The organism is Streptomyces sp. NRRL S-455, assembly GCF_000717875.1.
Lineage (GTDB): Bacteria > Actinomycetota > Actinomycetes > Streptomycetales > Streptomycetaceae > Streptomyces.
In genome coordinates this window covers 1-54,429 of the sequence record NZ_JOCT01000040.1, presented here as the reverse complement: position 1 = coordinate 54,429, position 54,429 = coordinate 1, and the positions used below count along the sequence as shown (strand labels likewise).

27 protein-coding genes are annotated in these 54,429 nt (G+C 72.7%); 7 read left to right on the top strand and 20 right to left on the bottom strand.

Translation table 11 applies throughout. The features are described 5' to 3' along the window. The 9 genes from IE97_RS39550 to IE97_RS0135600 all read right to left on the bottom strand — a co-directional run. Nucleotides 1-3,756 (bottom strand): non-ribosomal peptide synthetase (locus tag IE97_RS39550; protein WP_030250679.1); only part of this gene is annotated, 3,756 nt, incomplete at its 3' end. Nucleotides 3,757-3,815: 59 nt separating this feature from the next. After that, a complete protein-coding gene (locus IE97_RS39545; protein ID WP_051705249.1) occupies nucleotides 3,816-7,007 on the bottom strand; it encodes a non-ribosomal peptide synthetase in 3,192 nt (1,063 codons plus the stop codon). Further along, entirely contained in the window at nucleotides 7,004-14,989 is a 7,986-nt protein-coding gene (locus tag IE97_RS0135630; protein ID WP_030250675.1) for a non-ribosomal peptide synthetase, read from the bottom strand. Before IE97_RS0135630 ends, IE97_RS39545 begins: the two co-directional genes overlap by 4 nt. A 44-nt stretch (nucleotides 14,990-15,033) precedes the next feature. Next, nucleotides 15,034-16,833: a fatty acyl-AMP ligase gene (locus IE97_RS0135625; RefSeq protein WP_051705248.1), complete on the bottom strand. Its 1,800-nt coding sequence runs from the start codon at nucleotides 16,831-16,833 to the stop codon at nucleotides 15,034-15,036. Beyond that, nucleotides 16,830-18,263: a class II 3-deoxy-7-phosphoheptulonate synthase gene (locus IE97_RS0135620; protein WP_030250666.1), complete on the bottom strand. Its 1,434-nt coding sequence runs from the start codon at nucleotides 18,261-18,263 to the stop codon at nucleotides 16,830-16,832. The genes IE97_RS0135625 and IE97_RS0135620 overlap by 4 nt, the downstream gene beginning before the upstream one ends. Next, nucleotides 18,260-19,036, bottom strand: a complete 777-nt coding sequence (gene trpC, locus IE97_RS0135615) for an indole-3-glycerol phosphate synthase TrpC (protein ID WP_030250663.1) — start codon at nucleotides 19,034-19,036, stop codon at nucleotides 18,260-18,262. Before trpC ends, IE97_RS0135620 begins: the two co-directional genes overlap by 4 nt. Further along, entirely contained in the window at nucleotides 19,033-20,058 is a 1,026-nt protein-coding gene (gene trpD, locus IE97_RS0135610; RefSeq protein WP_030250659.1) for an anthranilate phosphoribosyltransferase, read from the bottom strand. The genes trpC and trpD overlap by 4 nt, the downstream gene beginning before the upstream one ends. Next, the gene (locus IE97_RS0135605) at nucleotides 20,051-20,659 is read right to left on the bottom strand and encodes an anthranilate synthase component II (RefSeq protein ID WP_051705247.1); all 609 of its coding nucleotides are present in this window, start codon (nucleotides 20,657-20,659) and stop codon (nucleotides 20,051-20,053) included. The genes trpD and IE97_RS0135605 overlap by 8 nt, the downstream gene beginning before the upstream one ends. Continuing rightward, nucleotides 20,656-22,149, bottom strand: coding sequence for an anthranilate synthase component I family protein (locus IE97_RS0135600; protein WP_051705246.1), 1,494 nt, complete (start codon nucleotides 22,147-22,149; stop codon nucleotides 20,656-20,658). The genes IE97_RS0135605 and IE97_RS0135600 overlap by 4 nt, the downstream gene beginning before the upstream one ends. 256 nt (nucleotides 22,150-22,405) lie before the next feature. Between IE97_RS0135600 and IE97_RS38950 the strand changes: the two genes are divergently transcribed. Together IE97_RS38950 and IE97_RS0135590 are read left to right on the top strand one after the other, a co-directional pair. Continuing rightward, nucleotides 22,406-22,702, top strand: a complete 297-nt coding sequence (locus IE97_RS38950) for an acyl carrier protein (protein WP_051705245.1) — start codon at nucleotides 22,406-22,408, stop codon at nucleotides 22,700-22,702. A gap of 18 nt (nucleotides 22,703-22,720) precedes the next feature. Next, on the top strand, nucleotides 22,721-23,740 hold the full coding sequence (locus tag IE97_RS0135590; protein WP_030250642.1) for a MupA/Atu3671 family FMN-dependent luciferase-like monooxygenase: 1,020 nt from the start codon (nucleotides 22,721-22,723) through the stop codon (nucleotides 23,738-23,740). A gap of 33 nt (nucleotides 23,741-23,773) precedes the next feature. Here IE97_RS0135590 and IE97_RS0135585 read toward each other — a convergent pair whose 3' ends face one another. Beyond that, nucleotides 23,774-24,820 carry a class I SAM-dependent methyltransferase gene (locus IE97_RS0135585; protein ID WP_030250638.1) on the bottom strand — a complete coding sequence of 349 codons (1,047 nt, stop codon included), beginning with the start codon at nucleotides 24,818-24,820 and terminating at the stop codon, nucleotides 23,774-23,776. A 306-nt stretch (nucleotides 24,821-25,126) separates the two neighbouring features. On the opposite strand from IE97_RS0135585, the gene IE97_RS0135580 reads away from it, so the two are divergent. Together IE97_RS0135580 and IE97_RS0135575 are read left to right on the top strand one after the other, a co-directional pair. After that, on the top strand, nucleotides 25,127-27,559 hold the full coding sequence (locus IE97_RS0135580) for an HAD-IC family P-type ATPase (RefSeq protein WP_030250634.1): 2,433 nt from the start codon (nucleotides 25,127-25,129) through the stop codon (nucleotides 27,557-27,559). Between the two features lie 598 nt (nucleotides 27,560-28,157). Further along, nucleotides 28,158-30,044 carry an AfsR/SARP family transcriptional regulator gene (locus IE97_RS0135575; protein ID WP_030250629.1) on the top strand — a complete coding sequence of 629 codons (1,887 nt, stop codon included), beginning with the start codon at nucleotides 28,158-28,160 and terminating at the stop codon, nucleotides 30,042-30,044. Between the two features lie 234 nt (nucleotides 30,045-30,278). On the opposite strand, the gene IE97_RS0135570 is transcribed toward IE97_RS0135575, so the two are convergent. From IE97_RS0135570 to IE97_RS0135540, 7 genes are all read right to left on the bottom strand, one after another. Continuing rightward, nucleotides 30,279-30,494, bottom strand: a complete 216-nt coding sequence (locus IE97_RS0135570) for an MbtH family protein (RefSeq protein WP_030250624.1) — start codon at nucleotides 30,492-30,494, stop codon at nucleotides 30,279-30,281. Nucleotides 30,495-30,606: 112 nt separating this feature from the next. Continuing rightward, the gene (locus tag IE97_RS0135565; RefSeq protein ID WP_051705244.1) at nucleotides 30,607-31,797 is read right to left on the bottom strand and encodes an alpha/beta hydrolase family protein; all 1,191 of its coding nucleotides are present in this window, start codon (nucleotides 31,795-31,797) and stop codon (nucleotides 30,607-30,609) included. A gap of 190 nt (nucleotides 31,798-31,987) precedes the next feature. Then, nucleotides 31,988-32,416, bottom strand: coding sequence for a hypothetical protein (locus IE97_RS0135560; RefSeq protein WP_030250619.1), 429 nt, complete (start codon nucleotides 32,414-32,416; stop codon nucleotides 31,988-31,990). A gap of 36 nt (nucleotides 32,417-32,452) precedes the next feature. After that, a complete protein-coding gene (locus IE97_RS0135555; RefSeq protein WP_030250616.1) occupies nucleotides 32,453-33,310 on the bottom strand; it encodes a prephenate dehydrogenase in 858 nt (285 codons plus the stop codon). Nucleotides 33,311-33,390: 80 nt separating this feature from the next. Next, the gene (locus tag IE97_RS0135550) at nucleotides 33,391-33,843 is read right to left on the bottom strand and encodes a phospholipase (RefSeq protein ID WP_030250611.1); all 453 of its coding nucleotides are present in this window, start codon (nucleotides 33,841-33,843) and stop codon (nucleotides 33,391-33,393) included. A 206-nt stretch (nucleotides 33,844-34,049) separates the two neighbouring features. After that, a complete protein-coding gene (locus IE97_RS0135545; RefSeq protein WP_037835965.1) occupies nucleotides 34,050-34,847 on the bottom strand; it encodes an ABC transporter permease in 798 nt (265 codons plus the stop codon). 6 nt (nucleotides 34,848-34,853) lie between these two features. Continuing rightward, complete coding sequence (locus tag IE97_RS0135540; protein ID WP_030250605.1) at nucleotides 34,854-35,807, bottom strand: ABC transporter ATP-binding protein; 954 nt, start codon at nucleotides 35,805-35,807, stop codon at nucleotides 34,854-34,856. A 135-nt stretch (nucleotides 35,808-35,942) separates the two neighbouring features. Between IE97_RS0135540 and IE97_RS0135535 the strand changes: the two genes are divergently transcribed. Both IE97_RS0135535 and absA2 read left to right on the top strand, forming a co-directional pair. Further along, nucleotides 35,943-37,643 carry a sensor histidine kinase gene (locus IE97_RS0135535; protein ID WP_030250602.1) on the top strand — a complete coding sequence of 567 codons (1,701 nt, stop codon included), beginning with the start codon at nucleotides 35,943-35,945 and terminating at the stop codon, nucleotides 37,641-37,643. Between the two features lie 65 nt (nucleotides 37,644-37,708). After that, entirely contained in the window at nucleotides 37,709-38,377 is a 669-nt protein-coding gene (gene absA2 / locus IE97_RS0135530) for a two component system response regulator (RefSeq protein WP_030250598.1), read from the top strand. Nucleotides 38,378-38,438: 61 nt separating this feature from the next. Here the strand turns inward: absA2 and IE97_RS0135525 are convergent, their stop codons facing one another. The 3 genes from IE97_RS0135525 to hppD are packed head-to-tail and all read right to left on the bottom strand — an operon-like array spanning nucleotide 38,439 to nucleotide 41,988. Then, a complete protein-coding gene (locus IE97_RS0135525; RefSeq protein WP_030250595.1) occupies nucleotides 38,439-39,764 on the bottom strand; it encodes a PLP-dependent aminotransferase family protein in 1,326 nt (441 codons plus the stop codon). Then, entirely contained in the window at nucleotides 39,761-40,918 is a 1,158-nt protein-coding gene (locus IE97_RS0135520) for an alpha-hydroxy acid oxidase (RefSeq protein WP_030250592.1), read from the bottom strand. The genes IE97_RS0135525 and IE97_RS0135520 overlap by 4 nt, the downstream gene beginning before the upstream one ends. Beyond that, nucleotides 40,915-41,988, bottom strand: a complete 1,074-nt coding sequence (hppD, locus tag IE97_RS0135515; protein ID WP_030250589.1) for a 4-hydroxyphenylpyruvate dioxygenase — start codon at nucleotides 41,986-41,988, stop codon at nucleotides 40,915-40,917. Before hppD ends, IE97_RS0135520 begins: the two co-directional genes overlap by 4 nt. A gap of 312 nt (nucleotides 41,989-42,300) precedes the next feature. Between hppD and IE97_RS0135510 the strand changes: the two genes are divergently transcribed. Then, on the top strand, nucleotides 42,301-54,429 hold a 12,129-nt coding region (locus IE97_RS0135510; RefSeq protein ID WP_051705243.1), incomplete at its 3' end, for a non-ribosomal peptide synthetase.

Sequence of the window (54,429 nt, the reverse complement as noted above, 5' to 3'; positions counted from 1 at the left end):
CCCCGGGCCCCGCCCCTCACAACGCGCCGCATACGCCCGCCCCAGATCACGTGCCAGCGGCCCCATCGACCAGCCGTCGCCCGCGATGTGGTGCACCACCAGGGCGAGGAGGTGTTCGTCGGGGCCGGTCGCGGTCAACCACGCCCGTAGCGGCGGCTCCTCCGCCAGGTCGAACTCGTGGGTGGCCGCCTTGTGCGGCAGCTCCCGCGGGACCGCCTCCACCACCCTGAGCAGTTCGCCCGCCTCGGCCATGCCGAGCACCCGCTGGTACGGCTCACCCTCGGCCTGACCGATCACCGTCCGCAGGCTCTCGTGCCGCTCGACCACGTCGCGCAGCGCCGCCGCGAGGGCGGCGATGTCCACGGGGCCGGTCAGCCGGACCGTCAAGGGGATGTTGTACGTCGCCGAGCGGCCGGACAGCTCCCCCAGGAACCAGAGCCGCTGCTGGGCGAAGGACACCGGAAGCCGGGCGGGCCGGTGCCGGACGGCGCGTAGGGGTGGGCGCGGCCTGCCGCCGGTGCCGGGGAGTTCGCGGGCCAGCGCCTCCACCGTCTGCGCCGCGTACAGCTCCGCCATACCCAGGTCGACGCCGAGTTCGGTCCGCACCCGGCTCACCAGGCGGGTCGCGAGCAGCGAATGCCCGCCCAGGGCGAAGAAGTTGTCGTCGATCGTCACCTCGGGCAGGCCGAGGATCTCGGCGAACAGCGCGCACAGGGCGTGTTCGCGCGGGGAGCGGGGGGCGCGGCCGCCGGAGGTCGCGGCGATGGGGCCGGGATGGGGCAGGGCCGCGCGGTCCAGCTTGCCGTTGGCGGTGAGCGGCAGCGTCCGAAGGAGCACGATCGCGGACGGCACCGCGTGGTCGGGGAGGACGGTCCGGGCGTGGCGGAGGATCGCCTCGGTGTCCACGGGCTCCGGGGCACCGTCGGGGGCCGGTTCCGGGCGGTCGGCGCGTTCCGGAACGACGTATCCGATCAGGTTCTTGTCGCCGGAGCCGTCCTCCTTGACCGCCGCGACCGTGCGCGCCACGTCCGGGTGACCGAGCAGCGCGGCCTCGACCTCGCCCAGCTCGACGCGGAAGCCGCGCACCTTCACCTGGTCGTCGACGCGGCCCGCGAACTCCAGCTGCCCGTCGGGCAGTCGGCGGGCCAGGTCTCCGGTGCGGTACATGCGCTCGCCCCCGGCTCCGTACGCCGCCGCGTACGGGTCCGCCACGAAGCGCTCCGCGGTCAGGCCGGGGAGGTGGGCGTAGCCGCGCGCGAGGCCGGTGCCCGCCACGTACAGCTCCCCGACGACGCCGGGCGGTACGAGGGCCAGGCGATGGTCGAGGACGTAGGTGCGCATGCCGTCCATCGGGCGGCCGATCGGCACCGTGTTCGGGACGCGGTCCGGGTCCCCGGTGAAGGTGCCGAGCGTGCTGAAGGCGGTTGTCTCGGTGGGGCCGTACGCGGCCGTGACCACGGTGTCCGGGCAGGCGCGCAGCACCGCGCGGACCCCGGCGGCGGAGACGACGTCACCGCCGGTCGTCACCTCGCGCAGCCCCTTGAAGACCTCCGGTTCCTCCTCCGCCCAGACACGGAAGAGGCCGGCGGTCGCATGGAGCCGGGTCAGGCCGTGCCGGGCGATGTGCTCGGCCACGGCCGCGCCGTTCAGGGGACCCGGCGGGGCGATCACCACGCGGCCGCCGTGGGCGAGCGTGGCCCAGACCTCGTAGGTCGACGCGTCGAAGGCGTGGTTGGCGTGGAAGAGCACGGCGTCCGGGGCGCCGTCGCGCCGCCACGGCGGGTGGGCCGCGAACGCCGCCACGGCCGCGTGCGGTGTCACGACGCCCTTCGGCCGGCCCGTCGAGCCGGACGTGTACATCACGTACACGGCGTTGCCGGGGTGGACGGGGGCGGGCGGCGGCGTCGGGTGCGTACCGCCCTCGTCGCGGTGGGCCGTCGCGTCGTGGCCGGCGGTGACGTCGAGGAGGGGGATGCCGGTGTCCGGCGGGAGTTCGGCGGTGCCGTCGGTGAGCAGGAGGACCGGGCGCGTGTCGTCGAGGACGAGGCGGGTCCGTGCCGGGGGTGTTTCGGGTTCGAGCGGGACGTAGCCGGCGCCGGTCTTGAGGACCGCGAGGAGCGTCACGACGAGGTCGGCGGAGCGGTCCATGACGACCGCGACCAGGCGTTCGGGGCCCGCGCCACGGGCGCGCAGGCGCTGGGCGAGGCGGTCGGAGAGGGTGTCGAGGTCACGGTAGGTGAGTTCGGTGTCCGCGAAGACGAGCGCGGTCGCGTCCGGGCGCTGCGCCACGCGCGCCGCGAACAGCCCTGTCACCGTGTCCGGCCGGGCGGCCGGGCCGCGGGTGCCGTGCCCTTCGGCCAGGAGGAGTGCGCGCTCGGCCGGGGCGAGGAGGTCGAGGGCGGCGACCGGCCGCCGCGGGTCGTCGGCGGCGGCGGTCAGGAGGCGGACGAGGCGCTCGGCGATGCGCCGGGCGGTGTCGTGGGTGTACAGGTCGGTGGCATGGCAGAGGGTGCCGGTGATGCCGGCCGCCCGGCCGTCGGCGTCGTGCCGTTCGGTGAGGTCGAAGGAGAGGTCGAAGTGGGCGGCGGGACTGTCGAGCGGCAGCAACTCGACTTGAAGATCGGGAAGTTGGGGTGCCACGTCGGTGAATTTCTGGAAGGCGAGCATCACCTGGAACAGCGGGTGGCGGGACGGCGAGCGCGCCGGGTTCACGGCCTCCACGAGCCGCTCGAACGGGATGTCCTGGTGTGCGAGCGCCGCCAGGTCCGCCTCCCGTACGCGCTGCACGAGGTCCGTGAACGTCGGATCGCCGCTCGCGTCGGTGCGCAGCACGAGGGTGTTGACGAAGCAGCCCACCAGATCGCTCAGGGCGTCGTCGGTGCGGCCCGCCACCGGTGTGCCGACGGTGATGTGGTCGCCCGCGCCGAGCCGGGACAGCAAGGCCACCAGCCCGGCACACACCACCATGAACAGGCTCGCGCCCAGCTCGTGGGCGACCTCGGTGAGGTGGCCGTGCAGCTCCGGGCCGAACTCCAGCGGGACCGTGCCGCCGCGCCGGCTCGCGACCGGTGGGCGGGGCCGGTCCGTGGGCAGGGTCAGTTCCTCCGGCAGGCCCGCCAGCCGGTCCCGCCAGTGGGCCAGCTGGCGGGCGGCGAGACTGTGCGGGTCGCCCTCGTCGCCGAGCAGTTCGCGCTGCCACAGGGTGTAGTCCGCGTACTGCACCGGCAGCGCCTCCCACTCGGGGGCGCGCCCCTCGCGTCGTGCCGCGTAGGCCTGCCCGAGGTCACGCAGCAGCACGCCCATCGACCAGCCGTCGGCCGCGATGTGGTGCACGACCAGGGTGAGGAGGTGCTCGTCCGGTCCGATCCCGCACAGCCACGCCCGCAGCGGTGCCTGCGTCGTGAGATCGAACTCGTACGTGGTGAACTCGCCCGGGACCACAGCGGGTTCGGGTCCGGCTCCGGCTCCGGGTTCGGTCTCGTCCCGGGGGCTCGTGGCGGTCGGTGTCACGTCCGTCAGGAGCTCGCCCACGTCGTCGGTGTCGAGGATCACCTGGCAGGGCTCGCCCTCGTGCCGCCCGATCACGGTCCGCAGGCTCTCGTGCCGCTCGACCAGGTCCCGCAGCGCCGCCGCCAGAGCCGCCCGGTCCAGGACCCCGGTCAGGCGCAGGGCGAGCGGGATGTTGTACGTGGCCGAGCGGCCCTCAAGCTGCCCGGTGAGCCACAGGCTCCGCTGCGCGAACGATAGGGGGATCACTCGGGGTTCTCCTCTGTGCCGGGTGCGGTGTACGGCGCCACGTGCGGTGTCCTGGCCGGTCAGCGCATGCGCCGCAGGGCGGGACGCCGCGGCGCGGCCGTGGTGGGCTGCTTCAGCCGCGGCTCCAGGGACGCCACCGTCGGGTGCCGGAACAGGAGCCGAAGGTCGAGGTCCACGCCCAGGGCGGAGCGGACCCGGCCCGCCAGGCGCAGGCTCGTCAGGCTGTCGCCGCCGAGCGCGAAGAAGCTGTCGTCGATGGTGACCTCGGGCAGCGCGAGCACCTCGGCGAACAGGTCGCACAGGGTGCGCTCACGCTCCGAGCGCGGCGCACGGCCGCCGGCCGCCGTGGCCCGCCCGGGAGCCGGGAGGGCCGCGCTGTCGAGCTTGCCGTTGACCGTCAGCGGCAGGGTGTCGAGTACGACGACCGCCGAAGGCACCAGATAGCCCGGGAGGCGCTCGGCCGCCGCCTCGGTCACCCGCGCGGCGTCGACCTCGTCGCGGGCGACTCCGCGGGCGGGCACCACGTACGCGACGAGTCGCCGGTCGCCCGGGCGGTCCTCGCGGACCACGACCGCCGCGTGCCCGATGCCTTCCTGCTCGCCGAGTACCGCCTCGACCTCGCCCGGCTCGATGCGGAAGCCGCGCACCTTCACCTGGTCGTCGGTGCGCCCGGCGAACTCCAGCTGCCCGTCGGGCGTCCAGCGCGCCAGGTCGCCGGTGCGGTACATGCGCTCGCCGGACAGTCCGTACGCCGCCGCGAACGGGTCCGCGAGGAAGCGCTCGGCGGTCAGGCCGGGGCGGTGGGCGTACCCGCGCGCGACGCCCGCGCCCGCGAGGTACAGCTCCCCCACCGTGCCGGGCGGGGCGAGGCCGAGGGCGCCGTCCAGGACGTAGGCGCGTGTGCCGTCCAGGGGGCGGCCGATCGGCACCGCGTCCGGGACCCGGTCGCCGGGGGCGAACGTCCGGCAGGTGGCGAAGGTCGTAGTCTCGGTCGGCCCGTACACGGCGACGACAGCGGTTCCCGGGCACGCGTCCAGCACGGCACGCAGTGGCTCGGGCGGCACCCGCTCGCCGCCCGTCCACACCTCCCGGAGTCCCGCGAAACAGCCCGCCGCCTGCTCGGCGAGGACCCTCAGCAGGCCGGCCGTAAGGAACATCCCCGTCAGCCCGTGCCCGGCGACCAGCTCCTCGACGCTTGGCGCGGTCAGCGGGCCGGGCGGTGCGACGACGATCCGGCCGCCGTTGAGGAGCGGCACCCATATCTCGTACGTGGACGCGTCGAAGGCGTGGGAGGAGTGCAGCAGGACCCGCTCGTGCGCGCCGCCGCTCAGTTTCGTGTCGGCCGCGAGGGCGATCACGTCCCGGTGCGTGACGGCGACGCCCTTGGGCACGCCCGTCGAGCCAGAGGTGTAGATCACGTACGCGAGGGTGTCCGGGTGGGCGGGCGTGGCGTGGCCGCGTGCGGTGGCCGGGCCGAGGGCGCGCGGTGCCGCCCCGTCGGTGAGCAGGACGCTCGCGCCGGTGTCGGCCAGGACGAAACGGCGCCGTTCCTCCGGCCAGCGCGGGTCGAGCGGCACGTAGGAGGCGCCGGTCCGCACCACGGCGAGGAGCGCCACCACGAGGTCCGCCGAGCGGTCCATCGCGACGGCCACCCGGCGCTCCGGGCCCGCGCCGCACGCGACGAGCTCGCGGGCCAGCGCTTCGGCGCGCGCGTCCAGTCCCCGGTAGGTGAGGCGGGTGCTCCCCTCCTCGACGGCCACCCGGTCGGGGGTTTTCGCCGCCCGGGCGGCGAAGAGGACGGGCAGCGTGGGGGCCGGCTGCCGCCCGGGGCCGGCCGGGGGCGCGCCCCGGGCCCAGTCGGTGAGGACGCGCTCGCGTTCCTCCTCGGCCAGGACGTCCGTCCGGGCCACCAGGCGCCCGGGGTCCGTCGCCATCGTCCGCAGGATCCGGACCAGGCGGTCCAGGAAAACGCGCGCCGTGGCGGCGTCGAAGAGGTCCGCGCGGTGCTCCAGGCGCAGTCTCAGCCGGTCACCGGGGTGCGTGATCAGGGCCAGCGGGTAGTGCGTGCCTCCCTGGTCCCGCGTGCCCGTGATGCGCGGACCGGGGACGTCCGGGTCCACGGGCGCGAGGCCGACCGGATAGCTCTCGTGGACGACGACCGTGTCGAACAGTTCGCCGGTGCCCGCGAGACGCTGGAGCTCGGCGAGTCCGATGTGCTGATGGTCGATCAGCTGTGCCTGCCGCGCCTGAAGTCGCGCGCAGACGGCGGCCAGGCTGTCGCCGGGTGCGGTCCGCACGCGCACGGGCACGGTGTTGATGAGCAGCCCCACCATGTCCGCGACACCGGGGAGTTCCGGTGGCCGCACCGACACGACGCTGCCGAACACCACGTCGTCCCGCCCGGTCAGCTTGTGCAGGAGGACACCCCAGCCTCCCTGGACCAGAGTGCTCAGGGTGACGCCGTGCGCGGCGGCGCACGCGCGCAGCTCCCGGGTGAGGCGCTCGGGGAGGTCCATGGTGAGGTGCGCGGGCGCCTGAGGTGGCCGGTCGGCGCGGGGCACCCGCCGGTCCTGCCCGGGACGGGCCGCCGTCGACAGACGTGTGGGCTCTTCGATCCCGGCCAGTGCCGAGGACCACGCCGCCCGGGCGGCGTCGTGATCCCGTTCCGCGAGCCAGGCGAGGTAGTCGCGGTAGGGGCGGACCTTCGGCAGGTGCGCCGGGTCGCCGTGGTGCGCGTAGAGGGTGAGCAGTTCCCGTACGAGGACGGGCAGCGACCAGCCGTCGAGGAGGATGTGGTGGTAGGTGAGGGTGAACAGGTGCTCCTCGTCGGCGAGTCGGAGGAGGGTGCAGCGCAGCAGAGGCGGGCGGATCAGGTCGAACCCGCGGTCGCGCTCGTCGGCGAGCAGCCGGTCGGCCGCCGCCTCCCGTGCGCGCGGCGCGTCCGCGCCCCGGCCCGTGTCCCGCAGGTCCCACTCCTGCCACGGGGTGTCCACGTCGGCGGCGACGACCTGGACGGGCCGGTCGAGGTCCTGGTGCAGGAATCCCGCGCGCAGGTTCGCGTGCCGGCGCAGAAGGGCCCGGCAGGCGGTGCGCAGCAGGCCGTGATCGACGGTGCCGGCCAGGCGCAGGGTCAGCTGCACGCCGTACCCGTCCACCGTGCCCGCAGGGCCCGTCGTGCCGTGCTGGGCCTGGTACAGCAGCCCTTCCTGCAATGGTGTCAGCGGCAGGATGTCTTCGATGTCCGCGCTCACCGCGCTGTCCTCCAGGTGTGTTCGAGCCGCTCGATCTGCTCCTGACTGAGGGAGACCAGGCCCAGGTCGGACGGGGACCGGCCGCCCGCACCCGGCCGCTCCGCGTGGCGGGCCAGGCTCCGCAGAGCCTCCAGCCACATCCGGGCGAGTCGGGCCACCTCCGCCTCGGCGAGCAGGCCGCCGGGCCAGGAGAGGGTGGCGCGCAGGCGCGGTCCCGTGCCGTGGTCCTCGACGAGCGTCGTGATCTCCAGTACGTGGGACAGGGCCAAGCCCGGTGTGCCGTGCGGCGGTCCCTGCGGGGCGGCGACGGGGCGCCAGGGGGTGGGCGCGAGGGAGTCGGCGACGGCGAGTCTGCCCAGGTGGTTGAAGAGGATCTGCGGGCGGGCGAGCGCGGCGAGCGTGTCCGCCGTGTCGCTGTTCAGGTGGCGCAGCAGGCCGTGGCCGACGCCGTTGTCCGGCACCGCCCGCAGCTGTTCCTTGACCCGTTTCAGCGCGGCGCCCAGCGCGGGGCCTGCCGCCCGGATGCCGTCCCGGTTGCCGTTCTGGTCGGTGTCGGTGCCGGTGTCGTCGTCGGTGCCGGTGTCGTCGAGGCCCGCGTCCAGGCGCACGGGGTGCAGGGTGGTGAACCAGCCCACCGTGCGGGACACATCGGCGCCGGGCACGAGTGACGCCTCGCGGCCGTGCCCCTCCACGTCGATCAGCACGCTCCCGCCCCCGGCCCTCCCTCGGTCGCGGCGCCATGCGGCGAGGGCGACGGCGAGGCCGGTGAGAAGCACGGTGGGCACGTCGGTGCGGAAGGCGGCGGTCACCCGGTCCAGGAGCGGTTCCGTGTCCGCCGCCCGGAGGGTCACCGTGTGGGAACGGGCGGTCTCGCCCAGGTCGGTCCGCGGATCCAACGGGCGTTCGCCCAGGGGTGGTTCGGTCTCCTTGAGAACTGCGGTCCAAAAGGGCAGCTCCGCCAGCCGTTGCGGCGTCCGCGCCTGTGCCACGAGGGCGGCGGCCCAGCTCCGCAGGGAGGTCGGCACGGGCGCCAGTGCCGGCCGATGCCCCTCGGTGACGGCCTCCCAGGCGGCGGCGAGGTCGGCGAGCAGGATGCGCCAGGACACCGCGTCGACCGCCACGTGGTGGGCGGTCATGAGGAGTTGGCCGCTCCGCTCGCGGCCCGCGTCGAACCACACGGCCTGGAGCACGACCCCCTCGCGCGGCCTCAGGCGGCCCGCCGCGGCCGGAGCCTCCGCGGCGACGCGCTCACGCAGCCCCGCGTCGTCCGCCCCGGCCACGTCGACCCTGCGCAGACAGCGGGCCGCGTCGACGGTGCCCGCCTCGCTGATGTGCGGGAGCCACCGCGTACCGTCGCCGCCCAGGCGCATCCGCAGGGCGTCATGGTGGTCGAGCAGGGCCCGCAGCGCCGTGGTGAGACCCGCCTCGTCCAGCTCAGGCGGGGTCCAGACCAGCACCGACTGGTGGAAGCCGTCGACCGCGCCACCGCGCTCGCGGAGCCAGTGCATGACGGGCGTCGGCAACAGGTCACCCGTTCCCGGCTCGGGGCCGGGCCCGGTGGGCGTACTGTCTTCGGTCAGGTCGCCTGCCACGTCGGCGAGTTCCGCGACCGTCGGGCAGCGGAACACGTCGCCGGGCGTGAGTCCGATACCGGCCGCGCGTGCCCGGCCGACCAGGTCGATCGAGAGGATGCTGTCGCCACCGAGGTCGAAGAAGCCGTCGTCGACGGTGACCGGGTCCACCGCGAGCACCTCGGCGAACAGCGCGCACAGCGTCCGCTCGCGGGCCGTGCGAGGGCCGCGGCCGCCGGGTGCGACGGTGAATCCGGGGGCCGGCAGCGCCGCGCGGTCGAGCTTGCCGTTCGCCGTCACCGGCAGGGCGTCCAGGACGACCACGGCCGCCGGCACCATGTAGTCGGGCAGCAGCTCCCGCACGGAGCGCCGCACGTCCACCGGCTCGCACGCGTCGCCGTCGGTCCGGTCGGCGGCGGTGGGCACCACATAGCCGATGAGCCGGGGCTCCCCGGGACCGTCCGCCCGGACCACCACCGCGGCCTGCGCCACCCCGGGGTGGCGGAGCAGGGCGGCCTCGATCTCGCCCGGTTCGATGCGGAAACCGCGCACCTTCACCTGGTCGTCGACGCGTCCGACGTACTCCAGCTGCCCGTCGGGCCGGCGGCGCGCCAGGTCGCCGGTGCGGTACATGCGCTCACCGGACAGCCCGTACGTCGCCGCGAACGGGTCCGCGACGAAGCGTTCCGCCGTCAGCCCGGGCCGCCGCACGTAGCCGCGTGCCAGTTGCACGCCCGCCACGTACAGCTCCCCCACCACGCCCGGCGGGACGAGGCCGAGGCGGCTGTCCAGGACGTAGAGGCGGGTGTTGGTGACGGGTTCGCCGATCGGGACGGGCCCGGCGTTCGTCGCGTCGGCGGGCCGGCAGTCCCAGGCGGTGACGTCCACCGCGGTCTCGGTCGGCCCGTAGAGGTTGGTCAGCGGTGCGTCGACGGTGGCGAAGAAGTCCGCCTCCAGCTCCCGGGACAGGGCCTCCCCGCTGCAGAACACCCGGCGCAGCGGCGAGGGTTCACCGGCGCGCGGTGCCCGCAGGTAGGCCTGGAGCATCGACGGCACGAAGTGGGTCACGGTCACACCGCGCTCGCGGATCACATCGGCCAGGTAGTCCGGGTCCTTGTGCCCCTCCGGTTCGGCGACGACCAGCGTCGCGCCCTGCGTCAGGGGCCAGAAGAACTCCCAGACGGACACGTCGAAGCTCGCGGGGGTCTTCTGCAGCACCCGGTCGCCGGGGGTGAGGGGGTAGCGCTGCTGCATCCAGGACAGGCGGTTGGCGAGGCCGTCCCGCGTCACCATGACGCCCTTGGGCCGCCCCGTCGAACCGGACGTGTAGATCACATAGGCGGGGTGGTCCCCGTGCGGGAACGGCGCCGGGGCGGGCTCGTGAGGACCGGCCGGGTCCCCGGGTCCGTCCCGGCCGGATTCGTCGAGGTCCGGTCCGTCCAGTACGAGCAGCGGGCAGCCGGCGTCCGGCAGTCCCGCGACAAGCGACTCGCGTGTCACGACGCACATCGGGGCCGTGTCCTCGGCCATGAACGCGATGCGGTCCGGGGGAAGGTGCGGGTCCAGCGGCAGGAAGGCGGCACCGGTCCTGAGGATCGCCAGGAGCGTGACGATCAGCTCGGTCGACCTCGGCAGCGCGATGCCGACGACGTGTTCGGGGCCCGCGCCGAGCCGGGCCAGGCGGCCGGCCAGACGGTCCACCCGGGCGTCCAGTTCGCGGTACGACAGCTCGGTGTCGCCGAAGACGAGCGCGGTGGCCCGCGGCGTGCGGGCCACGTGGGCGGCGAAGAGGTCCGGCACCATGACTTCGGGGAGCGGGCCGCGGGTGTCGTGCCGGCCGGCCAGCAGGCCGGTGCGCTCGGCGGGTTCGAGGACGTCGATGCCGCTGAGCGGAAGGTCCGCGTCGGTGGTCACCGCGTCGAGGAGGCGCACCAGGCGCCGCGCCACGGCGGCCGCCGTCCGCTCGTCGAACAGGTCACGGGCGTACTCGACCGTGCCGCTGATTCCGGCGGCCGCGCCGTCCGCCGCGAAGTGTTCGGCGAGTTCGAAGGAGAGGTCGAACTTGACGGCGGGCGCGGCGAGCGGCTCGCGCCGCACGCGCAGCCCGGTCAGTTCCGGCTCGGCGTCGGGCACGCTCTGGAAGGCGAGCATCACCTGGAACAGCGGGTGCCGCGCCAGCGACCGGGGCGGGTTGAGTGCCTCGACGAGCCGGTCGAAGGGCAGGTCCTGGTGGGCGAACGCCGACAGGTCGCCCTCCCGCACTCGGGCGAGGAGTTCGCGGAAGGTCGGGTCGCCGGAGGTGTCGGTGCGCAGCACCAGCGTGTTGACGAAGAAGCCCACCAGGTCGTCGAGGGCGTCCTCCGCACGCCCGGCCACGGGCGCCCCGAGGGGAATGTCCTCGCCCGCGCCGAGCCGGGTCAGGAGCGCCGCGACGGCGGCCTGCACGACCATGAACACGCTGGCCCCGGCGTCGCGGGCCAGCCGCCCGAGCCGGTCGTGCAGCGGCGCGTCGACGACGAGTGGCACGGAGCCGCCCCGGTGCGAGGCGGCCTGCGGGCGCGGCCGGTCGTAGGGCAGGGCCGGCTCCTGCGGAAGCCCCCGCAACGCGTCGCGCCAGTAGGCGAGTTGGGATCCGGCGAGGCTGCCGGGGTCGTCCGGTTCGCCCAGCAGTTCCCGCTGCCAGAGCGTGTAGTCCGCGTAGCTCACGGGCAGCGGTGGCAGGTCGGCGGGGCTCCCCGCACGGCGGGCCGCGTACGCCGCGGACAGGTCCCGCACCAGTGGCGGCACCGACCAGGCGTCGCCCGCGATGTGGTGGACGACCAGGAGCAGGACGTGCTCGTCGGGGGCGACACAGAACAGCGTGGCGCGCAGGGGCACCTGGCGGGTGAGGTCGAAGCCGCGGGCGGCCTGCGTGGCGAGCAGCCCCGGCAGCTCGTCGGGGTCCGACTCGACCACGGTGAGCGGCGGCCGGCCCGCCCGGCCGTTCAGGATCCGCTGGTGGGGCCGGCCGTCGGGCCCCTGGGGGAAGACGGTGCGCAGGGGCGCGTGCCGGTCCGACACGTCGGCCAGCGCCCTGGCGAGGGCGGGCCGGTCGAGCGGCCCTGAGAGCCGCAGGGCCAGCGGCATGTTGTAGGTCGCGTTCGGGCCCTCCAACTGCGCCATGAACCACAGGCGGCGCTGGGCGTAGGACAGCGGCAGCGGATCGTGCGGGGACGCGGGGGGCGCGGGCTCCAGCGGCGGCCGGACGCGTTTCGCCCCCGCCAGGTCCTGGGCCAGCGCGGCGACCGTCGGCGTCTCGAACAGGGTCCGCATCTCGAGTTCCAGGCCGAGCCGCGAGCGCACCCGGCCCGCGAGGCGTGTGGCCGTCAGCGAGTGCCCGCCCAAGTCGAAGAAGCTGTCGTCGATCCCTGCCCGCTCGACGCCGAGGACGTCGGCGAAGAGCTCGCACAGCACCGCCTCCAGCGGGGTGCGGGGCCCCCTCCCCGGCGTCGGCGTGCCGAAGTCGGGCACGGGCAGGGCGGCGCGGTCGAGCTTGCCGTTCGCGGTGATCGGCAGGGCGTCCAGGACGACGACGGCCGCGGGCACCATGTAGTCCGGCAACTGCCGGGCCAGCGCGGCGCGCAGCTCTCCGGGGTGCGGGGCGCAGCCGGAGCCGGCCGTGCCCGCGGGCACGACGTACGCGACGAGCCGTTTGTCCACCCCGTCCCGCTGCCGCGCCGAGCCGGGCGCCGCCGCCGGTGCGCCGGAGTCCGTCACCAGGGCGACCGCCTGGCCCACCTCGGGGTGGCGTCTGAGCGCCGATTCGACCTCGCCGGGCTCGATGCGGAAGCCGCGCACCTTGACCTGGTCGTCGGCGCGCTCCAGGTACTCGAGTGCGCCGTCCGCGCGCCAACGGGTGATGTCTCCCGTGCGGTACATGCGCTCGCCCGGTCCGCCGAAGGGGTCGGCCACGAACCGTTCGGCGGTCGTGGCGGGACGCCGCCAGTAGCCGCGGGCCAGGCCCGCGCCCGCCAGGTACAGCTCGCCCGGGACGCCGATGGGGACGGGGCGCAGCCGGGCGTCCAGGACGTGGGCGCGCGTGTGGTCCATGGGGCGGCCGATCGGCACGGCCTCGGGCACCGGGTCGGTGGCGGTGAACGGGATGTGGGTGGCGAAGGCGGTGGTCTCCGTCGGCCCGTAGGTGGAGCGGATCACCAGGTCCGGGCAGGCCCGCTGCAGGGCGCGGACGGCGTCCGCGGAGACGATGTCGCCGCCGGTGGAGATCTCCCGCAGCCCGGCGAAGATGTGGGGTGCCTCCTGGGCGAGGACCCGGAAGAGACCGGCGGTCGCGTGGAAGTTGGTGGCCCGGTGGGTGGTGATGAGCCGTCCGATGTGTGCGGCGGTGGGGGGCCCGGCCGGCGCCACGACCACGCGTCCGCCGCGCAGCAGGGGCACCCAGAGTTCGTACGTCGAGGCGTCGAAGGCGTGGTTGGCGTGGAAGACCACGCACTCGGCGACGGCGTCGCTCCAGCACCGGTCGAGCGCGAAGGCGGCCACGCCCGCGTGGGTGACCGCCACGCCCTTGGGCCGACCGGTCGACCCGGAGGTGAACATCACGTACGCCAGAGCGTCCCCCGGCACGTCGGTGCCGAGATCGGCCGACGGCCCGGTCCCCGCCCCCGGACCGACCTCGATCACGGGCAGGTTCCCCGCCACGTCCCCGTGTCCCTCCGCCGAGGCGTCGACGAGGAGCAGGCGCGCCGCCGTGTCGTCGAGGATCTGCCAGGACCGCTCCCGGGGGTGGCCGTGGTGCAGCGGCACATAGCCCGCGCCGGCCTTCAGGGTCGCGAGGATCGCCACCACGAGGTGCGCCGAGCGCTCCATGAGCACCCCCACGAGATCGCCGGGCCGGACGCCCCGCGCGACGAGGAGCCGGGCCAGCCGGTTCGCCCGTTCGTTCACCTCTGCGTAGGTGAGGGTCTGTTCGGCGTCGACCAGCGCCGTGTCCGCGGCGTGGAGCGCGGCCCGGCGCTCGAAGAGCCGCGCGAGGCTCTCCGTCGGCGGGGGCGCGTCCGGGCCGGGGTCGCGCCACGCGTGGAGCAGTCGGCGCTCCTCCCCGAAGAGCACGTCGAGGTGGGCCACGGGCTCGTCGGGGGTGCGGGCGAAGGCGTCCAGGCAGGCGGTGAAGCGGTCGCGATGCAGGGCGAGTTCCGTCTCGTCGTACACGGCGGGGTTGGCTTCGAGTTCGACGAGCACGCCACCACTGCCGTCCTGCGTACCGACGGCGACGACCGACAGGTCCTTGACCGGACCCGTCATGACCTGGTGGCGGGTGACGCGCAGGCCGGCGAAGGCCGGTTCCTCCTCGAAGGCGACGGTGTTGACGGACACCGCGTACAGGTCGTTCGAGACGCCCAACAGGCCCAGTTCCGCGCGGAGTTCCTCGCTCCGGTAGCGCTGGTGCCTGATCGCGTCGCTGACGCGTCCGCGGGTCTGGGCGACGAGCTGGGAGAACGTCGTCGTGGGGCCGAGGGTGAGGCGCAGCGGCAGCACGTTCACCGCCATGGACGGGGTGGCCGCGGCCGCCCGTCCCACGCGGGCGGCCAGCGGCAGTCCGACGACCACCTCGCGCGCGCCGTCGAGCCGGTGCAGATACGCGGCGGTCGCGGCGACGACGAGCAGCGACCAGCGGCCCGCGGCGCCCGGCACCGCCTCCAGGAGCCCGCTCACCCGCTCCCCGGACAGCCGTACGGCGCTGCGCAGCACGGCTGCCGAGGGCGCGGCGGTGCGTCCGGCGAGGGTGACGGGGGCGGGTGGCTCACCGAACTCGCGCAGCCAGTGGGCGCGGTCGCGCGCGTGGCGCGGGGAGAGGCGGTACTCCGCGTCCTCGGCGAGGAGGCGGTCCAGGGAGGCGAAGGGCCCGGTGCCGGGGTCGCGGCCGGCCGCCAGGGCGCCGTAGAGGTCCGCGAGGCGGCGCAGGTAGAGGTTCTGGCCGTAGCCGTCGAGGACGATGTGGTGGTAGCGCAGGTGCAGCCAGGCCCGGTCGTCGGCCAGCCTGAGCAGGGTGTGCGCGGCCAGCGGACCGCGCCCGGGGTCCATGGAGGTGGCCAGGTCGCCGTCGGTCCAGGCACGGGCGGCGGCTTCCGCGCCGGCGGGTTCCGCGCGCAGGTCGACGACGGGCAGCGGGTCCTCGGGGAGGTCCGCGATGCGCAGGCGCAGTTCGTCCTCGTACACGACGAACCGCGCCCGCAGGCTCTCCGCTTCCGTGAGCGCCCGCCGCACGGCCGCACGCAGCGCCGGGACGTCGAGGTGACCTTCGAGGACGAGGCGGACACCGCAGGTGTACAGCGTGCTGTCGGGGTCCAGCTGGTGGGCCAGCCAGATGCCCTGGTGTGCGGCGCTCGCGGTCCGGTACGCGTTCGGGTCTGACACTCCGCCAGTCTCGGGGGGACCGGCATGCGCGCCCTATCGGCGCGTTATCGCTCAGGCCCGTCCGTCCCGCCCGGCCCGCCCGTCCACCAGTCCGCGTAGAGCGGCCGCAGGGCGTCGGCGAGGAACAGCTCCCGCATGGCGACCCGCTGGATCTTGCCGCTCGTCGTACGCCGGACCGTGCCCCGGCGCAGCAGCGCCACCCCCCGCACGGGGAGCCCGAACTCGCGCACGACCGTCCGCTTCATGTCGGCGGCGAGCCGCGCGTACTGCTCGTCGGGGAGGTGCCGCGCGATCTCCTGCGTCACCACGAGGGCCTCCTCGTGGCGCTCGCCGCGCCGGTCGACGACGGTGAACGCGGCGCCCGGCAGCGCGGCCAGCTCGGGGTGGCGGCTGCGCAGTTCGTGCTCGATGTCCTGCGGATAGAGATTGCGGCCGTTGACCGTCAGGGCCTCCTTCCTCCGGCCGGTGAGGAAGAGTTCACCGTCGAGGAGCGCCCCCAGGTCGCCGGTGCGCAGATAGGGCTCGCCGTCGAGCACGGCGCCGAAGATCTCCTCGGTCGCCGCCGTGTTGTCCCAGTAGCCGTGGGCGACGCCGGGTCCGCGGAGCCAGATCTCCCCGACGGTCCCGTCGGGGAGCGCGGCGCCGGTCTCGGGATCGACGATCCGGCAGGTGAGGTCGTGCAGTTCGCCGCAGCTGACGAGTTCGCGCGTGGTGCTCCGCGCGGGGTCGGCCGGCTTCGCGGCGGCGAGCACGTTCCGTTCCAGGAGGGCGGCGTCTGCGTGGAGCGTGGCGGGGGGCCGCGACACCGTTCCCGACACGTACAGGGTGGCCTCCGCCATGCCGTAGCAGGGCACCAGGGCATCCGGGCGGAAGCCGTAGGGCACGAACCGTTCGGTGAACGCCCGCAGCGTGGGTGCGTGCACGGGTTCCGAGCCGTTGACCGCGTACCGCCAGCGCGACAGGTCGAGCCCCTCGATCTGGTCGGGGCGGGTGCGCCGTAGGCACAACGCGTAGGCGAAGTCGGGTGCGTTGGAGTGTCCGATGGCGAACCGGTCGATGACGCGCAGCCATTGGTGGGGCTTGCGTATGAAGGCGATCGGGTTCATCGTCACGGCGCCTCTGCCCAGCAGGACGCCGGTGAGCAGGTGACCGACGAGTCCCATGTCGTGGTAGAGGGGTATCCAGCCACCGTGCCGGGTGCCGGGCGGGACGGCGAAGCTCGCCCCCATGACCGCGACGTTGTGCAGCAGATTGCCGTGGGTGACCACGACGCCCTTGGGGTCGGAGGTGGAGCCCGAGGTGTACTGGATCAGGGCGGGGGTGTCGTGGCGCGCGGTCTCGCCGGGCAGCGGGGGCGGGGCGTCGGCCGGGCCGGGCGGGGCCCCGTCCGGTCCCTCGGTCACCAGGAGCGGGACGTCCTCCAGTGACTGGGCGCTCAGCCATGCGCGGACCGCCGGGCGGTTCTCGCCGTCGGTGAGGATCGCGCGGACGCCTGCCTGGCGCACGATCCCCTTGACCCGCAGGAGTTCTCGCCGGTTGTTGCCGGGCAGCGGCGCGGGTACGGCGATGAGTCCCGCGTACAGGCATCCGAAGAAGGCGACGGGGAACCGTGTACCGGACGGAAGCTGGAGGAGCACCCGGTCCCCGGGGACGAGCCCCGCCTCCGCGCGCAGCCGTGCCGCGAGCTCACGTGCCGCCAGGTCCAGCCGGGCGTACGTCAGCGTGTCGTGGCCGTCGTCGGCGTCCGGGACCCGGATGTGGATCAACGCCGCCTCGTCGGGCTGCGAGCGGGCCAGGGCGCGCAGGACCTCGGGCAGACCGGCCGCCTCGCGTATGTCGTTCATCGTTCGCCGCGCCGGAGCTCACGCAGGAACTCCCCGACGCGGAAGGCGAGTTCGATGGACTGGACGGCGTTCAGGCGTGGGTCGCAGGCGGTTTCGTAGCGGGTGGCGAGGTGGGTGTCGAGCACTTCCTCGAGGTCGCCACCGAGGCACTCGGTGACGTCGTCGCCGGTGAGTTCGAGGTGGATGCCGCCCGGATGCAGGCCCTCCTGCCGGTGCACCGCGAAGAACTCGGCCACCTCGGTGGTGATGTCGGAGAGCCGGCGGGTCTTGTAGCCGCTGTCGGAGACGAAGGTGTTGCCGTGCATGGGGTCGCAGGCCCACACCGGGGCGTGTCCCGCGTCGCGCACGGCACGCAGCAGCGGCGGCAGCAGTTCGGTGGCCTTTCCGGCGCCGAGCCTGCTGATCAGGACGAGGCGTCCCGGCGCCCGGTCCGGGTCGAGGCGCTCGCACAGCTCGCGCAGCTGCCCGGGTGTCGTGGTGGGGCCGACCTTGACCCCGACGGGGTTGCCGATGCCGGACAGCAACTCGACGTGGGCACCGTCGAGTTGGCGGGTGCGGTCACCGATCCACACCATGTGCGCACTGGTGTCGAACCAGGTGCGCCGCTTCTCGTCGTAGCGGGTCAGCGCCTGCTCGTAGTGGGGCAGCAGCGCCTCGTGCGAGGTGTAGAGCTGGATCTGGTGCAGCGCGGCCTGGGAGCGGGTGTCCACGCCGCAGGCCGACATGAACCTCAGGGCCCAGGTGATGTCGTCGGCGGCCTTCTCGTACCGCTGTCCGGCGGCGCTGCCGCGGACGAACTCCTGGTTCCAGTCGTGGACCTGGCCGAGGTCGGCGTACCCGCCCAGGGTCAGGGCCCGCAGGACGTTCAGGACCGCCGACGAGTGCTGGTAGGCGCGGAGCAGCCGGGTGGCGTCCGCGCGGCGTGCCTCGGGGGTGAACTCGGGGCCGTTGACGATGTCACCGCGGTAGGCGGGCAGTTCGGTGCCGTCGATCGTCTCGGTGGGGCGGCTGCGGGGCTTGCCGAACTGGCCGCCGATCCGCCCGACCTTCACCACGGGCAGACCGGATCCGTAGGTGAGCAGGATGGCCACCTGGAGGATCACGCGCAGCTTGCTTCGGACGCCGGACTCGGTGCAGGAGCTGAACCGTTCGGCGCAGTCTCCCGCCTGCAGCAGGAATCCCTCTCCGGCGGCGACCTGGGCGAGGGAGTGCCGCAGGTCGAGGATCTCGTCCGGGAGCACCAGTGGGGGCTGCAGGGCGAGGGTGTCCTCCACGCGCCGCAGTTCCTCCGGGTCGGGCCAGTCGGGCTGCTGCGCGGCGGGGCGGCCGCGCCACGATGCGGGGCTCCAGGCTCCCTCACCCGTACCGGCCGCGGTATCCGGGCGGTACGGGGCCGCCGGTGCTGTCGTGTGTGTGTCGCTCGCTGTCATCCGATCAGTTCCTTGATCGTGGCGCCGGGATCCCCGGCCCGCATGAGCAGTTCTCCGACGAGGACCGCGTCCACGCCGGCCCGTTTTAGATCGCGCGCGTCCGGTGCGCCGCGCACGCCGCTCTCGCCGACCATGACCCGCCGGCCGCCCACCCGCTCGCGCAGCCGGGCGGAGAGGGTCCGGTCGATCGAGAAGTCCCTCAGGTCACGGTGGTTGACGCCGATGACGTCGGCGCCCGCCGCCAGAGCGGTGTCCACCTCGCCCTCGTCGTGCACCTCGACCAGCGCCTCCATGCCGTACTTCCGGGTGTACGCGAGGAGTTCGGCCAGCCGCTCGGGGGTCAGCGCGGCGACGATGAGCAGCAGGGCATCGGCGCCGAGCGCCCTGGCCTCCAGGATCTGGTACTCGTCGACGATGAAGTCCTTGCGCAGGACGGGGACGTCGGATGCGTCACGGGCGACCACGAGGTGGTCGGGGCTGCCTCCGAAGCCGTCCTCGTGGGTGAGGACCGACAGGGCGCAGGCGCCGCCGCCCTGATAGGCGCGGGCCAGCTCGGCAGGCCGGTAGTCGTCGGTGAGCGGCCCCTTGGAGGGGCTGCGGGGCTTCATCTCGGCGATGACGCCGAGGCCCGGCTGCCGCAGGGCGGCGGCGAAGTCCCGGGGCGGGGGCGCGGCCGCGGCAAGCACGACCAGCTCGGTCTCGGGGCGGACCGCGCGTCGCCGTTCCGTCTGCCGTTCGGCGTCTGCGACGAGGGTCACGAGGATGTCGCTCACGCGGGCACCTCCAGTTCCGCCCGCTGCCAGGAGGCGCGGGTCCAGCGTTCGAGCAGATCGGCGGCGGCGCCGCTGTCGACCGCCGAGCCGGCGAGGCGCAGCCCGTCGGCCCAGGTGTCGGCCAGGGCGGCGACCCGCAGGGCCGCGGCCGCGTTGAGCAGGACGACGTCCCGCGCGGGCCCCGGCTCACCGGCGAGGACGCGGCGGACGACGGCCGCGTTGACGGCGCGGTCGCCGCCGGTCAGGTCGCCGGGGCGGGACCGCGGCAGCCCGTGGTCGGCGGCGTCGAAGCGGTGGGTGGTGCGCCGGCCGTCGCGCAGTTCGACCACGTGGGCGGGTGCGCCGGTGCTCAGCTCGTCCATGCCGTCCTCGCTGTGGAACACCAGGGCGCGGGTGACGCCGAGCCGGTCGAGGACCTCGGTCATCGGCTCCACGAGGTCCCGGCTCGGCACTCCGAGGGTGCGCAGGCGCGCGCCCGACGGGTTGCACAGCGGTCCCAGGAGGTTGAAGACGGTGCGCGTGCCCAGTTCCCGGCGCGGGCCGGACGTGTGCTTGAAGGCCGGGTGGAAGAGCGGGGCGAACAGGAAGGTGATGCCGGTGCTCCGCAGACAGGCGGCGGCTTCGTCGGCACCGAGGTCGATGCGGACCCCGAGTTCCTCCAGGACGTCCGCGCTGCCGCAGGCGGACGACGCGCTGCGGTTGCCGTGCTTGGCGACGCGGACCCCGCAGGCCGCGGCGACGATCGCGGACACGGTGGAGACGTTGAAGGTGTTCAGGCCGTCGCCGCCGGTTCCGCAGGTGTCGAGCAGCTCACCCTCGCACCGGACGGGGGTGGCGAACTCCTGGGCCGCGCGGGCCATTCCCACGAGGTCGTCGACGGAGGCGCCGCGCACCGTGACGGCCAGCGCGAACCCCGCGATCTGGGCCGGTGTCGCCTCGCCGCGCATGATCACGCGCATCGCCTCGGCCGCCTCGGCCTCGGTCAGGCGCCGCCGGGTGACCGTTCTCAGTAGCTCAATCATCACCGCACTCCAGGAAGTTCGCGATCAGCTGCTTGCCCTCGGGGCTGAGCACCGATTCCGGGTGGAACTGCACGCCGTACGTCGGGTGCTCGCGGTGGCGCAGGCCCATGATCGTGCCGTCCGCCGTGCGGGCCGTGACGACGAGCGCGTCCGGCAGGCCGGCGTCGCTCACCACGAGCGAGTGGTACCGGGTGGCCGTGAACGGGTCGGGGAGACCGGCGAGCACACCGCTGCCGTCGTGGTGCACCAGGGAGGTCTTGCCGTGCACCTGCTCTCCGCGGACCACCGGCCCGTCGAAGGCGGCGGCGATGCTCTGGTGCCCCAGGCAGACCCCGAGGATCGGCAGCCGTCCGCCGAGTTCGCGGACCGCCTCGACGGAGATCCCGGCGTCGGCCGGCGTACCGGGCCCCGGCGAGATCAACAGCAGGTCGAAGCCGGCGAGTTCGGTGACGCCGACGGCGTCGTTGCGGAAGACCGTGGGCCGGCCGCCCATCTCGGCGACGTAGTGCACGAGGTTGTAGGTGAACGAGTCGTAGTTGTCGATCACCGCGACGCGCGGTCCCTCGGCGCGGCCGGGGCGGGTTCCGGTCGAGGTGCTCATGCCTGGGCCTCCGCCCGCCGTACGGCCGTGATCATCGCGCGCGACTTGTGCAGCGTCTCGCGGTACTCGGACGTGGGGTCGGAGTCGGCGACGATGCCCGCGCCCGCCTGGACGTGCACCTGGCCGTCGGCCACGACCATGGTGCGCAGGGCGATCGCGAAGTCGGTCAGTCCGTCGAGGCCCACGAAGCCGAGGGCACCGCCGTAGACACCGCGCTGCTGGGGCTCCAGCTCCGCGATGATCTCCATGGCGCGGATCTTGGGCGCTCCGGAGAGCGTTCCGGCGGGGAAGGTGGACCGCAGGGCGTCCAGCGCGCCGCGGCCCGGCGCGAGCAGGCCCGAGACGGTGGACGACAGGTGCATCACGTGGGAGAAGCGCTCGACCCGCATGAGCTGCTCCACCTGTACGGTGCCCGGTTCGGTGACCCTGCCGAGGTCGTTGCGGCCGAGGTCGACCAGCATCACGTGCTCGGCGCGTTCCTTCTCGTCGGCGAGCAGTTCGTGCTCCAGGTCCAGGTCCTGGCGGGGGTCGAGATGCCGGGGCCGGGTGCCGGCCAGCGGCCGGGTCTCCACGCGGCGGCCCTCCGCCTTGACGAGCAGTTCGGGTGAGGCCCCGATGACATGGCGGCCCCCGCCCAGGCTCAGGTGGTACATGTACGGCGACGGGTTGGTCGCCCGCAGATGCCGGTACAGGTCGAGCGGTTCGGCACGCAGGGGCCTGCTGAGGCGCCGGGACAGCACGATCTGGAAGGCGTCGCCGGCCGCGATGTGCTCGCGGGCGCGGGCGACACGGCCCTTGAACTCCGCCTCGGTGAGGTTGGCGGTCCAGCCGTCCGTCGCCTCCGCGTCCGGCGGGGCGGTGTCCGCGAGCGGCCGGCCCGTGAACCCATCGGGCCTGCCCGCGTCCCGCAGCCTGTGGTTGAGGTGGACGATCCGGGCGACGGCGTCGTCGTAGGACTCGTGTGCCGGGCGGTACAGGGTCATCAGCAGGACGCGCCGGGTGGCGTGGTCGAAGACCACCAGGTCGTCGGCGGCCAGGAAGGCGGACTCGGGCAGGCCGGGCGGCGCGCCCGCGGAGACCGGCAACTCCTCGAAGTGGCGTGCCGCCTCGTAGCCGAGGTAGCCGACGACGCCACCGTGGAACGGCGGCAGGCCGTGCAGCGGGGCCTCCGACGCCGCGAGCAGGGGTTCCAGTGCGGCCAGCGGGTCACCGTCGGGCAGGTCGAGCGGTACCGGCCGGTGTCCCACGTACGAGTAGCGCGCGACGCCGCCGGAGACGGGCACGCTCTCCAGCAGGAAGCCGGCCTCGTCCGGCCCGCACAGCTGGGAGAACGCGGTGACAGGGCTGATCACATCGGCCAGGAACTCCTGGTGGAGCGGGATGACGTCGTAGTCCCGCGCCAGCGCCGCGGCGGCGGCGCGGTGGGGCACGGTGGCGCGGGCGGCCTCGGCCGCGTCCGCCGTGAGTTCTTCGATGGGATGGGTGGTCATGTCGCCTTCCCTGTCGTGAATTACTCGCCTGCCGACGAACGGCAGAAATCAAATGCGGCCGTGAATCCACCGCTCCGCACTTTATGTATGAGCCTTATAGCTTCGCTATTGAAGGCATATCCCTTGCGCGGCCCCCGGAATGCCTTGACGTTACGTCACACGCACTGTTACTTTCCGGTGGATCCAACGCATTTGCTCGCCCCGAGTTGCGGACCGCGTCTCCACCATCTGCCAACGCATCAGCAACCGAGGGGACATGGTGGACATGGCGCACGCCCAGCACTCTCCCGAGACCGTCCGGACCTGGCTCATCACCTGTTTCGCCAGTCACGTCGGGCTCCCGGCACAGGACATCGACCCGGGGCGGCCGCTCTCGGACCACGGCTTGAACTCCGTCGGTTCCGCGGGTCTGGCCGCCGATATCGAGGACCACTTCGGCGTCGTCGTCACTGCCGACGAAATGTGGGACCACCCGAGCCTGGAAGCACTCGGCCTCCTCATCGCGCGGAAACTGGCGGACACGCCGGCCGGCGCCCTGGGCAGCGCGAACTGAGAGGGCGGGCAATCAGTCATGGATTTCAGCCTGTTGTACTTCGCGAACAGGAAAGTGGACGACGCTCCAGCCGAGTACGACCTGCTCTTCGACAGCGCCCGCTTCGCCGACCGCAACGGCTTCACCGCGGTGTGGCTGCCCGAGCGGCACTTCCACCCCTTCGGAGGTGCCTACCCCAATCCGGCACTGGCCGCGGCCGCCCTCGCGGCACGGACCGAACGGGTCCGGCTGCGGGCGGGCAGTGTCGTCGCCCCGCTCCACGACCCGCTGACCGTGGTGGAGGACTGGGCGTTCGTCGACAACCTCTCCCGCGGGCGTGTCGACCTGGCCCTGGCCACCGGCTGGAACGCGCACGACTTCGTGCTGGCCCCGGAGCGCTACGCCGCCCGCCGCGCCCACACGCTGGAGAGTCTGGCCGAGGTGCGGGACCTGTGGGCGGGCAGGACCGTCGAGCGCACCGACGGCAAGGGACGGCAGACGCGGGTCGCGACCTATCCGCGGCCCGTCCAGCCGGACTTGGACCTGTGGCTGACCTGCTCGTCGCACCCCGCGGGATTCGAGGAGGCCGGCGCGCTCGGCCTCCATGTGCTGACCGCTCTGCTCTTCCAGCGGGTGGAGGACCTGGTGCCCCGGATCCGCGCGTACCGTGCCGCGCGCGAGCGGGCGGGCCACGACCCGGACACCGGCCGTGTGACGCTGATGGTGCACACCTTCGTCGGGGAGTCCGACGACGCGGTACGTGAGGTGGTGCGCGCCCCGTTCCTGGAGTACCTGGCGTCCTCCGTGGACCTGTGGCGGGACCGCTGGCCGGAGCTGGGCGCCCACGGCGGCCCCCAGCTCCTCGACCACGCCTTCGAACGCTACTTCCGCACCTCGGCACTGCTCGGCTCGGTCGACAAGTGCGTCCGCTTCGTGGCACGGCTGCGGGAGGCCGGGGTCGACGAGGTGGCCTCGCTCATCGACTTCGGCGCGCCGGCCCCGGCCACCCTGGACGCCCTGCACCGGCTGAACCGGGTCCGGCGCGCCTTCGCCCGCTGAACGGTCCCTGCCGGGACCGCCGTCGCCGCGGGTTCAGCGGCCGTCGGGCCCGGCGGCGGCGATGCGCCCGACGCCGACGACCGCGCGCCGCGGGATGGTGATGCGCCACTTGCCGGTGGCCTCCTCGTAGCGCAGCTCGCTCGCCCGGAGGGACCCTTCTCCCTCCGGGTAGCGGAAGATGGACTTCGCGGTCTCGGTCACCCAGCGGTACGCCTCGTTCTCGGTCCGGCCGTCGAAGACCTTGACCAGGCCGTACATGTTGAGCAGGTACCGGCCGATCTCGATCTCCGCCTCTTCCGGGGTGGCGCCGACAGCGGTGTACGGGTCGTCGATCTCCACGACCTCGTGGCGGTCGTACCCGGCCTTCTCCAGATAGCCGTCGATCTCGTCGCGGGTGAAGTGCAGGAACTTGTGGCCGGTCGCCGAGTACACGTCGGTCACCTCCTCGAACCAGACGTCCACGGGCGAGCCGACGAGGAAGTCGTGCAGGATGAACGTCCCGCCGGGGCGGAGCATGCGGTGGGCCTCGGTGGCCACGGTCTGACGGTCCGAGGGCGGCACGTGGTGCGAGCCGTAGGCCAGCAGCACGGCGTCGACGGTCCGGTCGCGCAGCAGGGGCTGCTCCGCACGCTGCAGCAGCGCCGGCATGCCCGCCGCCCACGCCGACGCGACCATGTGCGGGGACGCGTCGCACGTCAGGATGTTGAAGTCGCCGATGCCCAGCTCCTCGCACACCTTGCGCACCAGTCCGTCCCCGCCCAACAGGTCGACCAGGACGGGCCGTTCGCCGTCCGGTGTGCGGCGGGCGGTGTCGGCGAAGCCGAGGAGTTCGCGGATACCCGCCTCGCGGGCCAGCGAGTTCAGCGTCTGGGCCTGCACGTACTCCACTCCGCGGCTGCCTTCCGGGTCGGCGCCGAAGTCGTCGTGCCGCTCCAGGGCGGTGCACAGGGCGTCCTCCCAGGCGGCGAGCCGCTGCGGATCGGCAAGGGCGTGCAGCTCGGGATGGCTCCGCCGGAGCTCCGCCAGCTGACCCTGCACGTCATCCCCTGTCACGGTGTATCCGCTCGTCTGTGCGTGCATGAGTGAGGATCTCCTCTGCCTGGGGGGAAGGTGACCGGCCGGGCACCGATCAGGCGCCGCTTCGGCCGGGTGCGGACACCGTGATGCCCGCAGAACTGCGAGCACGAAGCTAGAAGCGCGCACTTTCCCCTCGATATTGATCCGTTTTCGCTCTGCCGGACGGCGGGGTGGTCCCTGCCGAAAGTAAGGCCGAAGAGACGTCGTTCGTGCGTGGTGACGGCGGGAGGCGGGCTCCTACTGTCGGTGGGCGGAGAGAACATCCGTCAGAAGTGCAGAGCGCGGAGCCGAGTCCGGAGGACGTCAGGGATGAAGAAGCAGTTGGACGAGCCCGGCGGCGCCGCCGACGCCGGGGTCCTGGGCGGCGCCGCCCCGCCACCTGGAACGCTCGTCGACGGGCACGCCGGGCTGACGTCGGCTCAGGTCGCCGAGCGCGTCGCCGCCGGTCGCGTCAATGACGTGCCGACCCGGTCGAGCCGCAGCATCGGCGAGATCGTCCGGAGCAACCTGTTCACCCGCATCAACGCGATCATCGGCGTGCTGTTCGTCATCATCATGATCGTCGGGCCTGTGCAGGACGGGCTGTTCGGCGGCGTCATCCTCGCCAACACGCTGATCGGCATCATCCAGGAAGTGCGTGCCAAGCGGACCCTCGACCAGCTCGCGATCGTCGGCGAGAGCCGTCCACGCGTCTGGCGCGACGGGCAGCGCGTCACGCTCAGCGCCTCCGAGATCGTCATGGACGACGTCATCGACCTGGGCCAGGGCGACAAGATCGTGGTGGACGGCACGGTCACCACGGCCGAGAACCTGGAAGTCGACGAGTCGCTGCTCACGGGCGAGGCGGATCCGGTCGTCAAGCGTCCCGGCGACGCGGTGATGTCCGGCAGCTTCGTGGTGGCCGGATCCGGCGCCTTCACCGCCACCCGGGTGGGACGGGAGGCGTACGCCTCCCAACTCGCCGAGGAGGCACGGCGCTTCAGCCTCGTCAACTCCGAGCTGCGCAACGGCATCGACAAGATCCTGAAGTTCGTCACCTACGCGATCATCCCGGCGGGCATCTCGCTGATCATCACGCAGTTCATGGTGAACGACGACGATCTGCCCGAGGCGATCCGCCGCATGGTGGGCGGTCTCGTCCCCATGGTCCCGGAGGGTCTCGTCCTGCTGACCTCGCTGGCCTTCGCGGTCGGCGTGGTCCGGCTCGGCAAGAAGCAGTGCCTGGTCCAGGAGCTTCCCGCCATCGAGGGCCTGGCCCGGGTGGACACCGTGTGCCTGGACAAGACGGGAACGCTCACCGAGGCGTCGATGGACGTCGACGAGGTCCTTCCGCTGCTGCCGGGCGTGCCCGTCGAGGAGGTGCTCGGCGCCCTCGGCGCCGCCGACGAACGTCCCAACGCCAGCCTTCAGGCGATCATCGAGGCCTACCCCGCTCCCGAGGGCTGGCAGCGCACCGCGACCGCGCCGTTCTCCTCGGCCCGGCGGTGGAGCGGCGCCGCGTTCACCCAGCCGTCCGGTGCGGAATCGGCCTGGCTGCTCGGCGCGCCCGACACCATGCTGCCGGCCGGGCACTCCGTGCTCACCGCCGCGGACTCCTACGGCGCGCGGGGCCTGCGCGTCCTGCTCCTGGCGCGCTGCTCACGGCCGCTGGACGAACTCCTGGACGACGCGGCCGCCGTGCCCGACGCGGTCACGCCCGCCGCGCTCGTCGTCATCAAGCAGCGCATCCGGCAGGAGGCGCCCGCCACCCTGCGGTACTTCGCCGACCAGGGCGTCTCGGCCAAGGTGATCTCGGGCGACAACGCGGTGTCCGTCGGCGCCGTCGCGTCGAGCCTGTCCCTGCCCGGCGCGGACAACCCGGTGGACGCCCGGTTCCTCCCGGAGCACCCGGAGGAACTGGCCGACGCCGTCGAGCAGAACGCCATCTTCGGGCGGGTCGGCCCCCAGCAGAAGCGGGACATGGTGGGCGCCCTGCAGTCCCGGGGCCACACCGTGGCGATGACCGGTGACGGCGTCAACGACGTCCTCGCGCTCAAGGACGCCGACATCGGCGTGGGTATGGGCTCGGGCAGCCCGGCGACCCGGGCGGTGGCCCAGATCGTGCTGCTCAACAACAACTTCGCCTCGCTGCCCTCGGTGGTCGCGGAGGGCCGCCGGGTCATCGGCAACATCGAGCGCGTGGCCAACCTGTTCCTCACCAAGACCGTCTACTCGGTGCTGATGGCCATCGTCATCGTGATCGCCCAGGTGCCGTACCCCTTCCTGCCGCGTCACATCACGCTGGTCGGCTCGCTCACCATCGGCGTCCCCGCGTTCTTCCTCGCACTGGCCCCCAACACGGAGCGCGCCAGGTCGAACTTCGTGGGCCGCGTCCTGCGGTTCGCCATTCCCGCCGGCGCGCTCGCGGCGACGGCCACCTCGGTCGCCTATCTGTTCGCCCGGTCCGTGTACGACGACAACCTGGACGCCGAGACCTCGGCGGCGACCCTCGCGCTGTTCCTCACGGCCCTGTGGGCGCTGGCCATCATCGCCCGCCCCTACACCTGGTGGCGCATCCTGCTGGTGCTGACGATGGCGGTGTCGTTCGCCGTCGTGCTGGTGGTGCCGTATCTCCAGGAGTTCTTCCAGCTGAAGCTGGTCGGTGTCGCGGCACCGTGGACGGCGGTCGCCTGTGCCGCTGTGGCCGGACTGGTGCTGGAGCTCGTATGGGCCCGTATGCGTCGGCGGCTGGCCGACGACTGAGCCAGCGAAGGCGGTGACATCCCCCGGACCGCCCTCGCGAGAGGAAGGGACGCCCGGCCCGTGCCGGGCGTCCCTTTCGTCTGTCCGCTTTCGGGCACGTGGTGCGATCCAGCCAATCCCCCGACCTGGCCGATCCAGCCCTGTCGCCCTCCGGTCGCCACGGCCCCGCCGCCCCGCCGGCCGCCGCGGCCAGGGGGCGACCTCCGTCGTCACCAGGGACGATCAAGCTTGAGCGGGGACAGGTCACGGATGAGACGTTCTCGGAATAGAACGCGGCGGACTATCGAAAGCTAGGTGTGATACCTGCCGAAAGTTGAGTGTTGAGGTCATCAAAGATCCGTATCATTTAACAGAAGGCAGGGGGGAGCCAACTACGATCGATAAATCTGGTGCATCGAACGACCCGCACTCGCCACGCCCGCTAACACGCACAAATGCGGAGCCGAGCATTCCACTTTGCTCAGGAGGCGTACGAGCGAGGGGTCTCATGAGGACCGCAGCGCAGGCCAGTCCCATGCATCGAGTCGGCCACGCTCAGAATTCCGGGATCTTAATTGCACAGACATTACTGAAACTTGACGCGGGGGTTCAAGAAATCATGAATGTTCAGCTGACAACTCCGGTACCTCAGGGAGTCGAACCGAACACGAAAGAAGACATCGAATCCGGCCTCGAATTCCGAATACTCGGGCCGCTCGAAGTGCAGATGAATGGCCAAGGCCTCACGGTCGGCGGACCTCGGCAGCGGGCGGTTCTCTCCGCATTGCTGCTCTCCGTGAATCAGGTCGTGTCTTTCGATTCACTGATAGAAAAGGTCTGGAACGGCCGCCCGCCGAGCACGGCCCGTACCCAGGTGGCGATCTGCATCGCCACCTTGCGCAAGATCTTCCGCAGCGCGGGCTGGAGCCAGGACACGATCGTCACGGCCACTCCCGGATACATGCTCAACCTCGCCGGCCACTCGCTCGACTCGCTGCGCTTCGAGCAACTGGTCGCCAGGGCCACGGAGTGGACGGCGGAGGACCGCCCGGCGGAGGCGGCGGCGGCTCTGCGGGAGGCGCTGGCACTGTGGCGCGGCCCGGCTCTCGGCGGCGTGTACGCGCCCTTCGCCGAGACCGAGGCGGTCCGCCTCGACGAACAGCGGATGCTCGCCGTGGAGCAGCAGATGGCGCTGCGCCTCCAGCTCGGTGAGCACCAGGCGGTGCTCGGTGAACTCCAGGCGCTGGTCGGCGCCTGCCCGCTGCGCGACCGGCTGCGCTACTACCTGATGCTCGCCCAGTACCGTTCGGGCCGGCGCGCGGAGGCGCTCACGACATTCCGCGACGGAATGCGGTACTCCATTGAGGAGATCGGCCTCGAACTGGGCGCCGAGCTGCAGTCGCTCCACGACTCGATTCTGCGGGACGAATTCCCCCAGCTCGCTGTTCCCGGCATTGCCGCACCACGAAGAGACAGACCCCAGCCAGTGCCGTGCCAGCTCCCGGAAAGCAACGCGTACTTCACCGGACGTAGTCGGGAGCAGTGGCTTATGGATGATGCGCTGCTCAACGGTTCTCCGCAGAATCCATCCCCCATCGCGTACATCACGGGAAGCCCAGGAATCGGTAAGACGAGCCTCGCCGTCAACTGGGCGCACCGGTCGGCGCACCGCTTCCCCGACGGACAGCTGTTCGCCGACCTCCGGCAGGGCCGGACCCTGGACGTGCTCCACCAGTTCCTTCGCCGGCTGGGAGCCGAGGGGCCGCTGCCCACGGACGTCTCGGAGGCCGCCGAGCGCTATCGCGCGATGCTGGAGGGCAAGCGCGTCCTGGTGGTCCTCGACCACGCGTCGTCGTATGCCAGGCTGCGTCATCTGCTGCCCGGGAGCGGTGAGTGCTGCGTACTCATCACCGGACAGGCCAACCTGGACGAACTCCTGCAGAAGTACTGCGCCCTTCGGCTGCGCGTCGGCCCGCTGTCCGACGAGGAGTCAACGGAGGTGCTGACCAGCGTGCTGCGGGACTCCAGGGCCGAGGAGTCCCCCCGGGCCACCCGGCAGCTCAGCGCACTGTGCGGCCACACGCCCCTGGCGCTGCGCGCCGCGGCGGCCAGGCTGCTCACCAAGCAGCACTGGCAGGTGTCCGACCTGGTACGCCGCCTGGAACGCTCCGCCGACCGGCTGGCGGAACTCAGCATCGGTGAGGACTCGCTGCACGCCCGACTCGACCGCAGCATGCGGGAGTTGGACGCCGACGCGGCCGAGGCCTACCGCGAGTTGAGCCGCCTCGACGACGCCGACTTCGAGGCGGCGGAGGCGGCGAAGGTGCTCGGCACGGATCTGCTGGACGCCGAGGACCTCATCGAGACCCTGGTGGACGCGCAGCTCCTGGAAGTGGTCGGCCGCAGCCCCTGGGGCGAGATGCGCTACCGATGGCAGGAGTTGGTGCGCCTGCACGCGTTCCGCTCCCTGCGTGCCGCCCCGGGCCTGGCCGACTGCGTCGGCTGAGCCGAGCCGGCCGGCACCGGGCACCGGGCACCGATCCGGACAGCGCGCTCGACGACGGCCCGTACGACCCCGAGAGGGTCGTACGGGCCGTGGCGTTCCGTAATCACGGCACAGGCGTACGCCGCCGGATCCGCCCCGGACAGCGCTCCGCCCCGCCGGATCCATCCGGCGGGGCGGCAGTGGTGCGGCGCGATCCGGGCGGCGCGGGCATGCCTGTCCGGGGCCGCCGCCGGGTCAGCTGTCGACGCTCATCGCCTCGACGAGGCTCCTGGGCCGCATGTCGGTCCAGTTCTTCTCCACGTACTCCAGGCAGGCCTCCCTGTCGGACTCGCCGAAGGCGACCGTCCACCCGGCCGGCACGTCCACGAAGGACGGCCACAGCGAATGCTGGCCCTCATCATTGACGAGCACGAGATAGCGGCCGTCTGCGTCTTCGAACGGATTGGTCACTTCGCATTCCTTCCGGGAACGTCGGTGGAGATTCTGCGCGGGCTGCGGCCTTTGCTTCCGACCCTGGCCAAGATACTGAGCCCACGTTTCCTTCCGATATTGGTTCGTTTTCTCAACCGGTGGCCGGGTCCTGCGGGCCGTCGTGGCGCCGGACCTCCGGCAGGTGCCGCGCCACCGCGTCGAGGCGAGGACCGAGGCGGTGCAGGAGCCCCTCGTCGAGAAGGGCCACGACCAGCTCCCGGGTGATCCGGCTGCCGTCCCCGGAGGGCAGGGTGACCTCCGGACCCGCCCGCCCGATCCGTTCCAGCAGGGGCGCGTAGTCGGTGAAGGACAGATGACCCGCGCCGTCCACCGAGATCCAGCGGCGCCGGCCGGAGAGGTCCTGCCAGGCCCGGTCCCAGGTCCGGTCGCTGCCGGGCCGGCCGTGCTCGCCCGCGCCCAGCAGCACGAACGGCCGGTCGAGCCTGGTCCTGCCGGATGTGTGGACCGTGCCGTCCATGTTCACCCCGAGCGCGAACCCGGGATCGGTACGCAGCGCCTCGAACGCGGCGGCCCCGCCCATGGAGTGGCCCACCAGCGCGACCCTCGACGGGTCCAGACGCGGCAGCCCGCCGGCCCGGGCCGAACGGATCAACCGCTGCCGTACGAACGACAGATCAGCCGCACGGGTCGCGGCGACCACCGCTCCCTCCGGTCGCCGCTCGCAGGCCAGGCAGCCCGTCACGCGGCCGTCGGGATGGCGGATGGCCGCGGCTTCGTAGGCGTGGTCGACCCCGGCCACCGCGTACCCCCGGCTCGCCAGTTCCTCGGCGAGCCCCGTCAGCGACGACCGGGGCAGCGCGAAACCGGGCGACAGCAGCACCAGAGGCAGGCCGCGGCCGGGCGCCGCCACCGGCGGCGCGGCCACCCGCGCGTGGACCCGGATGCGGCTGAGCAGATCGGCGGGCACACCCTCGACCCGGTGTCGGCGCAGGATCATCTCCGATTCCCGCACCGTGACGTAGCGGGCGCGCGGCGCCTTCGAAGCCCGGGCCGGATACCAGAGCGAGACCGTCAGCTCCCGGGCCCGCGCGGGGTTCCAGGGGTCGCGCCTGGAGGTGTCGCGCAGCTCCGTCGTCCGCAGGCCGACCGGCCGGGCACCGGTCGGCGCGGGCAGGGCGGGCGCCGTCCACGCGGCCTCTTCGGGGGCCGGTGCGGCCACGCCCGGACCGCTCGCGGCGGCGGGCGCGACCGCCAGCATCGCGGCCGCCACGAGGGCGGCACGTCGGCGCAACGGGCGTCCTGCTCCGGTCACCTTCGGCATCAGCGCTCAATTCGTCGAGAAGGACTGAACGCTGATCACGTTAGGAGCGCGGAATGTGATCCGAAAGCGCTGACGGCATTTCCATCACCAAGGACAGTGAGGATTCGTTTCGAACTCCGTTCCCGCCCGTGGATACGCCTGCACTTCCGTCATGCATTCCGTTGTGCTGCCCTTTCTTTCGGCAGGGCGGTCACCAGGATTCCGTGTGGAGGCGCATGTACGTCACGCCGGTGACGTCCTTCGGACCGTGCTCGTCCTCGGTGGGGTCGTAGTCGAACTCGATGTACGCCTCGCCGCCGAAGTGAGGGCAAGCCACAGGAGTGCCGCTGGACGTGCTTCCAGAGGCGGTCTCCCAGCCGATGGTCCAGCCCACGCAGTAGCTGTCGCCTCCCGTGAAGGGGCCGCCGGGTTTGAGGTCCTCGACGTTGCCGGTCACCCGCACCCGGCCGTCCTCGACACAGACGGTGATCTCGCCCCTGGCGAAGTCCTGGGCGTCACTCTTGGTGACACAGCCCGCCGAAGTCACCTCGGCGGGGGCGGCGGAGACCGTCGGTGCCGCGAGGAGCGCGGCCGCTCCCAGCGCTCCGGCGACGGCCGTGGCGCGCGGAGTCCTCCGCATGGTCATGTCCCTTCTGCCGGTGGTGTTTTCGGCCCATCAGGGCCGGGGCGCGTCCAGCTCCCGGATGCGGGCCCGCCCTGCCACGCCGAAGCGCAGGGTCTCCCGCAGCCGGACCGGGCGGGCCGCGTCCCCGGACCGCGCGACATCGCGCAACTCCCGTGCCATGGCCTGCGCTTCGGCCGCCCAGTCGTCCAGTTGGTCGGCGACCGGGCCGGCGTTGGCCGTGAGGATCTCGGCCCACCGCTCGGGGTTGCCGTCCGCGGTCCTGGTGACGTCGCGCAGGTCCTGTCCGGCCAGCCGTACGGCCGACTCGTCGCCGCCGAGCAGCCGTGCCGCGACGAGGCTGGAGACGAGGTGCGGCGCGTGCGAGACGAGGGCGACCGCGCGGTCGTGGGTCTCGGGGTCCAGCAGCACCGAGACCGCCCCGCACAGTGCGACCAGTTCCAGTGCGCTGTTCAGGGCGAGATTGCCGGTGGACTCGGTCGGGGTGAGGGCCCACGGCCTGCCGTCGAAGAGGTCGGCCCGGGGCTGAGACCGGCCCGCTCCCCCGCCGACCACGGGTGCCCCGCTGACCAGGGAGGTCAGATCGCAGCCGTGCGCCCGGGCCTCCTGGTGCAACCGGACCTTGACGCCGGAGACATCCGTGTAGCAGCGGGCGGTGCCGAGCCTCTGGTGCTCGGCGAGCACCGGGGCGACGAGAGCGGGTGGTACGGCGATCACCGCGATGTCGGCCTGCTGCGGGGGGTGCGCGGCGAAGCCCGCGCCGCACTCCTCGCCGGCCAGCGCCGCCTCGGGGTCCGCGTCGATCAGGTAGGTGGTCACACCGTGTCGCCGCAGTGCGAGCCCCACGGAGCGACCGATCAGTCCGGCGCCCACTATGACGGCGCTGCGCATGCGTCTCCCTCCCTCACCGTCGGCCCCGACACGGCAGGCGCGGACCGGCTCCGCCAGGCGCCGGTCCGCGCGGATCCGAGTCAGCCGAGCAGCTTGACGGCCTGGTAGTAGGTCCAGGCCGTGCTGTTGCAGGCCGTGTTCTTCTCACCGGTGTAGGTGACGCAGACGCGCTTCATGTCCTCGTAGAAGGCGCTGTCGATGCGGCTCTTGTTGGCGTCGAACTGGCCCGCCGCCTTGTAGTTGCGGTAGCCGAAGTCGTGGCGCGCACAGGCCGTCTGGAAGGGGAAGCCGAACGGGTTGTCGGGCGACGCGGTGCAGTGGTCGGTCGACCAGTCGAACTCGTAGGCGGACCAGGCGGCCTGGTTCTGCTGGGCCGCGATCCACGCGTTCTGGCTCGACGCGCTGGTCTGGGTGAAGGAGGAGAGCACCTGCGGCTTGTCGGCGGGGGCCGCGTACGCGGGAGCGGCCGCCACACCGAGCGCGAGCGCGCATCCGGCGGCGAGCGTGAGGGTCGTGGTCGTACGACGACGCATGGAACAGCCTCCAGGGCGGGGGTGAGGATCCAGCGCTCCCACCTTGGTGACGACCGCTATAAGGCCCTTATCGCGCTGTTATCAGGATCTGTTCCGGGTACGGCAGAGGGGCCGCATGCCTGGCAGAGCATGCGGCCCCTCTTTTTCTCTTTTCCTTGGGGGGAGGGGGAGGATCGGTCTGCCGAGGACTGTCCGGCAGGGCGGCGCTAGGCGTCGCGTCGGCGCAGGACGGCGGAGCCTGCCAGGTACGCGGCGAGCGCCCACAGCAGCAGGACCAGCAGCGCGGTTCCGCCGCCGTAGGGGTCGCTGTCCTGGGTCAGCAGTACGGTGCCGGCGACGCTCGGCATGTAGTCGGACGCGGTCTCCAGCCACTTGGCGCCGACGACGCCCATCAGCTGGGGCAGCGCGAGCAGCACCATGATGAGGGTCGTGATGGTGCCGGCGGCGCTGCGCAGGATGGTGCCGAGACCGATGGCCATGACCGCGAGGAGGGCGAGGTACACCCCGGCGCCGAGCGCGGTTTCCAGCAACTGGCCGCCGGTGTACTCGCCGTGGTCCCCCATCAGGGGCGCGGCGACCAGAGTCGCCAGCACGCTGAAGACGAAGCCCGCGGCGACCACCACCGCCATGACGACCAGCGTCTTGGACCGGAGCATCCGGCCGCGGAGGGGGACGCTCTGCAGCGTGGTGCGGATGGAACCGCTGGAGTACTCGCTGGTGAGCGCGAGGGTGGCGAGCACCACCACGGTCAACTGGGAGATCAGGAAAGCCTGCGACGCGTGGTGCGGGGCCGGCATGGTGACGTCGACGCCCTTCTTCGCGCTGGCGTCGGCCGACGCGCCGACGATCGCGGCGAAGCCCACCGTGAGCAGCAGGCCGACGGCGAGGTTCCACCAGGTGGCCCGGACGCTCCAGAACTTCGTCCACTCGAACGCCACGGCGCCCTTGAATCCGCCGCCTTTGACGGGGCCTACGAGCTTGGGGGCGGTTGTTGTTGTCGTCATTTCCAGTTACGCCTTCTGGTGATCAGGAGCATGAGTGACCTGGGAGAGCGTGGGCGAGCCGTACTCCACGCTGGCGGCGGTGAGTTCCATGTACGCCTGTTCCAGGCTGGCCTTGCGCATGCTCAGCTCATGGATGGGGACACGATGGTTGAAGGCCAGGTCGCCGATCTCCTCCAGGGTGCCGCCGACGACGAGGAGTTCCTCGGGTTCGGAGGTCGCGTCCTGTTCCACCCTCATCCCGAACTGCAGCAGTTCCCGCCTGAGCACGTCGGGCTGCGGAGTGCGGACCCGGACGGCGGTGAGCGAGCTGCCCGCGATGACCTCCTCGATGGGGGCGTCGGCGATGATCTTTCCTCGGCCGATGACCAGCAGGTGGTCGGCGGTCTCCTGCATCTCGCTCATCAGGTGGCTGGACACGAAGACCGTCCTGCCCTCCGCGGCCAGGGACCGCATCAACTCCCGCACCCAGCGCACTCCGTCCGGGTCGAGGCCGTTGACCGGCTCGTCGAAGAGCAGCACCTTGGGATCGCCGAGGAGCGCCACGGCGATACCGAGCCGCTGGCCCATGCCGAGGGAGAAGGAGCCGATGCGCTTCTTCGCCACCTCGGTGAGGCCGACGGTCTCCAGGACCTCGCCGACCCTGGAGGCCGGGATTCCGTTGCTGCGGGCCAGTCCGAGCAGGTGGTGGTAGGCCGACCGGCCCGGATGGCCGGCGCGGGCGTCGAGCAGCGCGCCCACCTCGCGCAGGGGGTGCCGTAGCTCCTGGTACCGCTTGCCTCCCACCAGCGCCCGTCCCGACGTCGGCGCGTCAAGACCGACGATCATCCGCATGGTGGTCGACTTGCCCGCGCCGTTCGGGCCGAGGAAGCCCGTGACCTTCCCCGGGTTGATCTCGAACGAGAGGTCCGAGACGGCCGTCTTGTCGCCGTACCGCTTGGTCAGTCGGTCCAAAGTGATCATCGCCTGGTGGCTCCTTCCAAAGTCACGTCCACAACGCTAGGGAGCCGTCGAACCCGGAACATCTGGCGAACGGCAACGACCGCATTCGACTTTCGGCAGGTTCGGAGGCCGTAGTGCCTCTTGTAGCGTGCTGGAATGCAGCGATGGCAGGCCGTGCGCCGACGAACCGGACCATTACTACGGGCCCTTGGCTCCGAGCGGCCCCTCGCCAGGCGTGGCGATCTGGTGCTGCTGCTCGTGCTCCTCGCGCCCTCCGCGTTCAACACGGAGGGACTCGCGGCCACGGCGGCCAGTTGGGCGGCCGCCTGTCTGACCATCACGGCCGCGGTCGTGGTGCGGCGCACGGCGCCGCTGCTGTCCCTGCTGCTCGCGACGCTTCTCGCCCTGTTCTACCCCTGGTTCGGCGCGAGCCTGTGGCCGGCGATCGCGGCCGCGGTGCTGAGCTTCCTGGCGGGCCGCAGACTGACCCGGCTCTGGCCCGCGCACCTGGTGTTCCTCTGTGTCGCGGTGGCCGGACTCCTCCTGGCCAGTGCCCTGGCCGACACCAAGGACTGGCTGAGCCTGCTGATGACCGAGTTCGCCTCCAGCGTCCTGCCCTGGTGGGCGGGCAACTGGTGGAGTCAGCGCACCGCGCTGGCGCACGCCGGCTGGGAGCACGCCGAGCAACTGGAGTGGAAGCAGCGCTACATCGCCGAGCAGGCCAGGCTCAAGGAGCGGGCCAGGATCGCGCAGGACATCCACGACTCCCTGGGGCACGAGCTGAGCGTGATGGCCCTGCTCGCCGGCGGTCTCGAGCTGGCCCCCGGCCTCTCCGAGCAACACCGCGACTCCGTGGGCCAGTTGCGGGAGCGGTGCACCATGGCCACGGAGCGCCTGCACGAGGTGATCGGGCTACTGCGGGAGGACCCCACACCGTCGCTGACCCCCACCCACGAGTCGATCGCCCAACTCGTGCGCCGCTTCGAGCAGTCGGCCACGCCGGTGGACTTCCACGAGGAGGGCGCGCCCCCGAGGGCGGACAAGCCGCCTCTGCTGTCCGATCTCGCGGCGTACCGGGTGGTGCAGGAGTCCCTGACGAACGCGGCCAAGCACGCGCCGGGTGCCGCGATCACCGTGCGGGTGACCCACGGGAGGCGCGAGACCGTGGTGTCGGTCGTCAACGAGCGCCCGGAGCATGGCGGGAGCGCGCCCGCGACGGGCAGCGGATCCGGACTGATCGGGCTTGACGAACGCGTCCGCCTCGCGGGCGGCACCCTGCGGACGGGCCCGCGGGCGGGCGGTTTCGAGGTGTACGCCCGGCTGCCGCACACCGCGTCGGCGCCGTCCAGGGCGGCCGCGGGGCCCGGCCTCGACGCCACCCGCCCGCGGTCCGGCGCCGCCGACGGCGAAGTCCCCGGAACGGACGGCACGGAAGAGGTGCCCGGCCCTGCCGTCCCCGCGCCTCCCGCACCGAGGTGGAGCGCGTCGCGGGCCGCGCTGCTGCGGACCAGAGCTCGGCTGCGGCGCGACGCCCGGCGGGCCGCGCTGATCCCGGCGCTGCTCGGTGCGGCCATCGTGGCGCTCCTGGCGGGCCTTTACGTCTTCACCTCGGCGACGACCTCGATCTCCCCCGAGGACTACGCGCGCATGCGGGTCGGTGAGACGCGCGCGGAGCTGGATCCGGCGCTCCCGTCGCGGCGGATCAGGAAGCCGCCACCGGTCGTCACGGAACCTCTGGTGCCGCAGGGTGCCACGTGCGAGTACTACCGGGCCGGCGCGAGTCCTCTCCAGTTCACCGACACGATGTACCGGCTGTGTTTCCAGGATGATGTTCTGGTGGCCAAGGACACGCTCTGAGCACAGCACGCCCGGCGGCGGCCGCCCGCGGGGCCGATGAGCAGAAACCACCAGGGAAGGATCGGATGATTCGCGTATTGCTCGCCGACGACGAGACCATCATCAGGGCCGGGGTTCGCTCCATCCTCACCACCGAGCCGGGCATCGAGGTGGTCGCCGAGGCGTCCGACGGGCGTGAGGCGGTCGAACTGGCCCGCAAACACCGCCCCGATGTGGCGTTGCTCGACATCCGGATGCCCGAGATGGACGGCCTGACCGCCGCGGGTGAACTGCGGACCACCAACCCGGACACCGGGGTGGTCATACTCACCACCTTCGGCGAGGACAAGTACATCGAGCGCGCCCTGGACCAGGGAGTGGCCGGGTTCCTGCTCAAGGCGTCCGATCCGCGGGACCTGATCTCCGGGGTGCGGGCCGTGGCGGCCGGGGGGTCCTGCCTCTCCCCGCTGGTGGCGCGCCGGCTGATGACCGAACTGCGCAGGGCCCCGTCGCCCCGCGCGGAGGTCTCGGGCGAGCGCACGACCCTGCTGACCAAGCGTGAGCAGGAGGTCCTGGGGATGCTGGGCGCCGGCCTGTCGAACGCGGAGATCGCCCAGCGGCTACACCTGGTCGAGGGCACGATCAAGACGTATGTGAGCGCGATCTTCAACCAGTTGGAGGTGCGCAACCGGGTGCAGGCGGCGATCATCGCCTACGAGGCGGGCCTGGTGAAGGACATCGGTCTCGGCAACTAGGGCCATACGCCGGGGGCCTGCGCAGATCTGGCGGCGCAGCCCCCGGTGACATCGGTTGGGTTCAGTTCCGCGCCTGGTCCTTGATGAAGCGGGCCAGCCGTGCCGCCCCTTCGGTGGCCTGGTCGGTGGTGAGGTAACTGCAGGAGAGCCGGATCTGCCGGTCCCCCGCGTCGTCCAGGTGGAAGTGGCGCATCGGCGTCCAGATGACGCCGTACTTCTCCGCCGAGATGTCCAGCGCGGCCCCGTCCGCGGCGAACGGGACGTCGAGCGTCAGGAAGAACCCGCCGTCGGGATCGTTCCACCGCACACCCGCCGACTCCGGTGCCCCTGCGGGCAGTTCGGCGGCGAGGGACTCCCGCAGGCACCTCATGGTGGCCTGGTAGTGGCGTGCCGCGGCCTCGTTCGCCGCCCGTAGCCCGCCGCCGTTCTGCAGGAGCAGTCCGGCGACCGCTGCCTGGCTCAGGCTGGAGGTGTTGACGGTGACCATGCTCTTGACCTTGGCCAGTTCATCGGCGAGCAGCCCCGGTGCCCGGCCGTCCGCGCTCTCGACCAGCTGGTCGGCGACCACGAACCCGACGCGCGCGCCCGGGAAGGCGGTCTTCGCGAAGGAGCCCAGGTAGATGACGCGCCGGTGGGTGTCGAGGGACTTGAGCGTCGGCCGCCGCACCGTGCTGAACACACCGTAGGGGTTGTCCTCCAGGAGCAGCAGTCCGAGCCGGTCCGCGGCGTCGAGCAGGGCCGTACGGGCCTCACGGCGCATGCTCACGCCCGTGGGGTTGGAGCAGTCGGGCACCACGTACAGACATCTGGCGCGCCGGCCGCTCGCCTCGATCTCCCGTACGGCGCGCTCGATTCCCTCCGGACTCGGCCCGTGCGGGGTGCCGGGCACCGCGACGACGGGGATCCCGAGCAGGGCGGCCGCGCCGGTGACGCCGACGTACGAGGGACTGTCGACGAGGAGCACGTCGTCGGGGCCCGTGAACAGCGCGCGGAGCGTGAGCAGGACGGCTTCCTGGCAGCCGACCGTCACCACCACGGACGCGGGGTCCACCGTCATGTCCTCGTCGATGTCGAGCATGCGGGCGACGATGTCCCGGATCTGTCCCGCGGTCTCGCCGTACTGGTAGAGCGCCGTGCGCACGCGTTCCTCGGAGTGGCCCTGCTCGCGCAGGTGGTCGAGGTAGGTCTCGATGAGTCCGGGTACGCGCGCGACGTCGAAGTCGCCTTCGTACGGCCGCCCCGGGGCGAAGGAGATCGCCTGCGGATGGCGGAGGGTGACCTCGTTGAGGAAGGTCATCGTGTCGAGCAGCGGCGCGGACAGGCTGGCGTGCAGCGCGGTCCGCGGCAGGACGCCTGTCCGGTCCGTGCTCCCTGACGTGGTCGTCATCCGGGGCTCCTGTCTGTGAACGGCACGGCGTACGGCACGGTGTGCGGCGCCGGGTTCTCGGTGGTCGGGTGGCTGTGTCCCGGCAGGATCACGGTGTCCGCGTCGATCGTGCCGGGCGAGGCGTGGCCGGTGAGCACCATGGTGTCGGCGAACTCCTCGATCAGCAGGGTGAGCATCCGGCGCACGCCCTCGCTGCCGCCTGCGGCCAGGGCATACAAAGCGGGCCGGCCGACGAACACGGCGCGGGCGCCGAGGGCCAGCGCGACCAGGACGTCGGCGCCGGAGCGGATACCGCCGTCGAGGAGGACGGGGCAGCGGCCGCGCACGGCGGACACCACCTCGGGCAGCGCCTCCACACTGGCCTGGACGCCGTCGAGTTGGCGGCCGCCGTGGTTGGAGACGATGATGCCCGCGACGCCCGCCGCCACCGCCGCCTCGGCGTCCCGCGCGGTGAGGACGCCCTTGGCGAGTACGGGCAGCCCGCTCAGGTCCCGCAGCCGGGCCACGGCGGACCAGTCGAGCGAGCGGTCGAAGGCCAGCCTGCTGTGCGCTCCGGGGGTGGCGCTCCCCGCGGCGGCCGACCCGGCCAGGTTGGCCGGGGTCACATGGGCGGGGACCGCGAAGCCGTTGCGCAGGTCGCGCAGCCTGCGGCCGGTGAAGGGGGTGTCGACGGTGAGCACCAGGGCCTGGTAGCCGCTGTCGCGCGCGCGACGGGCCAGGCCGAACGTGGTCTCGGCGTCGCGGAAGCAGTACAGCTGGAGCCACAGCGGGCCGTGGGCCGCGTCGGCCACCTCTTCGAGGGTCCGGCCCGCGAAGGTGCTGACGACGAGCGGGAGTCCGAGCCGGCCCGCGGCGGCGGCCGTTCCCGTCTCGCCGTCCGGGTGGACGAGTGAGTGGTAGGCCACGGGTGCGATCCCGACGGGCGCCGCCCAGCGGGAGCCGAACACCTTGACGGAGGTGTCCGGTTCCTCGATGCCGGGCAGCGCCCTGGGGCGCAGCCGCACGGCGTCGAAGGCGGTCTCATTGGCGGCCAGCGTCCGCTCCCGGCCCGCGCCACCGGCAATGAAGTCCCAGACCTCGGGCGGAAGTTCGCGACGTGCGCACTCGGCGAAGTCGTCGAGCGTGAGCGGCTCCCGCTCGGTGACGGACGTCATCGACCGGCCACTTCCCGCTCCCTCTCGACGGCCTCGTACAGCGCCTTGATGTTCGAACTGCCGAAACCGCGCGCGCCGTTGCGCTGGATGTACTCGTAGAAGAGGGTGCCGCGCGGGTAGGGCGAGCGGGTGAAGATCTGCAGCAGGTAGCCCCACTCGTCGTGGTCCGCGAGGACGTTGGTCTCGCGCAGGTCGGCGATGGCGTCGGCCATGTCGCTGACGCGCTCGGTGAGAAGGTCGTAGTAGGCGCCGGGGGTGCGCAGGAAGGCCACGCCGCGGTCGCCGAGCGCGCGGACCGAACCGACGATGTCGTCCACGAGGAAGGCCAGGTGCTGGACTCCCGGACCGTTGTGGGCGTTCAGGAACTGGTTGATCTGCCCCGGCACCCGCGTGTCGTCGGGCTCGATGAGGGTGAAGGTGATGCCGCCCTCGGCGTTGCGCACCACGATGGAGTCCATCGCCTGGTCGCCCACCTCGATGTACTCGGACGAGTAGAACGGCATGTCGAAGGCGGCCTCGTAGAACTCGGCGGTGCGGCGCAGGGTGCCGGCTTCGAGGCAGATCGCGACGTGGTCGAGGACCGGCCGGGACACCGCGGGGTCCGTGGCGGCCGGCAGGAGCGCCCAGTCCCGGTCGGGCGGCAGCTGCCCCGTCCGGTCGCCGGTCGCGGCGATCAGGGTGTGCCGGACGTCCCCGAACCCGGAGACGGCGGCGAAGAAGGTGTCCTGGCCGGGCAGGAGCGACGGGGTCGGCTGCTGCAGCGCGGCGGCGCCCGCGAGGACGGCCCGGTCGAAGCAGGACTGGACGTCGTCACAGCTGAACGCGAGGTCGGCGATGGAGTCGCCGTGCTCCTCGACGTGCCGGGCGACAGCGGTTCCCGGCCGCAGCGCCTGGGTGACCACGAGGGTGACCTCCCCGCTGCGCAGCACGGTGGACCTGCGGTCGTGGGTGCCGGTGGCGGGGCCCGCCACGGCCAGGGGCACGAAGCCGAGGCTGTCGATGAGGAAGCCGGAGGCATCCCGGTCGTCCGTGACGTACAGCTCGGCGTACGCAATGGCACTTGGCGGCATGGCGGCTCTCCAATGAAAAGAACGGGAGAAACGCGGGAGCACCGAAGGAAAGACAGCTCCCGGAATTCTCGATCAGGAAAGGAAATGCACGTGTCTACACTCTACAAATCGCTCGTATACCCTCGCTATCAGCTGGATATCAAGCTCCCTACCTGCGGTTATCCTCCCGGATAAGTATGTTGACCATCTCCTTGCAGCCTTGCTAGCGTCCCAGTTCGCCCTTAATTTAATGTCACTCAAGCGGCACCTCGATTATTTTTCTGCGCGGCATGAAAAGGCCGGGGGTTCCGGCGGAAGATTGTGAGGAGACAGGTGTCTGAGCTCTCGTCCATTCGGCACGGCCTGACCAGTGCGCAGCACGAGGTGTGGCTCGCGCAGCAGCTGGACCCGCGCGGCGCGCACTACAAGACCGGCTCCTGTCTGGAGATCGACGGCCCGCTGGACCACGCCGTACTGAGCGCGGCCCTGCGGCACACCGTGGCCGAGACGGAGACCCTCTGCTCCCGCTTCCTCACCGACGAGCAGGGACGCCCGTACCGCGCGTACTGCCCGCTCGCCCCGGAGGGCTCGGACGAGACCGAGGGCCCGGACGGCGTGCCGTACACCCCGGTGCTGCTGCGGCACTTCGACCTCACCGGGCACGAGGACCCGCAGGCCGAGGCGATCCGCTGGATGGAGCAGGACCGCGCGGAACCGGTGGCGCTCGACCGGCCCGGCCTCAGCAGCCACGCGCTGTTCACGCTCGGCTCCGGCCGGCACCTGTACTACCTGGGCGTCCATCACATCGTGATCGACGGCACCAGCATGTCCCTGTTCTACGAGCGGCTCGCCGAGGTGTACCGGGCGCTGACGGAGGGGCGTGACGCACCGCCCTGCTCCTTCGGCGACATGGACCAGCTGGTCGCCACCGAGGAGACCTACCGCGCCTCCGCCCGGCACGCCAAGGACCGCGCCTACTGGACCGAACTGTTCGCCGACCGTCCCGAACCCGTCTCGCTGACCGGCCGCGCCAGCGGGCTCGTCCTGGCGCCCACCGTGGCGAGCCTCGCCCTCGGCCCGGAGCGCACGGCTGTCCTGGAGCGGGCCGCCGGGGCGACCGGCTCCGCCTGGGCGCGCGTGGTGATCGCGGGCGTGGGCGCCTTCCTGCACCGGATGACGGGCGCTCAGGACATCGTGCTGTCCGTGCCGGTCACGGGCCGGTACGGCGCCAACGGACGCACCACGCCCGGCATGGTCTCCAACCGGCTGCCGCTGCGGCTGACCGTGCGCCCGGGCCAGACCTTCGCCCAGCTGATCGAGACCGTGTCCGACGCGCTGCGCGGGCTCATGGCGCACAGCCGGTACCGCGGCGAGGACCTCAACCGCGAACTCGGCGGCTCGGGCGTGCTCGCCCCGACGGTCAACGTCATGCCCTACAGCCCCGTCGACTTCGGCGGCCCGCTCGGCGTGATGCGCAGCATCAGTTCCGGCCCGACGACCGACCTCAACTTCGTCCTGACCGGCACCCCCGACTCCGGGCTCCGCGTCGACTTCGAGGGCAACCCGCAGGTGTACGACGCGCGGGACCTGGCCTCCCTCCAGGAGCGCTTCGTCCGGTTCCTGGAAGACCTGGCGGCCGACCCCACCGCACCCCTGGACCAGGCCGCCCTGCTCACGCCGGACGAACGGCACCGCGTCCTCACGGAGTGGAACGACACCGCGCGCGAGGTGCCCGACGCGACGTTGCCCGGGCTGCTCGCCGCGCAGGCCGCCCGCACCCCGGACCACGAGGCCGTCGCATACGAGGGACGCTCTCTGACGTACGCCGAACTGGACGGCCGCGCCGAGGAGCTGGCCAGGAACCTGGTCGCCCGCGGAGCCGGCCCGGAGCGCTTCGTCGCGGTCGCCGTCCCCCGGTCGACGGAACTCGTCGTCGCCCTGCTCGCCGTGCTGAAGTCGGGCGCGGCGTACGTCCCCGTCGACCCCGGCTATCCGGCGGACCGCATCGCGCACATCCTGCACGACGCGGGCGCCATGCTCGTCCTGACCACGACGGACACCGAGGAGCGGCTGCCGGACGACGGCACCCCCCGGCTGGTCCTCGACGGACCGGCCCGCGCCCCGGAGTCCGCCGGGGCGGCACCGGCGCCGGCGCTCGATCCGCGGCACCCCGCCTACGTCATCTACACGTCCGGGTCCACCGGCCGGCCCAAGGGTGTGGTGATCTCCCACCGGTCGATCGTCAACCGCCTGGCCTGGATGCAGCACACCTACGGCCTCGATCCTTCCGACCGGGTGCTGCAGAAGACCCCGTCCGGCTTCGACGTGTCCGTGTGGGAGTTCTTCTGGCCCCTCATCCAGGGCGCCACCCTGGTCGTCGCGCGGCCCGAGGGCCATCTGGACCCGGCCTATCTGGCCGACGTCATCCGCCGCGAGGGCATCACCACCCTCCACTTCGTGCCGTCGATGCTCGACGTGTTCCTGCGTGAGCCCGCCGCGGCCGCACTGCCGGGTCTGCGCCGGGTCTTCTGCAGCGGCGAGGCTCTCTCGGCCGAGCTGCGCACACGGTTCCAGGCCATGTCGGACGTCCCGCTGCACAACCTGTACGGGCCCACGGAGGCCGCCGTCGACGTGACGTACTGGCCGTGCGCCGAGGACTCGGGCACCGGCCCGGTGCCGATCGGCCGCCCGGTGTGGAACACCCGGATGCAGGTGCTCGACGCCGCGCTGCGCCCGGTGCCCGCGGGCGTGCCCGGCGAGCTCTACATCGCCGGTGTCCAGCTCGCCCGCGGCTACCTGGGCCGCCCCGGCCTCAGTGCCGAGCGCTTCACCGCCGACCCGCACGGCGGGCCGGGCAGCCGGATGTACCGCACGGGCGACCTCGCACGCTGGAACCACGACGGCAGCCTCGACTACCTCGGCCGCGCCGACCAGCAGGTCAAGCTGCGCGGCTTCCGCATCGAACTCGGCGAGATCGAGGCCGCCCTCGTCCGGCAGCCGGAGGTCGGCCAGGCCGCGGTGGTGCTGCGCGAGGACCGGCCCGGCGACCAGCGCCTCGTCGCCTACACCGTTCCCTCGGGCGACACCGGGCCCGGCTCCGCGGCACTCATCGCCCGGCTGCGCGAGCTGCTGCCCGACTACATGGTCCCCTCGGCGTACGTCAGCCTGCCGGAACTGCCGGTCACCCCGAACGGCAAGCTCGACCGCAGGGCCCTGCCCGTCCCCGACCGCACGGAGCGGTCCGGCGGGCGGGCCCCGCGCACCCCGCGCGAGGAGCTGCTGTGCACGCTGTTCGCCGAGGTCCTCGGGGTGGACACGGTCGGCGTCGACGACGGCTTCTTCGAGCTGGGCGGCCACTCGCTGCTCGCGACGCAGCTGATCAGCCGCATCCGCACCGCCCTCGGGGCGGAGCTGTCGATCCAGCGGGTCTTCGAGTCGCCGAGCGTGGCGGAGCTCGCCGTGGCGCTCGACGAGACCGGCCGGGCCCGTACGGCGGTCGCCGCCCGGCAGCGGCCCGACCGCCTTCCGCTCTCCTTCGCCCAGCGACGCCTGTGGTTCATCCACCAGTTCGAGGGCCCGTCACCGCTGTACAACATCCCGGCCGCGCTGCGGCTTACCGGCCGGGTGGACGGCGCCGCCCTGGCGGCGGCGATCGGTGACGTGGTCGCCCGGCACGAGAGCCTGCGCACCGTGTTCGCGGAGGACGAGCACGGCCCGCACCAGGTGATCCTGCCCCCGAAGCAGGCGGCGCCCCGCCTGGAGATCGTCGACAGCGACGCGGAGCGGCTGACCGAGGACATCGCCCGGGTGGCCCGCCATCCGTTCGACATCACCGGTGAAGTGCCGTTGCGCACCGCGCTGTTGCGGGTGGCGCCGGACGAGCACGTGCTGCTGCTGGTGCTGCACCACATCGCCGGGGACGGCTGGTCGCTGGCCCCGCTCGCCCGTGATCTGGGGACCGCCTACGCCGCCCGGCTCGGCGGCGCGGCCCCCGAGTGGGCGCCGCTGCCGGTGCAGTACGCCGACTACACGCTCTGGCAGCACGAACTCCTCGGCGCCGATGAGGACAGCGAGAGCGAGGGCGCCCGGCAGCTCGCGCACTGGCGACAGGCCCTGGCCGGCCTGCCGGAGCGGCTCGAACTGCCCACCGACCGGCCGCGTCCCGCACGGCGGGACAACGCCGGGGACCGGCTCGACCTGACCGTGCCCGCCGACCTGCACCGCTCGCTGGCCGGGCTGGCCACCGAGACCCGGACCAGCGTGTTCATGGTGCTCCAGGCCGCGCTCGCCGGGCTCCTGACACGGCTCGGCGCGGGTGAGGACGTACCGATCGGCTCCACCATCGCGGGGCGTACCGACGCGGCCGTGGAGAACCTGATCGGCTTCTTCGTCAACACGCTCGTGCTGCGCACGGACACCAGCGGCGACCCGACCTTCCGCGAGCTCCTCGGCCGGGTCCGCGCCAGCGACCTGGCCGCCTACGCCCACCAGGACGTGCCCTTCGAGCGGCTCGTCGAGGCGCTCAACCCGGACCGCAGCACGTCCCACCACCCGCTGTTCCAGGTGGCGCTGACCTTCGACACCACCCAGCAGGACGCCCTGGGCGAGCTGGACCGGCTGCCCGGCCTCTGCGCGACGCTCATGCCCGTGCACACCGGTCTGTCCAGGTTCGACCTCGTGTTCGCCTTCGACGAGAACCGCGACGCCCAGGGCGAACCGGCCGGGCTGAACCTCGCGGTGGAGTTCAGCACGGAGCTGTTCGACGCCGGAACCGTCCGCGCCCTCACCGAGCGGCTGGTGCGGCTCCTCACGGAGATCGTCGCGGAGCCCGACGCGCGCCTGGGCGACGTCGACGTCCTCGTCCCCGGCGAACACCACGAGCTGCTCGTGGCGGCCAACCTGCCGGGCTCCTCCGCCGCTCCCGGCGAGTCCCCCGCGCCCGTCGCGGCCACGCTGCCGGAGCTCTTCGAGCAGCAGGCGGCCCGCCACGCCGACCGCACGGCGCTGACCTTCGAGGGCACCTCCCTCTCGTACGGCGAGCTCAACTCGCGGGCCAACCGCCTCGCCCGGCTGCTCGTCGCCCGCGGGATCGGGCCCGACGCGCTGGTCGCGCTCGCACTGCCCCGCTCGGCGGAACTGGTCGTGGCGCTGCTCGCCGTGGTCAAGTCGGGTGCCGCCTATGTGCCGCTCGACCCCGGCTATCCGGCCGACCGGCTCGCCTACGCGCTGTCCGACGCGGCGCCCGCGGTGCTGCTCACCGACGGCGACACCGCCGGGCGGCTGCCCGCCCACGAGGTGCCCCGCATCGTCCTCGGCGACCTCGCGGGAACGGACGGCGACGGCGCGTACCGCTCGGACGACCTCGCCCAGAGCGAACGGGTCAGGCCGCTCGACCCACGGGACACCGCGTACGTCATCTACACCTCGGGCTCGACGGGGCGGCCCAAGGGCGTGGCCGTGCCGCACCAGAACGTCGTGCGGCTCTTCTCCGCCACCGAGCACTGGTTCGGCTTCGACGAGCAGGACGTGTGGACCCTCTTCCACTCCTACGCGTTCGACTTCTCCGTCTGGGAGCTGTGGGGGCCGCTCCTGTACGGCGGCCGGCTCGTCGTCGTACCGCACGCCGTCAGCCGGGACCCCGCCGCGTTCCTGACCTTGCTCGAACAGGAGCGGGTCACCGTCCTGAACCAGACGCCCTCGGCGTTCTACCAGCTGGCGGCGGCCGACCGTGAGCAGCGGCCCGAACTCGCCCTGCGCTACGTGGTGTTCGGCGGCGAGGCACTCGACCTGTCGCGCCTCGCGGACTGGTACGAGCGGCACGCCGAGGACGCCCCGGTCCTGGTCAACATGTACGGCATCACCGAAACCACCGTCCACGTCTCCCACTTCGCGCTGGACCGGGCCACCGCTTCCGCCGCCTCGGCGAGCACCATCGGCGTCAACATCCCCGACCTGCGGGTCTACGTCCTCGACGACCGGCTGCGCCCCGTCGCGCCCGGCGTAACCGGGGAGATGTACGTCGCCGGGGCCGGTCTCGCCCGCGGCTACCTGGGACGCCCGGGCCTCACCGCGGACCGCTTCCCCGCCGACCCGTACGCCGCGCGCTTCGGCGAGACGGGCACCCGGATGTACCGCACGGGCGACCTGGCCCGGCGCCGGAGCGACGGCGGCCTCGACTACCTGGGGCGCGCCGACCAGCAGGTGAAGATCCGCGGCTTCCGGATCGAGCTCGGCGAGATCGAGGCCGTGCTCGCGGCCCACTCCTCGGTCGACGACGTGACCGTGGTGCCTCGTGAGGACGTCCCGGGCGATCTGCGGCTCGTCGCGTACGTGGTGACCGGTGCTGACGTGAGTGCCCGCGCGCTCCACGACCATGCCGCCGCCCAGCTGCCGGACTACATGCTGCCCTCGGCGTTCGTCACCCTGGACGCCCTGCCGTTGACGCCCAACGGCAAGCTCGACCACAAGGCGCTGCCCGCCCCCGCCCACTCCGGGCAGGTCACGGGACGCGCTCCGCGCGGGCCGCGCGAGGAGATCCTGTGCTCCCTCTTCGTCGAGGTGCTCGGGGTTCCCCGCCTGACCATCGACGACAACTTCTTCGACCTCGGCGGCCACTCCCTGCTCGCCACCAGGCTGGCCGGCCGCATCCGCAGCACCCTGGGCGTGGAGCTGTCCGTGCGGCAGCTCTTCGAGACGCCCACCGTCGCCGGGCTCTCCGCGGTACTGGACCGGGCGGAGCACGCCAGGACAGCGCTGACGGCCGGCGAGCGCCCCGAGCGGCTGCCGCTGTCGTACGCCCAGCAGCGGCTGTGGTTCCTGCACCAGCTCGAAGGCCCCTCACCGACCTACAACATCACCGGTGCGCTGCGGCTGACCGGCGGGCTCGACCCGGAGGCGCTGCGCGCGGCCTTCCAGGACGTCATCACCCGCCACGAAAGCCTGCGGACCGTCTTCACCGAGGACGAGCAGGGCGCCCGGCAGACCGTACTCGACGCCGCTCGCGTGCGCTTCGTGCTGCCGCTGACCGACACCGTCGAGGAGCGACTCGGCCGGCTCCTCGAGGAGTCCGCCCGGCACTGCTTCGACCTGCGGACCGACATCCCGGTGAAGGCGGAGCTGTTCCGGCTCTCCGGCGACGAGCACGTACTGCTGCTGATGGTCCATCACATCGCCGGTGACGGCTGGTCCCTCGGCCCACTGATCCACGACCTCGCCACGGCGTACACGGCCCGCTCGGCCGGTCGCGCACCCGACTTCACACCCCTGCCCGTGCAGTACGCGGACTTCGCGCTGTGGCAGCGCGCGTCCCTCGGGGACGCATCCGACGCCACCAGCCCGGCCGGCCGCCAACTCGCCCACTGGAAGCAGGCCCTGGCTGGTCTGCCCGACCGGCTCGAACTGCCCGCGGACCGGCCGCTCCCGGCCGTCGCCTCGCACCGCGGCGCCCGTGTTCCGCTGACCGTCCCCGCCCCGCTCCACGTGGGTGTGGTGGAGCTGGCCAGGGAATCGCGCACCAGCGTCTTCATGGTGCTCCAGGCGGCGCTGGCCGCCCTGCTGTCCCGGATGGGCGCCGGTGACGACATCCCCGTCGGCACGCCGGTTGCGGGACGGACCGACGACGCCCTCGACCAGGTCGTCGGCTTCTTCGTCAACACCCTGGTGCTGCGCACCGACACCAGCGGCAACCCCACCTTCCGCGAGCTGCTCGACCGGGTGCGGGCCACCGACCTGACCGCCTACGACCACCAGGAGCTGCCCTTCGAGCACCTGGTGGATGTCCTCAGTCCGACCAGGTCGCTCTCCCACAACCCGCTGTTCCAGGTGCTGTTGAGCCTGGACACCACCCAGCAGGACGCGCTCGCCGCGCTGGCCGCGACCGGCCTCGGCGTGACGCTGCTGCCCGTCGCCACCGGGATCTCCAAGCTCGACCTGGCCTTCGAGATCGCCGAGCACCGCGACGCCGAGGGCGCTCCCGCCGGGCTGTTCGGCGCGGCCGAGTACAGCAGCGACCTCTTCGACGAGGGCACGGTCAGCGCGCTGGTGGACCGTTTCCTGCGGCTCCTCGACACCCTGGTCAACGACCCCGGGCGACGCATCGGTGACGTCGACGTCCTCAGCCGCCAGGAGCTGGACCGCGTCCTGGTCGAGTGGAACGACACGGCGCGCGAGCCGGTCGGCCGGACCTTCGCCGAGTATGTCGAGGGCCATGCCGCCGAGGCGCCGGAGCGCATCGCGGTCGAGTTCGACGGGCAGACCCTGTCGTACGGCGAGCTCAACGCGCGGGCGAACCGGCTCGCCCGCCACTTCCTCGAACGGGGCGCGGGCCCCGAGGAGTTCGTGGCGATGGCCCTGCCGCGCTCGGCCGACCTGGTCGTCTCGGCGCTCGCCGCCTTCAAGGCGGGCGCGGCCTATCTGCCCGTCGACCCGGCGTACCCGGCCGAGCGGATCGCCCATCTCGTCGCGGACGCCGCGCCCACGCTCGTCGTCACCACGTCGGCCGGCGCCGCCGGGCTCCCGGACACGGCCGCACCACTTCTCCTGATCGACAGCGCCGAGACCGCGGCGGCCGTCACCGGACTGCCCTCGCACGACGTCACCGACGCGGAGCGGCCGACGCCGCTGCGCCCCGAACACCCGGCGTACATGATCTACACCTCCGGCACCACGGGCCGGCCCAAGGGTGTCGTCGTCACCCACACCGGTCTGCCCGGCCTGGTCGACATCTTCACCCGCGACTGCGCGGCCGGGCCGGACAGCAGGATCCTGCAGCACCTCTCCCCGAGCTTCGACGCGTCGTTCTGGGAGCTGGCGATGGCTCTGCTCACCGGCGCCGCCCTCGTCGTCGCGCCCCAGGAGACCACGCCGGGGCCCGAACTGGCCGAGCTGGCGACCCGGTACGCGGCGACCCATCTCAGTCTGACGACCTCCGTCCTGGGGCTCCTGCCCGAGGGCTCGCTGCCCGACGGGCTCACCCTCGTCGTGGGCGCGGAGACGATCCCGCCCGAGCTGGTGGAGCGCTGGTCCGGCGGCCGTACGATGCTCAACTCCTACGGCCCCACGGAGACCACGGTCTGCTCGACGATGAGCGGTCCGCTGTCCGGTCCCTTCACCCCGCCCATCGGCTCCCCCGTCACCAACACCGCGGTGTACGTGCTGGACGCCGCGCTGCGCCCGGTCGCCCCCGGTGTCCCCGGCGAGCTCTACGCGGCCGGGCCGCACCTGGCCCGCGGCTACCACGACCGCCCCGCCCTCTCCGCGGAGCGGTTCGTCGCCAACCCGTTCGGGGCGCCCGGCACCCGGCTGTACCGGACGGGTGACCTGGTGCGCTGGCTGCCGACCGGCGAGCTGGAGTACCTGGGGCGGGTCGACACCCAGGTCAAGATCCGCGGCCTGCGGATCGAGCCGACCGAGATCGAGACGGTCATCACCGAGCGCCCCCACCTGGCGCGGGCGGCCGTGATCGTGCGGGAGGACCGGCCGGGCGACCGGCGGCTCGTGGCGTACGTCGTACCCGAGCACGGTCACACCCTGGACGCCGCCGCGCTCCGCGCCGAACTGCGCGAGACCCTGCCCGACCACATGATCCCGACCGCGTTCGTCGCCCTGGACGCCCTGCCGCTGACGATCAACGGCAAGCTGGACCGCAAGGCGCTGCCCGCCCCCGACTACTCCGCGCGGACGTCGGGGCGCACCGCCCGCAACCCGCGGGAGCAGTTGCTGTCCGAGCTGTTCGCCGACGTCCTCGGGGCGGAGTCCGTCGGGATCGACGACGGCTTCTTCGACCTCGGCGGGGACAGCATCCTCTCCATCCAGCTCGTCGGCCGGGCCCGCGCGGCAGGTCTTGTCCTGTCGGTGCGCGACGTCTTCGAACACCAGACGCCCGCGCTGCTCGCCGAGTCGGCCACAGCCGGACCCGGCACGGACCACGCCCGGCAGCAGGGCGCCGACATCCCGGCCCACGGCCCGGCCCCCCGCACGCCGATGATGGGATGGTTCGCCGAACTCGGCTCCGACGTGGCCGAGTTCAACCAGTCCCTGGTGCTCCGCGTGCCCGCCGCCCTCGACTTCGACGCGCTCGGCGCCGCTCTGCTGACCGTGCTCGACCACCACGACGCCCTGCGCATGCGGGTGGCCGACGACTGGACGATCCAGGTTCCGGAACCGGGTTCCGTGGCCGTGGCCGACTGCCTGATCCGGTACAACGCCATGGGCCTCGACGAGTCCGGCGTCCGGTCCGCGGTCACCGAGCAGGCACGTGCGGCCCGTTCGCGGCTGGCCCCGGCGGACGGCCGTATGCTCCAGGCCGTCTGGCTCGACCGGGGTGCCGACCGGGACGGACTGCTCGTGCTCGTCGCCAACCACCTGGTCATGGACGGCGTCACCTGGCGCATCCTCATACCCGACCTGGCCGCCGCCTTCGCCGGCGACCCGCTCGCCCCGGTGGACACGCCGTGGCGGCGGTGGGCGCTGTCCCTCGCGGACATCGCCGAGGAACCGCGCATCGAGGCGGAGCTCGACCACTGGCGTTCGGTGCTCGGCGACACCCCGCGCACACTGCGCCTGGACCGCACGCGGGACACCCATGCGAGCGCGGGCGAGATCACCGCCGAACTCGACGCGGACATCACCGAGGCCCTGCTCACCTGGGTTCCCGGCGTCTGCCACGCGACGATCAACGACGTCCTCCTGAGCACCTTCGCGCTCGCCGTCACCGAGTGGCGGCGTGTCCGCGGTGAGAACCCCGACGCGCCCGTCGTGGTCGACCTGGAGAGCCACGGACGCCACGAGGACACCGTGCCGGGCGCCGAACTCAGCCGAACCGCGGGCTGGTTCACCGCCATGTACCCGGTCCTGCTCGCACCGCCGGCCGCCCCCGCCACCAACGGCGACGCGCCGGCGATCCGGGCGCTCAAGGCCGTGAAGGAGCAGCTGCGCGCCGTACCCGGCGACGGAATGGGCTACGGGCTGCTGCGCTACCTCAACCCCCGTACCCGGGCCACGCTCGCGCAGTTCCCGGTGCCCGAGTTCGGCTTCAACTACCTCGGGCAGCTCGGTCAGGGCGGCGCCCACGAGGAGCCCTGGAGCATCGAGGCCGGCGATGTAGCGGGTATCGACGGCGCCATGCCGCTGGCCCACCCCGTGGACCTCAACGCCGTCGCCCGCGAGACGCCTTCGGGTACCCGGCTGCGGGCCCGATGGACCTATTCCCGGACCCAGCTGGAGCCCGAGGACGCCCGGGGTCTGGCCGATGCCTGGTTCCGGGCGCTGGAGCAGCTCGTCGAAGAGGCACGCCTCCCCGGCGCCGGCGGGCTGACCCCGTCGGACCTCACGCACGGAGCGCTCGACCAGGGCGAGATCGAGCGCTTGGAGCGCCTCGTCCCCGCGGCCCAGGACATCCTGCCGCTCGCTCCCCTCCAGGAGGGCTTCCTCTTCCTCAACCTGTACGACGAGAACGCCCGTGACGTCTACGTGGGCCAGCTCGCCTTCGACCTGGAGGGCACGTTCGACGGTGCCCGGATGCGCGCCGCGGCGCAGGCCCTGCTGCGCCGGCACGCCAACCTGCGGGCCGGGTTCCGGCAGACCGGCTCGGGCGCATGGGTGCAGGTGGTGCCTGCCGAGGTCGAACTACCCTGGCGGGACGCGGACTTGACCGGCCTGTCCGCGGACGAGCGGGCCGCGGAGGCCGACCGGCTCGCCGCCGAGGACCGGGAGCGCCGCTTCGACCTGACGAGCCCGCCCCTGATGCGGTTCACGGCGATACGCCTGTCCGGGGACCGGGTCCGGCTGGTGATGACCAACCATCACATCGTGCTCGACGGCTGGTCGATGCCAGTGCTCTGGCAGGAGCTGACCGAGCTGTACGCGTCCGGTGGCGACCCCTCCGCGCTGCCCCGGGTCCGTCCGTACCGCGACTACCTCACCTGGCTCGACGCCCGTGACCGGGACGCCGCCCGGGAGGCCTGGCAGCGGTCCCTCGCCGGCCTCGACGAGGCCACCCTGCTCGCCCCGGACGCCGGTCCGGTCGACTCGGCCCCGCTGGGCGTCGGCTTCGGCCTGGACCGCCGCCTGCAGGCCGAACAGACCCGCCTCCTGGACCACCAGTGGGCCGGTCTGGCCGACATCCAGCGCTGGGCCGGACACGGCGAACTCTTCGACACCGCCATGGTCTTCCAGAACTACCCGGTGAGCGCCGACGTCACGAGCCGCCGGCTCGACGGCCTGCGCGTGGCCGGCTTCCACGCGGTCGAGAGCACGGACTTCGCCGTCAACCTCGTCGCGCACACCAGGGACTCCGCCCTGGAGCTCCGCCTCGACTACCGCGCGGACGTATGCGACGGGGAGCTGGTCCGTTCACTGGCGGACCGGATGGTGCGGGTCCTGGAGACGCTGGTCTCCGACGCCGACCTGCCCGTCGGACGACTCGACACCCTCGACCCCGTCGAGCGGGAGCGGGTGCTGGTG

Coding starts and splice junctions, on each gene's coding strand:
- IE97_RS0135625 (WP_051705248.1), bottom strand. CDS start 16,833: ATGAACGACATACGCGAGGCGGCCGGTCTGCCCGAGGTCCTGCGCGCC.
- IE97_RS0135620 (WP_030250666.1), bottom strand. CDS start 18,263: ATGACAGCGAGCGACACACACACGACAGCACCGGCGGCCCCGTACCGC.
- trpD (WP_030250659.1), bottom strand. CDS start 20,058: ATGATTGAGCTACTGAGAACGGTCACCCGGCGGCGCCTGACCGAGGCC.
- IE97_RS0135605 (WP_051705247.1), bottom strand. CDS start 20,659: ATGAGCACCTCGACCGGAACCCGCCCCGGCCGCGCCGAGGGACCGCGC.
- IE97_RS0135600 (WP_051705246.1), bottom strand. CDS start 22,149: ATGACCACCCATCCCATCGAAGAACTCACGGCGGACGCGGCCGAGGCC.
- IE97_RS38950 (WP_051705245.1), top strand. CDS start 22,406: ATGGTGGACATGGCGCACGCCCAGCACTCTCCCGAGACCGTCCGGACC.
- IE97_RS0135590 (WP_030250642.1), top strand. CDS start 22,721: ATGGATTTCAGCCTGTTGTACTTCGCGAACAGGAAAGTGGACGACGCT.
- IE97_RS0135585 (WP_030250638.1), bottom strand. CDS start 24,820: ATGCACGCACAGACGAGCGGATACACCGTGACAGGGGATGACGTGCAG.
- IE97_RS0135580 (WP_030250634.1), top strand. CDS start 25,127: ATGAAGAAGCAGTTGGACGAGCCCGGCGGCGCCGCCGACGCCGGGGTC.
- IE97_RS0135575 (WP_030250629.1), top strand. CDS start 28,158: ATGAATGTTCAGCTGACAACTCCGGTACCTCAGGGAGTCGAACCGAAC.
- IE97_RS0135565 (WP_051705244.1), bottom strand. CDS start 31,797: ATGCCGAAGGTGACCGGAGCAGGACGCCCGTTGCGCCGACGTGCCGCC.
- IE97_RS0135560 (WP_030250619.1), bottom strand. CDS start 32,416: ATGCGGAGGACTCCGCGCGCCACGGCCGTCGCCGGAGCGCTGGGAGCG.
- IE97_RS0135555 (WP_030250616.1), bottom strand. CDS start 33,310: ATGCGCAGCGCCGTCATAGTGGGCGCCGGACTGATCGGTCGCTCCGTG.
- IE97_RS0135550 (WP_030250611.1), bottom strand. CDS start 33,843: ATGCGTCGTCGTACGACCACGACCCTCACGCTCGCCGCCGGATGCGCG.
- IE97_RS0135545 (WP_037835965.1), bottom strand. CDS start 34,847: ATGACGACAACAACAACCGCCCCCAAGCTCGTAGGCCCCGTCAAAGGC.
- IE97_RS0135540 (WP_030250605.1), bottom strand. CDS start 35,807: ATGATCACTTTGGACCGACTGACCAAGCGGTACGGCGACAAGACGGCC.
- IE97_RS0135535 (WP_030250602.1), top strand. CDS start 35,943: ATGCAGCGATGGCAGGCCGTGCGCCGACGAACCGGACCATTACTACGG.
- absA2 (WP_030250598.1), top strand. CDS start 37,709: ATGATTCGCGTATTGCTCGCCGACGACGAGACCATCATCAGGGCCGGG.
- IE97_RS0135525 (WP_030250595.1), bottom strand. CDS start 39,764: ATGACGACCACGTCAGGGAGCACGGACCGGACAGGCGTCCTGCCGCGG.
- IE97_RS0135520 (WP_030250592.1), bottom strand. CDS start 40,918: ATGACGTCCGTCACCGAGCGGGAGCCGCTCACGCTCGACGACTTCGCC.
- hppD (WP_030250589.1), bottom strand. CDS start 41,988: ATGCCGCCAAGTGCCATTGCGTACGCCGAGCTGTACGTCACGGACGAC.